37 protein-coding genes are annotated in these 50,411 nt (G+C 42.5%); 13 read left to right on the top strand and 24 right to left on the bottom strand.

All coding sequences use genetic code 11. From position 1 onward, the window contains the following. Window positions 1-64: 64 nt before the first annotated feature. Window positions 65-1,357, bottom strand: coding sequence for a uracil-xanthine permease family protein (locus ACVPON_RS08745; RefSeq protein ID WP_462878245.1), 1,293 nt, complete (start codon window positions 1,355-1,357; stop codon window positions 65-67). Window positions 1,358-2,972: 1,615 nt separating this feature from the next. Then, entirely contained in the window at window positions 2,973-3,701 is a 729-nt protein-coding gene (locus ACVPON_RS08740; protein ID WP_462878244.1) for a pseudouridine synthase, read from the bottom strand. Window positions 3,702-3,916: 215 nt separating this feature from the next. Here ACVPON_RS08740 and def point away from each other — a divergent pair, with 215 nt between their 5' ends. Next, a complete protein-coding gene (gene def / locus ACVPON_RS08735; protein WP_462878243.1) occupies window positions 3,917-4,531 on the top strand; it encodes a peptide deformylase in 615 nt (204 codons plus the stop codon). A gap of 123 nt (window positions 4,532-4,654) precedes the next feature. Further along, window positions 4,655-5,119: an SP_0198 family lipoprotein gene (locus ACVPON_RS08730; RefSeq protein ID WP_462878242.1), complete on the top strand. Its 465-nt coding sequence runs from the start codon at window positions 4,655-4,657 to the stop codon at window positions 5,117-5,119. Between the two features lie 233 nt (window positions 5,120-5,352). Here ACVPON_RS08730 and ACVPON_RS08725 read toward each other — a convergent pair whose 3' ends face one another. Together ACVPON_RS08725 and ACVPON_RS08720 are read right to left on the bottom strand one after the other, a co-directional pair. Continuing rightward, window positions 5,353-5,583 carry a GlsB/YeaQ/YmgE family stress response membrane protein gene (locus ACVPON_RS08725; RefSeq protein WP_462878241.1) on the bottom strand — a complete coding sequence of 77 codons (231 nt, stop codon included), beginning with the start codon at window positions 5,581-5,583 and terminating at the stop codon, window positions 5,353-5,355. 222 nt (window positions 5,584-5,805) lie between these two features. Further along, window positions 5,806-7,047 (bottom strand): aminopeptidase, encoded by a 1,242-nt coding sequence (locus ACVPON_RS08720; protein ID WP_462878240.1) that lies wholly within the window; start codon window positions 7,045-7,047, stop codon window positions 5,806-5,808. A gap of 592 nt (window positions 7,048-7,639) precedes the next feature. Between ACVPON_RS08720 and ACVPON_RS08715 the strand changes: the two genes are divergently transcribed. From ACVPON_RS08715 to ACVPON_RS08705, 3 genes are read left to right on the top strand one after another with little or no spacing between them, the layout of a single operon-like run. Continuing rightward, window positions 7,640-8,089, top strand: coding sequence for a MarR family winged helix-turn-helix transcriptional regulator (locus ACVPON_RS08715; protein ID WP_462878239.1), 450 nt, complete (start codon window positions 7,640-7,642; stop codon window positions 8,087-8,089). Continuing rightward, window positions 8,086-8,802 carry an ABC transporter ATP-binding protein gene (locus tag ACVPON_RS08710; protein ID WP_462878238.1) on the top strand — a complete coding sequence of 239 codons (717 nt, stop codon included), beginning with the start codon at window positions 8,086-8,088 and terminating at the stop codon, window positions 8,800-8,802. The genes ACVPON_RS08715 and ACVPON_RS08710 overlap by 4 nt, the downstream gene beginning before the upstream one ends. 13 nt (window positions 8,803-8,815) lie before the next feature. Continuing rightward, window positions 8,816-10,330 (top strand): ABC transporter permease/substrate-binding protein, encoded by a 1,515-nt coding sequence (locus ACVPON_RS08705; protein ID WP_462878237.1) that lies wholly within the window; start codon window positions 8,816-8,818, stop codon window positions 10,328-10,330. A 577-nt stretch (window positions 10,331-10,907) separates the two neighbouring features. Here the strand turns inward: ACVPON_RS08705 and ACVPON_RS08700 are convergent. Beyond that, on the bottom strand, window positions 10,908-15,302 hold the full coding sequence (locus tag ACVPON_RS08700) for a PolC-type DNA polymerase III (RefSeq protein WP_462878236.1): 4,395 nt from the start codon (window positions 15,300-15,302) through the stop codon (window positions 10,908-10,910). A gap of 613 nt (window positions 15,303-15,915) precedes the next feature. Here ACVPON_RS08700 and ACVPON_RS08695 point away from each other — a divergent pair. Both ACVPON_RS08695 and ACVPON_RS08690 read left to right on the top strand, forming a co-directional pair. Beyond that, the gene (locus ACVPON_RS08695; protein WP_462878235.1) at window positions 15,916-17,487 is read left to right on the top strand and encodes an ATP-binding cassette domain-containing protein; all 1,572 of its coding nucleotides are present in this window, start codon (window positions 15,916-15,918) and stop codon (window positions 17,485-17,487) included. A 2-nt stretch (window positions 17,488-17,489) separates the two neighbouring features. Next, the gene (locus ACVPON_RS08690) at window positions 17,490-17,942 is read left to right on the top strand and encodes a class I SAM-dependent methyltransferase (protein WP_462878234.1); all 453 of its coding nucleotides are present in this window, start codon (window positions 17,490-17,492) and stop codon (window positions 17,940-17,942) included. A gap of 60 nt (window positions 17,943-18,002) precedes the next feature. Here the strand turns inward: ACVPON_RS08690 and dhaQ are convergent, their stop codons facing one another. Next, complete coding sequence (gene dhaQ / locus ACVPON_RS08685) at window positions 18,003-18,992, bottom strand: DhaKLM operon coactivator DhaQ (RefSeq protein ID WP_462878233.1); 990 nt, start codon at window positions 18,990-18,992, stop codon at window positions 18,003-18,005. After that, window positions 18,993-19,547, bottom strand: a complete 555-nt coding sequence (gene dhaS / locus ACVPON_RS08680) for a dihydroxyacetone kinase transcriptional activator DhaS (RefSeq protein WP_462878232.1) — start codon at window positions 19,545-19,547, stop codon at window positions 18,993-18,995. A gap of 278 nt (window positions 19,548-19,825) precedes the next feature. On the opposite strand from dhaS, the gene dhaK reads away from it, so the two are divergent. The 3 genes from dhaK to dhaM are packed head-to-tail and all read left to right on the top strand — an operon-like array spanning window position 19,826 to window position 21,779. Further along, window positions 19,826-20,815 carry a dihydroxyacetone kinase subunit DhaK gene (gene dhaK, locus ACVPON_RS08675; RefSeq protein WP_462878231.1) on the top strand — a complete coding sequence of 330 codons (990 nt, stop codon included), beginning with the start codon at window positions 19,826-19,828 and terminating at the stop codon, window positions 20,813-20,815. Window positions 20,816-20,826: 11 nt separating this feature from the next. Next, window positions 20,827-21,405, top strand: coding sequence for a dihydroxyacetone kinase subunit DhaL (dhaL, locus tag ACVPON_RS08670; protein WP_462878230.1), 579 nt, complete (start codon window positions 20,827-20,829; stop codon window positions 21,403-21,405). Next, the gene (dhaM, locus tag ACVPON_RS08665; protein WP_462878229.1) at window positions 21,402-21,779 is read left to right on the top strand and encodes a dihydroxyacetone kinase phosphoryl donor subunit DhaM; all 378 of its coding nucleotides are present in this window, start codon (window positions 21,402-21,404) and stop codon (window positions 21,777-21,779) included. Before dhaL ends, dhaM begins: the two co-directional genes overlap by 4 nt. Window positions 21,780-22,167: 388 nt before the next feature. Here dhaM and ACVPON_RS08660 read toward each other — a convergent pair whose 3' ends face one another. The 12 genes from ACVPON_RS08660 to ACVPON_RS08605 all read right to left on the bottom strand — a co-directional run bounded on the left by ACVPON_RS08660 (window position 22,168) and on the right by ACVPON_RS08605 (window position 38,676). Next, window positions 22,168-24,024: a proline--tRNA ligase gene (locus tag ACVPON_RS08660; RefSeq protein WP_462878228.1), complete on the bottom strand. Its 1,857-nt coding sequence runs from the start codon at window positions 24,022-24,024 to the stop codon at window positions 22,168-22,170. Window positions 24,025-24,053: 29 nt separating this feature from the next. Next, window positions 24,054-25,313, bottom strand: coding sequence for an RIP metalloprotease RseP (rseP, locus tag ACVPON_RS08655; protein ID WP_462878227.1), 1,260 nt, complete (start codon window positions 25,311-25,313; stop codon window positions 24,054-24,056). 9 nt (window positions 25,314-25,322) lie between these two features. Then, entirely contained in the window at window positions 25,323-26,129 is an 807-nt protein-coding gene (locus tag ACVPON_RS08650; protein WP_462878226.1) for a phosphatidate cytidylyltransferase, read from the bottom strand. Window positions 26,130-26,141: 12 nt separating this feature from the next. Continuing rightward, window positions 26,142-26,897: an isoprenyl transferase gene (locus ACVPON_RS08645; protein WP_462878225.1), complete on the bottom strand. Its 756-nt coding sequence runs from the start codon at window positions 26,895-26,897 to the stop codon at window positions 26,142-26,144. 168 nt (window positions 26,898-27,065) lie between these two features. Continuing rightward, window positions 27,066-27,359, bottom strand: a complete 294-nt coding sequence (gene yajC, locus ACVPON_RS08640; RefSeq protein ID WP_462878224.1) for a preprotein translocase subunit YajC — start codon at window positions 27,357-27,359, stop codon at window positions 27,066-27,068. Window positions 27,360-29,195: 1,836 nt separating this feature from the next. Continuing rightward, entirely contained in the window at window positions 29,196-30,482 is a 1,287-nt protein-coding gene (locus tag ACVPON_RS08635; RefSeq protein ID WP_462878223.1) for an adenylosuccinate synthase, read from the bottom strand. A 352-nt stretch (window positions 30,483-30,834) separates the two neighbouring features. Further along, window positions 30,835-32,109 (bottom strand): response regulator transcription factor, encoded by a 1,275-nt coding sequence (locus ACVPON_RS08630; RefSeq protein WP_462878222.1) that lies wholly within the window; start codon window positions 32,107-32,109, stop codon window positions 30,835-30,837. A 280-nt stretch (window positions 32,110-32,389) separates the two neighbouring features. After that, window positions 32,390-34,030 (bottom strand): sensor histidine kinase, encoded by a 1,641-nt coding sequence (locus tag ACVPON_RS08625; RefSeq protein WP_462878221.1) that lies wholly within the window; start codon window positions 34,028-34,030, stop codon window positions 32,390-32,392. A gap of 16 nt (window positions 34,031-34,046) precedes the next feature. Beyond that, on the bottom strand, window positions 34,047-34,652 hold the full coding sequence (locus ACVPON_RS08620; RefSeq protein ID WP_462878220.1) for a DUF624 domain-containing protein: 606 nt from the start codon (window positions 34,650-34,652) through the stop codon (window positions 34,047-34,049). 617 nt (window positions 34,653-35,269) lie between these two features. After that, the gene (locus ACVPON_RS08615) at window positions 35,270-36,748 is read right to left on the bottom strand and encodes an ABC transporter substrate-binding protein (RefSeq protein WP_462878219.1); all 1,479 of its coding nucleotides are present in this window, start codon (window positions 36,746-36,748) and stop codon (window positions 35,270-35,272) included. 60 nt (window positions 36,749-36,808) lie between these two features. Continuing rightward, a complete protein-coding gene (locus ACVPON_RS08610) occupies window positions 36,809-37,735 on the bottom strand; it encodes a carbohydrate ABC transporter permease (protein ID WP_462878218.1) in 927 nt (308 codons plus the stop codon). A gap of 11 nt (window positions 37,736-37,746) precedes the next feature. Continuing rightward, window positions 37,747-38,676 (bottom strand): ABC transporter permease, encoded by a 930-nt coding sequence (locus ACVPON_RS08605; protein ID WP_462878217.1) that lies wholly within the window; start codon window positions 38,674-38,676, stop codon window positions 37,747-37,749. A 228-nt stretch (window positions 38,677-38,904) separates the two neighbouring features. Here ACVPON_RS08605 and ACVPON_RS08600 point away from each other — a divergent pair, with 228 nt between their 5' ends. After that, window positions 38,905-40,545: an ATP-binding cassette domain-containing protein gene (locus ACVPON_RS08600; RefSeq protein ID WP_462878216.1), complete on the top strand. Its 1,641-nt coding sequence runs from the start codon at window positions 38,905-38,907 to the stop codon at window positions 40,543-40,545. A 268-nt stretch (window positions 40,546-40,813) separates the two neighbouring features. On the opposite strand, the gene ACVPON_RS08595 is transcribed toward ACVPON_RS08600, so the two are convergent. From ACVPON_RS08595 to ACVPON_RS08575, 5 genes are all read right to left on the bottom strand, one after another. Further along, window positions 40,814-42,691 (bottom strand): family 20 glycosylhydrolase, encoded by a 1,878-nt coding sequence (locus ACVPON_RS08595; protein ID WP_462878215.1) that lies wholly within the window; start codon window positions 42,689-42,691, stop codon window positions 40,814-40,816. After that, the gene (locus tag ACVPON_RS08590) at window positions 42,685-43,554 is read right to left on the bottom strand and encodes an ROK family protein (RefSeq protein WP_462878214.1); all 870 of its coding nucleotides are present in this window, start codon (window positions 43,552-43,554) and stop codon (window positions 42,685-42,687) included. The genes ACVPON_RS08595 and ACVPON_RS08590 overlap by 7 nt, the downstream gene beginning before the upstream one ends. A 283-nt stretch (window positions 43,555-43,837) precedes the next feature. Further along, window positions 43,838-43,963 (bottom strand): hypothetical protein, encoded by a 126-nt coding sequence (locus ACVPON_RS08585; RefSeq protein ID WP_462878213.1) that lies wholly within the window; start codon window positions 43,961-43,963, stop codon window positions 43,838-43,840. 53 nt (window positions 43,964-44,016) lie between these two features. Continuing rightward, on the bottom strand, window positions 44,017-46,653 hold the full coding sequence (locus ACVPON_RS08580; protein ID WP_462878212.1) for an alpha-mannosidase: 2,637 nt from the start codon (window positions 46,651-46,653) through the stop codon (window positions 44,017-44,019). A gap of 1 nt (window position 46,654) precedes the next feature. Beyond that, the gene (locus tag ACVPON_RS08575; RefSeq protein ID WP_462878211.1) at window positions 46,655-47,941 is read right to left on the bottom strand and encodes a glycoside hydrolase family 125 protein; all 1,287 of its coding nucleotides are present in this window, start codon (window positions 47,939-47,941) and stop codon (window positions 46,655-46,657) included. Between the two features lie 179 nt (window positions 47,942-48,120). Between ACVPON_RS08575 and ACVPON_RS08570 the strand changes: the two genes are divergently transcribed. Further along, window positions 48,121-50,208, top strand: coding sequence for a GH92 family glycosyl hydrolase (locus tag ACVPON_RS08570; RefSeq protein WP_462878210.1), 2,088 nt, complete (start codon window positions 48,121-48,123; stop codon window positions 50,206-50,208). 68 nt (window positions 50,209-50,276) lie between these two features. Next, window positions 50,277-50,411: IS630 transposase-related protein (locus ACVPON_RS08565; RefSeq protein ID WP_462878246.1), on the top strand; the 135-nt coding region annotated here is incomplete at its 3' end.

Raw genomic sequence — 50,411 nt, 5'->3', positions numbered from 1 at the left:
AATAGGATACCACTTTTTAGGCACTGGGCGCTATGATAAGATCGCTTACATACCATTTCTGAAACTATTTCAGTTTCATGCGTTTGGCGTGCACTTCACGCGGCAGAATCAAATTTAAGATAATTCCTACAATCGCACTGAGAGCTGTCCCTGAAAGAGTGATTGCTCCGATATTTAGGACTGCACCACCAAGACCCAAGACCAACATCGAACTAGCAATGATAAGGTTGCGAACCTGTCCAAAGTCTACACGGCTTTCAATCAAGACCTTCAAACCATTACTTGCAATAACCCCATAAAGCAAGATAGACATCCCACCTAGGACTGCACTTGGAATGGTCGAGATAAGCGCGGTGAATTTTCCAAGGAAGCTAAAGGCGATAGCAATTAAGGCTGCATTGCGGATAACTGATACAGAAGCAATACGGGTCATCCCAATAACCCCTGTATTTTCTCCATAGGTTGTATTAGCAGGGCCACCGATAAAGGCAGATACCGCAGTTGCTACCCCGTCTCCGATCAAGGTCCGGTTCAGACCCGGATTTTTTAAGAATGGACGACCGCAAATCTGGCTTAAGACGGTATGGTCACCGATATGTTCTGCCACTGTGACAACGGCAATCGGTAAAATCGCAAGCATTTCTGGTCCAAAGTAGAGTTTGTACTGTTCAAAAATCCCTGACTTAAATGGCAGATAAAAGCGTGGCAACTCTAGCCAAGGAGCCTCCAAAACCGCTTTAAAGTCGACCAAACCGAGTGCTAAGGCAACCACATACCCTCCGATAATCGCAATCAGAAATGGCACAATCCTCATGAAACCTTTTCCTTTGGTATTGACAAATGCTGCGATCAAAAATGTAGCGATCGCTGCAAGTACATTGCGCCAATCTCCACCTGCTACAAATCCAGCATTGGTCACGGCTGAATTGGCTAAACCAAGACCGATAACGATAATCATTGGACCGATGACAATCGGTGGTAAGAGGCGATCAATCCACTTGGTTCCAATCACCTTCACCAAACCTGCAATCAAAACATAGATCAAGCCAACAAAGAGAACACCTGTCTGAGCCGCAGACACATCTCCATTCATTTCCTTAATAGCAAGCGCCATAGCAGAGATGTAGGCAAATGATGAACCCAGATAAACCGGTACCTTGAATTGGGTCGCAACTTGATAAATCAAGGTTCCCACACCCGAGGCAAAAAGCGCAACAGATACAGGCATACCTAAAATGAGTGGTACGAGGATTGTTGCACCAAACATAGCAAACACGTGCTGAAAACTTAGCAAAATACCTTGCCCAAATGACGGCTTTTCATCGACATCAAGCAACAAACGAACAGATTCTTTCATAGTCCTCCTTTTGGGCACACAAAAAGGCCCACATACCATTGATTAGTCATAGGCCTTTGTTATACGCTTCTCGTTATAATTCGTAATTGTCTTTCTCACCTCACGGGATGAGTTTAAAAACCTATGCTTATAGTAGTCTATCACAAAATCATCTATTTGGCTAGACTTCCTATCAACTATTTCTGCGCTTCAGAATAACAAAGGCGTGACGGGTGCGTTTAAGGTAATCTTTACGCCCATCTCACCACAAACAGACTACCTTTGATTTCCCCAACTTTATGGTCTTTTCGTCTAGGAGTTGCTTTACCAGTCTATACCAGACTGGTAAAGGTTGGAAATAAAACGAGTGAAACTCGTATCAAACGCTCTCCTATTTTTACTTTGCTCGCTTAACGGCTTTTGTATCTTAACTAACTGAGTTCGGACTAAAAATGGTAGAAAAAAGATGAATCGGCTTGATGACAAGGTCATCTTCTCCAATTCCCTATTTTTCTTTCCATTTTCTTAACGTCCTCACATCTTAATTGAACACAGCCTACGAGCTATGTAAAAAAGATAGGCTTTCTTGGGCTCATTGAACCCTGCGTCAGCCTCCTATTTTTACTTTACTCGCTTGACGGCTTTTGTATCTTATTTAATTGAACTCGCCCTAAACTCTGTGCGAAAAAGACAAATTCTCCTAGAAACTAAAGTTTCTTCGTCAAATTTTCTATTTTCGCTTTGAGTTTTTCACGGGCTTTGTATCTTGATTTAATTGAACTCGGGCTAAAAGCTCGGAAAAAAGATAGGTTTCCTTGGGTTCATCGAACCCTACGTCAACCTCCTATTTTTACTTTGCTCGCTTGACGGCTTTTGTATCTTAACTAACTGAGTTCGGACTAAAAGCTCGGAAAAAAGCCCAACAATGAATAAGAGACAGAACTTGTTTTATTGGCGGTAGCTAGCTGACTATTCACTGCATTTCATTTGTGACTAGCCTAGCTATCTTCGCCGGGGTCTCACGACGAAGTTGCAAGCAACTTCTGTTCGGCCGCCTATTTTTCGTTCGGTTTTTTAACGTCCTCACATCTTAATTGAACACAGCCTATGAGCTATGTAAAAAAGATAGGCTTTCTTGGGCTCATTGAACCCTGCGTCAGCCTCCTATTTTTACTTTGCTCGCTTGACGGCTTTTGTATCTTAACTAACTGAGTTCGGACTAAAAATGGTAGAAAAAAGATGAATCGGCTTGATGACAAGGTCATCTTCTCCAATTCCCTATTTTTCTTTCCATTTTCTTAACGTCCTCACATCTTAATTGAACCCGCCCTAAACTCTGTGCGAAAAAGACAAATTCTCCTAGAAACTAAAGTTTCTTCGTCAAATTTTCTATTTTCGCTTTGAGTTTTTCACGGGCTTTGTATCTTGATTTAATTGAACTCGGGCTAAAAGCTCGGAAAAAAGCCCAACAATGAATAAGAGACAGAACTTGTTTTATTGGCGGTAGCTAGCTGACTATTCACTGCATTTCATTTGTGACTAGCCTAGCTATCTTCGCCGGGGTCTCACGACGAAGTTGCAAGCAACTTCTGTTCGGCCGCCTATTTTTGCTTTACTCGTTTCACGCTCTCGTATCTTATAATTCCACGCCGAAGGTGGTTAGTTCGTCCAATTCCTGAGTGTTCAGTCTGCGATAGGCTCCCAGGTCTAGGGTTTCGTCTAAGCTCAAAGGACCCATGCTAAGGCGTTGTAAATCTGTTACCTCTTTTCCACAGGCTGCTACCATGCGTTTCACTTGGTGGAATTTCCCTTCTGCAAGGCGAATCTGTACGCGTGATGTCTGAGCTATCTCATCTACTTCTACAAGTTCCAGAATAGCAGGCTGACAGGTAAAATCTTTCAGCTCAATCCCTCTCGCAAAGTGACGAACATCTTCTCCCGTCATGATACCGGCTACTTCAGCTTGATAAACCTTAACGACATGTTTTTTAGGCGATAGCAGTTCATGGGCTAAGGCACCATTATTGGTCAAGAGTAAGAGCCCGTGCGTATCAATATCTAGCCGTCCAACAGGAAAAACCTCTTTGTGTCTTGCAGTATCATCTAACAGATCCAGGACCGTTCGATGTTTACTATCTTCTGTCGCCGAAATCACCCCCTTGGGTTTGTTTAAGAGATAGTAGACAAATTTCTCATAGTTTAACCTCTTCCCCTGATAGACAATCTCATCTTTTTCTTCATCAATGTGGACCTTGGCAGATTTTTCAACGGCTTGGTTGACTGTTACCTTGCCTGACTTGAGGATTTTCTTGACCTCTGTTCGTGAACCTATGCCACATTCAACTAAAAATTTATCCAAACGCATCTAATATCCTCCGACTAATTGCCATATTCTCACAAGCCTATGGTGGAAAGAACGGTCTTCTAAGCCTTTATTTCTCTTGATTTCTCCACAATACAACAGGGAGATTTTCATTCCCAATAGCACTAGTATAGCAAATTCTTCCTTATCCTGCACTTGCCTTTTCTTCTGCTCCTTTTCGTGCTATACTAGTCCTTAGAAATTAGAAGGAGAATCCTATGTCTGTAATTGAACGTTTAACAAAAGCTAGTCACTTGATCGATATGGATGATATTATTCGTGACGGACATCCAACCCTGCGTAAGGTCGCCGAGGAGGTCCAACTACCACTCTCTGATGAGGAAATAATCTTGGGAGAAAAGATGCTCCAATTCCTCAAACATTCCCAGGATCCTGTCATGGCGGAAAAAATGAAACTTCGTGGTGGGGTGGGGCTTGCAGCGCCACAAGTAAATATTTCAAAGCGCATCATTGCAGTTCTTGTACCAAACGCAAAAGATCCAGAAGGCAATCCACCGGCTGAAGCATATGCCCTTCAGGAAGTCATGTACAATCCCAAAATCGTCTCTCACTCCATTCAAGAAGCAGCTATGGAAGGCGGAGAAGGGTGCTTGTCTGTCGATCGTGAAATTCCTGGCTACGTGGTTCGTCATGCCCGTGTAACAGTGGAATATTTTGACAAGACCGGGGAAAAGCACCGTATCAAACTCAAAGGCTTCAATGCTATTGTCGTCCAACATGAGATTGACCATATCAATGGTATCATGTTCTACGACCGCATCAATCCAGAGCATCCATTTGCCATCAAAGAAGGGATGTTGGTGCTTGAGTAATCTCCATAAATAGAGGGTTTATTGTAGACAACATACAGCCTTTCTTACCAAACAAAAATCTTGCCAAGTAGTTGAATGTTTTAGTATAATAAAAGTCCATCTCTTAATTGAAAGGATAGTATCATGAAACTTACAAAAATAATTTCAATCACTAGCGTGACAACCCTTAGCTTATTCCTTGTAGCCTGCACTAGTACACAAACTCAAGTGCTTCCTACAAGTTCTAGTGCTACTAGCTCTACAAGCTCTACCTCTCAAACTTCTACTCTATCATCTAGCAGTGCTACAATTGCTTCCGCAACAACCACTCCAGCTAGCAACACCCAAACAGGGGAACTTGATGGAACCTATAAGGGACACGATGAAGAAGATGAAGTAACTCTTGTAATCACAGGAACTTCTGGCACTTGGACCCAGGTTGAACCAGATGGAGAACAAGAAATCAAAAATGTAACCATTGACCCAACCAATCAACGCATTATCATCGGTGATGATACAGAACGTTATTTCTTAGACGGTCATACCTTAACGATTGAGGACATCAGTGAAATTGATCGAAATGATACAGTAGTATTGACGAAACAGTAATACAGCCATTTAGTTTATACCTAAAAGGCACTACAACAAAACTCGGCTAAAACCAAAATATCTATCTCCTCTTGTAGGGCTTGAGGACTTAGCCAGACGATAAACTGAACTTCGGTAAGGTGAGGCAACAAGGGCATAGGGTGAGCGTTGACGAGTAATCGAAAATGAGCGAGTCCAATTTGGACTTGCTCATTTTTTAATCTTTCAACCTCATTTTTGCCTGGCCTCTTGTCTCAACTCCCCCGTTCCCAAAAAATGGCTAGGAGAATGACTGCTCCTAAAACAGAAGGGACAATAGCCGTATCTGCAATTTGGGGACCCCAAGCACCAAAGAGAAGCTGGCCAAGCCAAGCACCTGCAAGTCCTAATAAAATCTTGCCAATACAACCCATCTTTTCACCACGGTTGGTAATAGCTGCAGCAATAATCGCTACAAGCAAGCCAACGATTAGGCTTCCAATCATATCTTTTAACCTCCTATACTCTCTCTTATTAAGTTCTAGTAAGGCACAAAATGAAAGTAATAACACTCTTTAAAAATCTCTTCAAACTCCGTCAGCCTTGCCGTACGCTACGATGGTCACTTGCTTTCACTAGCTCTATTTCCTAGCTTCCTAGTTTGCTTTTTGATTTTTATTGAGTATGAACTTGCACGCAACCAGTAAGAACTCCATTTTGAATAGGCGCTAAATCGCCCATTCACCATCACGGAAAATTGGTACGGCCGTTCCGTCTTCACGAATACCATCAATATTCATTTTATTGGATCCAATCATAAAGTCCACGTGAACATCTGAACGGTTCAGCCCTGCTGCTTTCAATTCGTCATTGCTCATCTCCACACCACCTTCAATGCTAAAGGCATAGGCCGATCCAATTGCCAAGTGGTTGGAGGCATTTTCGTCAAAGAGGGTATTAAAGAACGTTACCCCTGATTGGGAAATAGGGCTTTGATCTGGTACAAGGGCAACCTCACCGAGACCACGCGCACCTGCATTATCAAAGACCAATTTCTTCATTACTTCATCACCCTTTTCAGCAGTAATCTCAACAATTTCACCATCTTTAAAGGTCACTTTAATGCCTTCGATGATATTTCCATTATAGCTAAGTGGCTTGGTTGATGTGACATAGCCGTCTGCCACACGGTAATCAGGAGCTGTAAAGACTTCCTCAGTTGGCATATTGGCAATGAAGTGCTCCCCTTGAGCATTGATAGAACCTGCCGCTTCCCACAAATGATTTTTAGGCATTCCGAGAATCAAGTCTGTACCAGGTGCAGTATAGTGAAGTTTGACAAATTGCTCCTTATTCAAAATCGCTGCCTTAGCGACAAGACGTTCCTCATGCTCTTTCCAAGCAGCCACTGGGTCATCAGCATAGACACGGCACGTTTTGAAAATTTGATCCCACAGTAAATCGACTGCTTCCTCATCACTTGTAGCATCTGGGAAAACCTTTTTCGCCCACTCTAATCCTGCTGCCGCACCCAAAGTCCAGCTAATTTTGTTGGCTTGGGTCGCTTGACGCATTGGGTTTAGGGCAATACTTGTAGCCCGTGTCGCACGAGATAGTTTTTCTGGGTCAATCCCGTCTAAGGCACCTGGATCATCAGATAGAACCACCAATCGGCTCGCTTTATGGTCCAGTATATAGTTCATTTCTGCAATTCGTTGCTCAGAAACCGTCTCTAAACGCTCAATCGGTACATTCAAGTAACGCTCCCGCAAAATGACATCATCTTGCCAGTTCACAAGTACCTCTACTGCCCCTTGTGCATAGGCTTCTTTGACAATCAAACGAGCTAGCTCAGCCTGATCAACACTAATGGTCAAGGAAACTGTATGACCTGCTTGAACATTGATTCCTGTTGAGACAAGTAACTTCGCATATTTTGCCAAGTTTTCTTTAAAGTTTGGTAATACCATGATTTACTCCTTTTTGATTCAATTCTTCTTTATTGTATCATATTTCGATAGAGGAATACACTTTCTACTGCCATAGACCATTCTTCTAGCTAGCTTTTTTCGTTCCATACTCACTTTTTCATCTATCGTTTATGAAAGAAAATCAAAACACTCCAAAGAAGCTAATCTTACTAACTTTCTTTTCTGCGGTTGCATGTGTAAAGCGGTAGAACGTGTCTATTTTTAATCTTCTTCCATGGAGCCTGCTGTTTAAAAGCCTACTTCTTGCAAATTTACCGTTCTTACTATCGCTTACATCTAATACTCAATAAAAATCAAAAGTAGACTAGCTTTCACAATTAAGAATGGTGAAAGGTTGGAAATGAGAGTAGCACCGCTCATTTCCTTATAATCGAAGCCCAAGGTAGAACGAGCCTTCACCAAGGCAAGTTGACCAAGTATCCTTTTGATTTTTAAAGAGTATAAAGGCTTCTCTAAGATTCCCACTATAGTAATTAGTCCATATTTTTGACTATTTCTAGGGAATATGATACACTAATAGTCAAAATTTTTGACTATTTACTCTAATCTAAACAAAGGCAGGCACTCCATGATGATGCAGATAAAACAAGAAACAAAGACATTTGCTCGTTTAAAATACGAGCAGGATTTTCTCTACGATCAATATGCCAAAAAGTTTGGTCTACAACGGTCGTCATTTTTCATTCTTGTCTGGCTATACTATGCCCAAAGCCCCCTATCTCAAGCCTGCCTCAGCCATAAGCTAGGAGCCAGCAAGCAGGTCATCAATACCACTATCAAGGTATTTGAGCGGGCAAAACTAGTCTCCTTTGTGCCAAATAAATGCGATAAACGCCAAAAGTTTATCCATCTAACTAGTAAGGGGAGGGCCTATGCTGCCTCTATTTTAGACCCGCTAGAGGAAGCAGAAAATCGTGCTCTAGCACAGATGAATGAAGAAGAGCGAGAAAAACTCTTACAACTCTATTCCTCTTTTAACGAAGCCTTGCAACAACAATTAGAAAGTCAGGTAAGCCTATGATTGAATTTAAACAGGTCAGTAAACACTTCAATGACAAGTATGTCCTAAAAGACCAAGCATTTACCATTCGAGATGGGGAATTTTTCGTCTTGGTCGGTACAAGCGGAAGCGGAAAGACAACCACACTCAAGATGATCAACCGCTTGATTGAACCAGATGAAGGAGATATCTACCTGGATGGCAAATGCCTCAAAGACTATGAACTACGGGAATTACGCCTCGCAACTGGCTATGTCCTCCAGCAGATTGCCCTCTTTCCTAACCTTAGTGTGGCAGAAAATATCGCCCTCATTCCTGAGATGAAAAAATGGTCCAAGAAAGAAATTGAGACCCGTACCAAGGAATTATTAGCATTAGTCGGACTTCCTGCTGCCCACTATCTCCACCGCATGCCAGGTGAACTTTCTGGGGGAGAGCAACAGCGAATTGGGATTTTACGTGCTATTATCGCCCGTCCCAAGGTTCTCTTGCTAGACGAACCCTTTAGCGCCCTAGATCCTATTTCTCGTGAGCAATTACAGGACTTAGTCAAAAAAATCCAAAAAGAATTTCAGATGACCATGATTTTTGTAACTCATGATATGGCAGAAGCCATGAAGCTCGGTGACCGCATTGCCATCATGGATCAGGGGGAAATCCTACAATTGGATACTCCGGAACGTATCCAAGAATCCCCTGCCAGCCAGTTTGTCGCTGATTTCTTCCATGTATAGATCGGAGCCTGCTATGAATGATTTCATTCAAACCTTTTTAGAACGAAAAGAAGACTGGATTTTGGCACTTGGAGAGCATTTACAAATCTCCTTTATGGCACTTGCCTGTGCCATTTTGCTAACCATTCCCCTTGCTATCCTAGTCTCAAAACATGAGCGCTTGGCAAATCTTATGCTACAATTCACAGGGATCCTGCAGACCATTCCCTCATTGGCAATCTTGGGACTGCTCATTCCTATTTTCGGAATTGGGAAAATTCCCGCAATTTTGACCTTGATTGTCTATGCTATTTTTCCCATTCTGCAAAATACCATTACGGGACTACAGGAAATTGACCCCTCCTTGCAGGAAGCTGCAACCGCCTTTGGAATGAACCGTTGGGAAAAACTAAGAAAATTTGAACTCGCTCTGGCAGCACCTGTCATTCTCTCTGGTATTCGGACAGCAACCGTCCTTGTGATTGGAACAGCAACCTTAGCTGCCCTGATCGGAGCAGGAGGATTGGGTTCTTTCATTCTCCTAGGAATTGACCGCAACAATAGCTCCCTGATTTTAATTGGGGCAATCAGCTCTGCTATTTTGGCACTCCTCTTTCACTATTTGATTGGCTTGGTTGACAAACGTAGTCTGAAGACCATGTTCATCTCCTTTGTTGCCCTTTTTTGCATCAGTTCTGTCTCGCTTTTTCCCATGTCTATGATGATGCAAAATAAGATCGTTATCGCTGGAAAACTAGGCTCTGAGCCTGAGATTTTAATCCATATCTATAAGGAGTTAATTGAGGACAAGACGGATATTACAGTAGAATTAAAGCCAAACTTTGGAAAGACCAGCTTTGTCTACGAAGCCTTGAAAGCAGGTCAAATCGATCTTTACCCAGAATTTACAGGAACGGTGACCTCCACTCTCCTCAAACAAGCCCCAAGTACCTCAACAGACCCCAATGATGTCTATCAAGCAGCCCGTAAGGGGATTTTTGCGCAAGACAAGCTCATCTATCTCAAACCCATGCTCTATCAAAACACCTACGCACTTGCCGTCAAGGAAGACTATGCCAAAGAACATGGCTTAGCAACGATCTCTGACCTTTCTAAGGTTCAGACAAGCGCCACAGCTGGATTTAGCTTGGAATTTAACGACCGTGAGGACGGCGCAAAAGGCCTAAAAGACCGCTACAAGCTCCAGCTCCAAGTCAAGACGCTCGAGCCAGCCTTGCGCTATAAGGCCATTGATAATGGAAATGTCCATATCATTGATGCCTATTCAACCGATAGTGAACTCCAACAATACCACCTCACAACACTCAAGGATGACCAGCAGCTCTTCCCACCCTATCAAGGAGCGCCCCTCCTACGAGAAGAAACCCTCAAAAAATACCCCCAACTGGAGGATATCCTCAATCAGCTAGCGGGTAAGATTAGCGAAAAAGACATGCAGGACATGAACTATCAAGTCAATGTTGAGGGTAAATCACCCAGCAAGGTTGCTAAAACCTATCTAAAAGAGCAAAAATTGATTTCAAACTAATACAAAAAGCAAACTAGGAACTAGCCGAAGGCTGCTTCTATAGTCCAGTCCCGTGGACTATAGAAGATAAAAAATAGTGTTTATACTCTTTAAAAATCAAAAGGATACTTGGTCAACTTGCCTTGGTGAAGGCTCGTTTTACCTTCGGCTTCGATTATAAGGAAATGAGCGGTGCTACTCTCATTTCTAACCTTTCACAATTCTTATACTCATTTCGTTTACCTTTTATTACTTCGTCGATTGTGGAAACTTCGTTTCCTTATTTCCAACCTTGCCCACTTCGCTCTCAAATTTCTAGGCTCAGGCTGAAACAGTTCACCGAACTGTTTCACTCTCCCAGATGATTGGAACTCGTTTTGCCGTACTCTACGATTGTTACTGACTATCGTCAGTATGATTTCCAACCTTCAACAGCCTAATGACTGTTGAAGCAGCCTGTAGCTCGTTGCCTAGTATAGTTGATTTTTGAAGAGTATAACCTTATAGAAAAATAGGGAAGCGGATTGATGACAAGCGCCATCTTCTCCAATCCCCTATTTTTTTTATGTTCTTCAAGTCTCCCTCATCTTATTCTCTTTTAAAACAAGTCATCAAACAGGCTTAACTGATTATCTTCTGGCATATTTCCTAAGATCCCCATTTCATCGAGCTTGTCTACAAGGGTTGCAGAGAGACCTCCACGCTTGCGTAACTCGGTCTTAGAGAGGAATTCCCCCTCTTCACGTGCCTTCACCACTTGACGGGCAACATTTTCGCCCAGACCATCCATAGCGACAAATGGCGGTATCAGGGTGTCCCCCTCAATTTGAAATTCGGTTGCATCAGACTGATACAAGTCTAATTTCCCAAACTTAAAGCCACGTTCCAACATTTCATTGACAATTTCCAGGGTCGTAAAGAGATCCAACTCCACATTGCTGGCTTCATTATTCTTCTTCTTGATGGTGATTTCTTCCATCTTGGCCTTTACTCGGTCTAAACCAGCAGACATGGTTGCTAGATCAAATGCCTTGGCCCGAATGGAGAAATAAGCACAATAATAATAAATCGGGTGATGCACTTTGAAGTAGGCGACACGAAGCGCCATCATCACGTAGGCTGCCGCATGTGCCTTAGGAAACATATACTTAATCTTTCCACAAGATTCAATATACCAGTCAGGTACATTGTTGTCCTTCATCGCTTGGATATAGCCCTTGCGTTCTTCCTCAGAAATCTTAAGCCAAGCCCCCTTACGCACCCGCTCCATGATATTAAAGGCCATTTTAGGAGGGAGTCCCGCATGCATGAGATAGACCATGATATCGTCCCGACAGCCGATAACGGTAGAGAGGTCTGCAATCCCTGCCTTGATCAAATCTTGAGCATTTCCCAGCCATACATCCGTTCCGTGTGATAGCCCTGATAATTGAAGAAGCTCCGAGAAAGTCGTTGGGTGCGTTTCTTCTACCATTCCCCGGACAAAGTTGGTTCCAAATTCAGGGATTCCTAACATACCAGTCGGTGTCCCAATCTGCTCTGGTGTCACTCCCAGCACTTCAGTTCCTGAAAAGAGAGCCATAACCCCCTTATCATCTGCGGGAATGGTCTGTGGATCAATTCCTGATAAATCTTGGAGTTTCCGAATCATGGTCGGATCATCGTGCCCCAGTACATCAAGTTTCAAGACATTCTCATCAATATCATGGAAGTTGAAGTGGGTCGTCTGCCAACTCGCGGCCAAGTCATCTGCCGGATATTGAACAGGAGTAAAATCATAGACATCCATATAGTTTGGAATAACAACAATTCCACCCGGGTGCTGACCGGTTGTCCGTTTCACCCCGGCAGCACCTGCAGCCAGACGTTCCACCTCGACATCACGATAAAACTTGCCATAGTCTCGCTCATAGCCACGTACATAACCATAGGCTGTTTTTGCAGCAACCGTTCCTACTGTTCCAGCACGAAAAGCATATTGATCCCCGAAAATCTTCCGGACGTCCAAATGGGCATCTGGCTGATCATCTCCTGAAAAGTTCAAGTCAATATCGGGTACCTTGTCCCCGTCAAATCCTAGGAAGGTTTCAAAGGGAATGTCCTGACCGTCCTTGGCATATTTGTGACCACAATCTGGGCAATCCTTATCTGGCATATCAAAGCCAGAACCGTAAGACCCATCTATGATAAACTCACTATGTTGGCACTGGGGACAGACATAGTGCGGAGGCATAGGATTGACCTCAGTAATTCCAATCATAGTCGCAACAAAGCTAGAGCCCACAGACCCCCTAGAACCGACCAAATATCCCCGCTCATTCGAGCGTGTTACGAGCATTTGAGAAGCAAGGTAAATCACCGCAAAGCCATTTCCTAAAATCGAAGTCAATTCTTTTTCAATCCGCAAGTCAATAATATCTGGTAGAGGATTGCCATAGACTTCAAAGGCTTTTTTATAGGTCAGTTCTGCCACGCGCTCTTCGGCCTTTTCTAAATAAGGAGTATAGAGGTCTTTTTTGACGACCTCAACATCCTCAAAACGCTCCAACATAGCATTTGGATTCGTAATCACAATCTCTCGTGCGAGCTGCTCTCCTAAAAAGGAAAAGTCATCTAGCATTTCATTGGTCGTGCGGAAATGAGCTTTGGGAAGAGGGGCAGGTTGGGCATTTTCCCCATGCCCAATGGTACGATTGATCATAGCCCCTTGCCCCAAGGAACGCACAATAATCTCACGGTAAATCTCTTCTTCTGGGTCAATATAGTGGACATTTCCTGTCGCAAGAACAGGTAAATTGGCTCTCCGTCCCACTTCAATCAAGTTCTGAATCATGGCTTCTATTTCTGCCATGTCCTTAAACTGCTCCTTAGCAATCATGGGGGCATAAAGGGCAGGGGGCATTACTTCTATAAAATCATAATAACTTGCCACCTTGACGGCTTCTTCTATTCCTTTTGAGAGCAACTCATCAAAGACTTCTCCCTCTTGACAGGCTGTTCCTAAAATCAAGCCCTCACGGTGTTCATCTAGAATTGTCCGTGGAATCCGGGGCACTCCTTCAAAATACTTGGTATTGGATAAGGATACCAGCTTGAATATATTTTTCAAGCCCACCTGATTGGTGACATACAAGGTTGCATGCTTGACACGGGCTTTCTTATAGGAATCTTCTGCAATCAACTCTGTATTTAATTGCTCCAACTGGCTGATTCCATGTTTTTCCAGAGCATCTTTTAAGAAAATAAAGAGGAGACGCCCTGTCGCTTCCGCATCGTAGTTGGCCATATGATGGTGTTCAAGGGCAACACCAAAACGCTTGGTCAAGGGACCCAGACCATGCCGCTTGTACTCTGGATAGAGGTTGCGGGCAAACTCCAAGGTGTCAATGACCGGCTGGCTAATGGTCGGCATGCCTGCCCGCTCATAGTTGACATCCATAAAGCCAACGTCAAAGGTCGCATTGTGGGCAACGAGGACAGCACCCTCGCAAAAGGACTGAAATTCCTGCAAGACCTGCTCAAGTGGCTTAGCATTTCTGACATGCTCATCTGTGATTCCCGTCAAATCTGTTGTAAACTGGCTCAAGGGATGACCTGGATTGATAAACTCATCAAATTCAGCGATAATATTTCCCTTGTGCATCTTAGAGGCCGCAATCTGAATCAGCTTATTGTAAACCGCAGAAAGCCCTGTCGTCTCTACGTCAAAGACCACATAGGTCGCATCAGACAGGGAAAGTTCTGCCTCATTGTAAACAATCGGCACCCTGTCTTCGACGATATTGGCTTCCATACCAAAGAGCGCCTTAATCCCTGCCTTGCGGGCAGCATGATAACCATGTGGAAAGGACTGAACATTACCATGATCTGTAATAGCAATCGCCTTATGCCCCCACTTGGCAGCTCGAGCAATCAAGTCCTCAACTGGTGGCAGAGCATCCATCGTAGACATATTTGTGTGGGCATGAAACTCAATTCGTTTTTGATCATCGGGCATGAGATCCTTACGAATATCACGCTTGACTTCCTGCACTTCCTGCACATTCATCGTCAAGTCACGTGTGAAATTGTTGGTTTCGATATTCCCTCGAACACGAACCCAATTCCCTTTTTTTACCATGTCAAACTTCTGTGCTTCTTCCTCATTCTTTGCCCATTTCTGCATCGAAAAAGAAGAGGTGTAGTCCGTCATCTTAAAATTGATAATGACCCGCCCTGTCCGCGTTGTCCGCTGCTCCACATCGAAGATTAAGCCTTCAAAGACAATCCGATTTTCTTCCGTCTCAATCTCAATCATCGGTGTAATCTCTGATTTTTCAAGACTAACCTTGCGCGGTGCCTGTTTCTTAAATTCTTGGAAATTGGCCTGTGGACTGGCTTCTGGTGGCGGTGTCATTTGTGCCAACTGTTCCATCGCTTCCAAGGTTTCCTGACTAGCTTTTTGGAGCAGTTCTTCATTTTGAGCGTGAAACTCTTCAGACTGTGCCTTGGTCATTTCCTGACAGACCTGGATATCCACTGCTATATTGGCAAACCCAAAACGAGCAAACTGCTCGACCAACCTCGGCAAATGGTTCTTTCTGAAATGCGGCGTATCGACAGATGCCGGACCTTTGATCCACAAGGTACCATCATGAAATTCAACTGGTAACTGCTGAAAAACCGATCGAAAACCAGCACTCTGACATAGTTCTTCTGTAAAGGCTTCTGAATAGTATGCCTGTACCAAGGCTGGATCAATCGTCTCTTTAACGGTCACCAAGCGAAAACGTGCCTGATTTCCTGTCTTTTGAAATTCATTGAGGAGCTTGGCTTTTAATAACTGATAGTGCGCCAAGGGAAGAGCTTCCTCAAAGCAAAAGGTAAAATCCCAAACCCTGCTCTTTTTATGTACCAATACCTGCTCAATTCTGGCACTTGAAAACGCACTTGATTCTCTCAATTCAAGTGGTAGACCAATTTGATTCAATAGTAATTGAAACGTATCTGTCATTCTCGTATCCCTTGCCTTTCTATGCTCTCTATTTTACCACAAGTCCCCCTATTTTTCGAGCCTTGCCCATAACTATCCCTCCCTATATAGGGACTAAGAACCTGTACTCACAAGTCACACTCCGTTCATGTCAGAAATGAATTTCTTTTGGTATTCTCTTAGGTAGTGCGGATAAAAGCAAGTTCATCGGCTGACCAATCTGGGAGAAATGAGCCTAGGACAAGTCGAAAAAGCATCATAAAGAAAATTGATAAACAAGAATAGCTAGTCTTTCTTTTAAGAACAACTTAGCAAATCGGTTTAAAAAAATCCATAAATACAGTAAAATAATCCATATAACTATATAATACGCACTGTAATGATATCGAAACACTTCAGAAGACTAAGGTTATAGCTATTGTCTTATATCCTATAAATAAAGAGACGAGATTATCTGTGTTAGGAAATTATGTCTCGGATTATGATGAGAAACAAGTATTCGTTTTTCAGGAAGAAGTTGAAGTTAAAACTGGAAAAAAATGTTTCTTCATTGATGATAGTCAAAAAATTGATACTCTATTTGAATTAATAATTGATTTCTTTGCTGAGTAAATTGATATGTGAGGTTCAATCTATGTTTAAATATTTATGGAAATTTAAGAAGGATAATTTACTACTGCTTGTTATCATCGTCTTTTGGGTCATATCTAATGTAATGAGCTCACTATCTCTCACATGGATGTTGGACTCATTAATTAAAGGTAGTTGGAATAATTTTATTCTTTGGAGTATAGTGGATATACTCTGTTGGGGAGGGTATAGTCTTTTTCAAGTTTGGAAAGATACTTTAAAAGAAAAACTATGTCAAAAAGAAATCAATCTTATACGTACTGATTTGCTAGATTCTTTAATTACTCATTCGTATACTGGTAGTCATCATCACAGTAAAGGAGAATATCATTCATGGTTAATAAATGATATGAATTTGTTAAAAGATAATGGGTTTATGCAGTTTTATAATGCTGTTGAGAGTATGATAACGGTTCTATTTAATGCCTTTGCTATCATTTATTTTCACTGGATATTATTGGTGGGGAGTGTTATAATGACAGGATTGGTTTATTTTGTCCCTAAAATTTTTGAAAAGAGAATTGCTGAACAAACTAAAATAGTTTCCTCGGACTCTACCACTGCACTCAATAGAACAAGCGATTATTTAAGTGGATTTGAAGTTTTTTTCCATAATAATCAGACCTCCTACTTCAAAAAACGAATATTACGAGACTTTACACAGTTGATAAAATCTAAAGTAAGTTTATCAAAGACTTCAAGTTGTGCAAATTCGCTTTCCATGATGTCAAGTATAATTGCTCAGGTCATCATTTTTATTACAACCGGTTATCTTGTTGTAAAAGGGGAGATTACTACAGGGGTAATATTTTCTATCGCTAACCTAACAAGTTGTCTTTTTAACTATACTAGAGGGGCAGCTTATAATATTGTTACTTTTAAAGCAACCATTAAATTGTTAGAAAAATATCCTAAAAAAGCTGAAAAAAAATATACTAGTGATGAAATAAATTTTACAGAAACACTTACTTTACGAAATGTTTCTGTCATTTTTGATAACGACAATACTATTCAATATCCAAATATGACTATTAAGAAAGGAGATAAGATTGCTATTGTAGGGGGATCTGGTTCAGGGAAATCAACGTTAATTCGATTATTAACAGGAGAGTTGATAAATTATGAAGGTGAAATATTTTTAGACAATAAAAATTATAAAGAAATTTCACTTAAAAGTTTACAAGAAATATTTGCCCTCATTCCACAGCGACCGCACATTTTTAAAGATACCTTACTTGATAATATAACATTGGGACGTTCTATAGATCGGACTTTTTTTGCTAGTATTTTAAAAACTTCACATGTAAATCATTTTATTAAAGGACGTTTGGAATGTAAGTATGAAGATAACTTATCTGGCGGTCAAAAAGCAAGAATCTCTATTGCTAGAGAGTTACTTGGAAATAAACCAATTGTGATTATGGATGAAGCTGTTTCTAATTTAGATAGGAAAACTGCTATTGATATTGAACAAAAACTTCTTCAATCAAAAGATTTGACGGTTATGATGATTACTCATCATCTATATGATGAAAATAGAGAATTATTTAATGATATTGTTGATATAGGGAGTTAAAAATGGTTCATGATTCATACGATACAACTTACTTTAATAAGAAGTTATTTATTCAAGAAAGTGAAAGATTATCAGAATCTGTAAAAATAAATAAAGTTGGTATTCTTAATAGTTTTGATTTCTTAAAAATGGAAAATCCATCTCTTATATTAGACTTAGGCTGTGGAACAGGTGAAATATCTTTGGCATTAGCGAGATTTTTTCCAAATTCTCGTGTAATGGGTCTAGACAGAGAAAATAGGTTTATTACTGAAAACATGAGGAAATACTCCGATCAAAAAAATCTGACATTTGTTCAGAGTGATTGTTATTCCCTACCCTTTGAAAGTAATCGTATTGATTTATGCTATTCTCGATTCCTTTTTCAACACCTCAGAAAAAAATTTAAAAAACAAAGAAAAACCTTTAAACTAAAGGTTTTCAACACTCTTATTAATGCCCCTACAGGCTTCTAAAATCTGGGCAAGGAGGATTTTATTCTTTTCTCCCGACCCCTACATAAAGACTGAACGCTCCTACCAGGCTGGGGCACTTGTCTCTGCCTGTAAGTACTTGAGCCAAGTACGGTCTTTTAGCCGACAGAGGGTGACCGAAAGCCCTGCCATATCTAGACTAGTCGCAAAACGTCCTGCCTTGATAAAAGGGATTTGTATGCCTTCTACATCTAATAATTGGCAAATATCATTGAGAAAGATCCCTTGTTCTAATTCTGAAATGGTCCCTAAATTGTTGACCAAAAGGATAAATTCCTCCCCCTCCTGCCAGCGAAAACGTAATTTTAACTTATTGACAATCTCATTGGCTAGTTGCTCAGATGATTCAAAAGGAACTGTCCGATAGCCTTCTTCCCCATGAATCCCAATGCCATAGGAAATCTCCCCCTCCTTTAGCTCAAAGAGGGGAGAGGCTACTTGGGGAAAATGCGCCGCCTTCGTCGCAAAGCCAATGGTCGCAATTTCTGTGGATAGGCAGAGAGCCAGTTGCTCCAATTCCTCCAAGGGCATACCAGATTGGGCAGCGGCTCCTACAATCTTATGGAGTAAAATCGTCCCTGCCAGCCCCCGATGACGCTTCTGGAAATTCTTTTTGGTATCAACTGAAATATCGTCGTGGGAGACAACATATCTGACCTGAATGCCCTCTTTTCTTGCTTGGTGAATGGCAGCTTGAAAGGAAAGCAGATCTGCTTCAAAATTTTTGACAATCACAAAGACCCCCCTCCCCTTATCCACGTATCGAATGGCTCGCAAGATCTCCTCAGCAGTAGGTGGGACAAAGATCTCCCCATAGACAGCAGCGCTCAGCATCCCCTCCCCAACAAAGCCAACATGCATAGGCTCATGACCTGAGCCACCTCCAGAAATGACAGGGACACAAGCCCTATCTAGCTCCCTCACGCAAATAATCGGCTCTTGCTCCAAGCGCTTGAGCTGAGGATGTGCTACTAAAAAACCCTCCATATAGTGAGAAATGACGCGATGTGCTTGATTGATAATGGCAACCATTTAGTTCCCCTTTCTCTCTCTCAATGATGCTGTCAGTATCGTAACCAACTGTGGATAATGGAGGCAAAGCTGACAGGGAGTTTGCTTCATCTCCTGCTCTATCAAGGAAAGCAGGGCTCCTGCATGGTAGGAGATGAAAAAGTTCCGGTAAATACTCCCTAACTTCACGCCCTCCTTTTGCTGCAATTCACTCAAAATCTTCTCCATTAAAATCCGACAGTAGCCTCCTAAGTAGGAGACAAAGTCATTTTGCCCCTTTACTTTAAATAATTGAACATAAAAATGCTGGTTGCTTTCAATATAGTACAGCAGTTCATCTAGTAAGCCTAGCCCGCTGATATAATTCAAATTATCCGTGACTTGCTCCTGCAATTCTGTCTCAAAAATCCAGTCTAGCAGTTCATACTTATCCACAAAATAATTATAGAAGGTCTGCCTGCGCATCTCAGCCTCCTGCATAATATCCACAACCGAGACCTTCTCAAAACTTTTGACTGCCAATTGGCGTTTGAATGCCTTGGCAATCCTCTTTTTTGTAATCAGAGATGTTCCCATATGGTCGCTTTCTCCCTTATTTCTCCTAATGGCATTTCCTTTTTGCCTTGGTGCTCCCCCTCTACCAAGTAGCAAAATACTTCTTTCTCCCTCTACCTTACCATACTTCCACTGAAATCCAAAGGGACAGACCCATGATTTTGTCCCTTTCTTTTTATGAACGATTCTAGTATACTGAAAGCGTAATCAATGAAACCACCATGGGAATAAAGCTAGGATACAAGCATTTGATACACAGCTACTTCCACATGGTTCCTTAGTTTCTAGGAGGAATACAGATGAAAAAAATTATCAATCAACCCGAGCATGTTGTCGATGAGATGCTTCAAGGGCTTGTCTTTATGCATGGCAATTTGGTGGAACGCTTAGATGGCTATGACGTTATTGTTAGAAAGGCCAAAAAAGATGGTAAGGTCGGGCTTGTCTCTGGTGGTGGTTCTGGTCACGAACCTTCTCACGCTGGATTTGTCGGCAAGGGCATGCTATCTGCTGCTGTTTGTGGAGCTGTCTTTACTTCTCCAACTCCAGACCAAATTTTAGAAGCCATCAAGGCTGCGGATGAGGGAGCTGGGGTGTTTATGGTCATCAAAAATTACTCTGGGGACATTATGAATTTTGAGATGGCACAGGAATTAGCTGAAATGGAGGGAATTGAAGTCGCAAGCGTCGTTGTTGACGATGATATTGCGGTCGAAAATAGCCTCTATACCCAGGGACGCCGTGGTGTTGCAGGAACCATTCTTGTCCACAAGATTCTAGGATATGCTGCAGAAGCAGGAAAATCTCTTGCTGAAATCAAAGAGCTGGCTGATAAGCTCGTCCCTCAAATCAAAACCATTGGGCTTGCCCTTTCAGGTGCTACTGTCCCTGAAGTTGGAAAACCAGGTTTTGTCCTTGATGAAGATGAATTTGAATATGGGGTCGGTATCCATGGTGAGCCGGGATACAAAAAAGAAAAACTCCAGCCTTCTAAAGCCTTGGCTGAAGAACTCGTTGCCAAATTACTCCAAGACTTCGATGCCCAAGCAGGAGAAACTTACGGTCTACTGATCAATGGTCTTGGGGCTACCCCACTCATGGAACAGTATGTCTTTGCAAACGACATCGCCCACCTCCTTGCCAATCACCAACTCAAGGTAGCCTACCACAAGATTGGGAACTACATGACCTCCATTGATATGGCAGGACTCTCTCTTACGCTCATCAAACTAACTGACACTAGCTGGATCGAAGCTTTAAAAGCCAAAGTCGAAACCCCAGCTTGGTAAAGGAGACGATAATGGACACACAAGCAGTATTCAGATGGATGCAATTATTTGCAGAAAAAATCCAGGACAATAAAGACCTATTGAGTGAGCTAGATACCCCGATTGGCGATGGCGATCATGGGGGAAATATGGCACGAGGTATGGCTGCAGTTATGGAGCAATTAAAGGGCAAGGAATTTGCTGGCCCTGATGAAGTATTCAAAATTGTATCGATGCAACTCCTCAGTAAGGTCGGTGGGGCTTCTGGTCCGCTTTATGGTTCAGCCTTTATGGGACTGAGTAAGAGTGCACAGGCTGGAGCTTCCTTGGCGGATAGTCTTCAAGCAGGACTGGATATGATTCAAAAGCGAGGCAAGGCAGTAGTCGGCGAAAAGACGATGGTAGACGTCTGGACCCCTATCATCGCAGACATAAGAGCAGGCCAGCTCAGCCTTGACACCATTCATAGAGCTGTCGCGAACACCAAGGACTTACAGGCAACAAAAGGGAGGGCTTCTTATCTTGGCGAGCGCTCTATCGGCCACATTGACCCAGGATCCTATTCTTCTGGTCTACTCTTTGAAGCATTGATGGAGGCAGGACTAGTATGACACAGACAATTGGTATCGTAGTCGTCTCTCATTCCCACCATCTAGCCCAAGGTATCATGGACCTTCTCTCAGAAATTGCAAGGGAGGTCCCCATTACCTATTGTGGAGGACTGGAAGATGGCAGTATCGGAACAGAATTTTCCCGGATAGAAGAAGCAGTAAATAGCAATCCCGCTGACACCATTCTTGCCTTTTTCGACCTCGGTAGTGCCCGCATGAACATGGAAATGGTTGCAGATTTCACAGACAAGGATATCCGTATCCAGTCTGTCTCCCTTGTAGAAGGTAGCTATACAGCAGCAGCACTTCTTCAAGCTGGAGCCTCTCTTGAAGCTATTTTTGAACAATTAGCTGCACTAGAGATCAATAAATAAAAAACTAGAGCCAAGCCCTATCCTTTGAAATGATACTCAATGGGCATACATTCAAATAAGGCACTCTGCTACTCTCTTATTTTCAAGTAGTATAGTTGTTTAATTTATAGTACTAGGCAAGGACCTGCAGGCTGCTTCAACAGTCTAATGACTGTTGAAGGTTGGAAATCGTACTGACGATGGTCAGTAACAATCGTAGAGTAGGGCAAAGTGAGTTCCAATCATCTAGAAGATGGTTGGAAGTTGGAAATAAGAGGCTGGGTAAAAATTAAAAATCTCTCGCCTCGCTTAAAATTTAGATAACTAAAAACAGCTTAGAATCAACGTTTTTAATGATGTGATTCTAAGCTGTTTTCTATTTCTAAGACTTTGCCCAACCTTTTTATGCTTATTGCTTTGCTAAAATTTTCAAGGTTTCCAGTAATTGATCGACATGAACTTCAACTGTATCACCTGTTCCTTTGATTTTGACTTCAACGATACCTTCAGCTGCTTTTTTCCCAACGGTCACACGAATCGGCAGACCAATCAAGTCACTATCTGAGAATTTGACACCGACACGCTCATTGCGATCATCGGTCAAGACTTCGTAACCAGCCGTCAATAAGCTATCTTCAATCGACTGGGTCAAACTCATCGTCACTTCATCTTTGACATTGACCGGAATCAAGTGCACATCAAAGGGGGCTAATTCTTTCGGGAAGTTAATCCCCCAAGCAAAGCGGTATTCGCCTTTTGGTGTTTTATTGACAAAGAGACGGGCATGTTGCTCTAAGACCGCTGACAAGAGACGACTCACTCCGATACCATAGCAACCCATGATGATTGGAGTAGCCCGACCATTTTCATCTAAAATCGTCGCATTCATACTGTCTGAATAGCGCGTACCCAATTTAAAAATGTGTCCAATCTCAATTCCACGGGCAAACTGCAGACTTCCCTTACCATCTGGCGAAGGCTCTCCCTCTTTCACCTCACGAATATCCACATATTCTGCTACCTGATAATCACGACCGGCATTGGCACCAGTGTAGTGGAAACCGTCTTGGTTGGCACCAACCACTGCATTTTTCAAGTCCTCTACCTTACGGTCTGCGATGACTTTCACATGCTTAGGAAGTCCGATCGGACCTAACGACCCAACCTTTGCCCCAAAGACTGTAGCTGCCTCTTCTGGTGTTGCAGCTTCAAGGAAATCCGCTCCCAAATAGTTTTTCAATTTGACATCATTAACCTGATCATTTCCGACTAGGAGGGCAACAACCGGCTCACCATCTGCCATAAACAGCATGGTTTTGATAACCTGCTCTTCTGAAATATTCAAGAAAGCAGTCACCTCATCAATGCTCTTACTATCTGGTGTAGCAATCTTGACCAAGGCTTCTTCTGCTACGACAAGGTTGCGTGGTTTGTACTCACTCGTTGCCATTTCAAGGTTGGCAGCATAACCTGACTCGCTGGAGTAGACAATCGTATCTTCTCCTGACACCAACCAAGCAGCCAATTCTTCCTTGATTGCCGCTAGGACATCTTCTGGAATCTCATCAAAGGAAGCGACTGATTTATCCAAGACAACCCAACGTTCTAAATCGGTACGGTTAGGAGTAATCGCCATAAATTCTTGACTATCCTTTCCTCCCATAGCACCACCATCTCCAATGATGGCTTTAAATTCAAGACCCGCACGGGTGAAGATGGCTTCATAGGCAGCCTTATAATCATCATAGGTCTGATCCAAACTAGCATAACTCGCATGGAAGCTATAGCCGTCTTTCATAATAAATTCACGACCTCGAAGCAAGCCATTGCGGGGACGCTTCTCATCGCGGTATTTAGGCTGAATTTGGTAGATGTTAAGTGGTAACTGCTTATAAGATTGCACTGCATCTCTAGCCAACAAGGTCACCGTTTCTTCATGGGTTGGTCCTAATATAAAGTCAGAACCCTCCCGGTTTTTCAATTTGTAAAGATCCTCGCCATAGGTATCATAGCGACCTGATTCACGCCAGATATCTGCCGACAAAAGGGCAGGCGCTAAAAATTCTACCGCACCAATCTTATCAAATTCCTGACGCATGATTGTCTTAGCCTTTTCAATCACGCGATTGGCTAGTGGCAAATAACTATAAATCCCTGCCGAAACCTGACGGACATAGCCGGCTCGAACCATCAAGGCATGGCTGATAACCTGTGCATCAGATGGCATTTCCCGTAAGGTTGGGATAAGCATTTTCGATTGTTTCATAAAATTTTTCTCTCCTTTAGCTCACTCTTTTAGAAAAAGACACGTAAAATATCATTCCAAGTGACTGCAATCATCAGAATAATCATGACGCCGACACCTGCCAAGGTGATATAGGACTCGGTCTCCTGCTTGAGTGGTTTTCTGCGAATAGCTTCGATGATGTTGATGACTATTTTCCCTCCATCAAGGGCAGGAATCGGAATGAGGTTAAAGATTCCAAGGTTAATGGACAACATGGCAAGCAAGCGCAAGACAGATCCCCAGCCATTATCAGCTGCTTGGGAACTAATCTGGTAAATCGCCACAGGACCACCTAACTTATTCAAATCAAATTGGGAAATAATATTTTTCAGAGCCTGAACGATCAACATACTAGTGGAAATCGTTTCCTTGAATCCTCCGACTAGTTTATCGATGAAGCCCGTCTTTAAGATGGGGGAAATCCCTAGATAATAGCGCCCGTCCTGCTCCTTTGTCGTCACTTCAAGCGTCTTTTTATCCCCGCCGTGACTGACTTCAACCGCTAGGACTGGGGTCTGCTGGCTATCTTGAGCTGCCTTAGCAATCGCACTGGCAATCGCATCATAATCACTGACTTTTTCACCATTGACTGCAAGGATTTGATCTCCCGTGACCAGACCTGCCTGCTGGGCTGCGCCACCTTCTGTCACAGTCACGTAATTAGTCGTATGATCTGGCACTCCTCCTTGCAAAAAGAAAAAGAGGACAAAAGCGATAAAGCCCAAGATGAAATTATTCATCGGCCCCGCAAAATTGGTCATCAAACGTCCCCAGATAGACGCATTTTGATACTGAACATCAAGCGGGGCAATTCGGACTTCTGTCCCATCTTCTTCCACAATCGTTGCATCATGGTCTACAGAAAATGTCTTGCTTTCTTCCAAGACCAGACCTGTGATTTCTAACTGCTCTTCAAAATCATAGGCTGTCACATTCATCGGTAGGCTGGTATCGTCTAGAATCTTTTCCGAAAGATTGATTCGCGTGACAATGCCTTTCTCATTGAGGCTGAGTGAGACAGGTGTTCCTGTCTTAATCTCAGTCTTGTCTTCCCCCCAACCAGCCATGCGAACATAGCCACCCAAGGGAAGCATCCGAATGGTGTAGGCTGTTCCATCCTTGCCCATATGGGCAAAGATTTTCGGACCCATCCCAATTGCAAATTCACGGACGAGAATCCCTGATTTTTTGGCAAAGTAGAAATGTCCAAATTCATGGACAACGACAATGACACCAAAGATGAAAATAAATGCTAAAATTCCTTTCATTATTCCTCCTTAGAACAAACCAAAAAAGTGCATGATAGGAAAGACAAAAATCAAACTATCAAAACGGTCTAAAATACCTCCGTGTCCTGGAATCACCCTACCAGAATCCTTCACTCCAAAACGGCGTTTAATGGCACTTTCGACCAGATCTCCAAACTGGGCGAAGATAGAAAAAAGAATAACCAAGAGCAACATCGTTAGAAGCGAATAACCTGATGCCACACCCTTGTTGGTCAGGATAAAGATGACCGATACCACAAGAGCAGATACAATCCCACCGATGCTTCCTTCCAGAGTCTTATTCGGTGATACCTTAGACATGAGCTTACGCCGTCCGATTTGACTACCAATCATGTAAGCACCGATATCCGTTGCCCAGACGATAAACAAGGCAAAAAGAACCTTATCCAAGCCGTCCATACGCGCTAAGATCAAGTGATGAAAGCCAATCCCGACATAAAAGCTAGAAGCAATAGGAAAGGCAACTTCTGAATAGGAATATCGCTGAATATTAAAGACTGTTGACCCCAGCAGGCAAAATACGACAATCGCATAGGCTGTATAATTGCCATCTGTGGGCAGAAAGGTCAGGTAATTCTCTAATGGCAGAGCCAAGACTAAACTTCCTAGCATCGCAAGCATGCCCTCAATCGAATTGGGCAACAAGCCATGCATTTTAATCAGTTCAGCCGTTGCAATCATGGCCAAAAGGCCAATAAAGAGTTGAAAAGCTACCCCTCCTTTTAGTAAGAAAGGAATAAAGATAGCCAGAGCTAGTCCACCAAAAATCACTCGTTTTTGTAAATCCTTTGACATAATTTCTCCCTCTTAGATACCACCGAAACGTCTATGGCGTCTATTATATTCTTTTATCGCTTCATCAAGCGCTTTTTCATCAAAATCTGGCCAAGAGATATCCGTAAAGTACAGCTCGCTGTAGGCTGTTTGCCATGGTAAAAAATTACTTAAGCGCAACTCTCCACTAGTCCGAATAACCAAGTCTGGATCACGTAAACTAGCTGGCAATTGATTCGTATAGAGGTAGTCAGCGATCAGTTGTTCATCAATATCTCTAGGGTGAAGCTCCGAACGTAACACAGCTTGTGCAATTTCTTTGACTGCCTGAGTTACTTCACCACGCCCCCCATAGTTCAAAGCAAAATTCAAAATCAAGCCTGTATTGTCCTTGGTCTTTTGCATAGCATTTTCCATCGCCTTTTTGGTCGCTTCTGGTAGGCGGGAATGCTCTCCAATCATCTGGATTTTCACATTATTGGCATCTAGGTCTGGCACATACCTATCATAAAATTCAACTGGCAAGTTCATGATAAAGTTGACCTCTTTTTCTGGACGTGCCCAATTTTCTGTCGAAAAGGCATAGACTGTCAACACCTGAACTCCCATATCGGAGGCTGATTTTGTAATTTTTTGCAGTGCATCCATCCCTGCCTTATGTCCCATGACACGTGGCTGCAGACGCTTTTTCGCCCAACGACCATTTCCATCCATGATGATGGCAATATGCTTGGGAACTTGAGTAGCTGCTTCAATCGTTTCTTTTTTCTTAAATGGAAAGCGGAACATGTTTTATCCTCACATTATAATCAGTTCATTATACCATATTTTGATACAAATGCGAAAGCACAAGGGATTTCTCTACAAACACCTGCTATCACCTAAAAATAAAAGGCACTGAGCTCAAGCCCAGTACACTTCTTAGAGTTCCTATCAATATCTCAGCACGGTGGTTGATTATTCTTCTGTCACAGCGGTCTCTTCGATAGCTGTTTCAACTGCAGCTGCTTGGCTCACACGACCACGAATCGCAGAACGTTCAAAGGTCAAATAAACACCGTCTACATCCAAGACGACTTTTTGATCCGTCAGTTCATCAACAATTCCATACATGCCACCGATGGTAATAATCTCATCCCCTTTTTGAATTTGGTTGAGAGCCTCCAGGCGTCGCTTTTGCTGCTTCCGTTGAGAGAAGATCATAAAGACCAGCATAGCGACCATTATAAGTGGAAATAACAATTGTCCCATAGTATCACTCCTTTTTAAGTATATTTCATTATATCAAAAGATTCTCTAAAAAGAAAGGAGTATAATTGTTTCGTTTGCTTTTAGTACTAGGTAACGAGCTGCAGGCTGCTTCAACAGTCATTAGGCTGTTGAAGGTTGGAAATCATACTGACGATAGTCAGTAACAATCGTAGAGTACGGCAAAGCGAGTTCCAATCATCTGGGAGAGTGAAACAGTTCGGTGAACTGTTTCAGCCTGAGCCTAGAAATTTGAGAGCGAAGTGGGCAAGGTTGGAAATAAGAAAACGAAGTTTCCACAATCGTCGATGTAATAAAAGATAAACGAAATGAGTATAAAAACACTACCCAATCCTAGAACCTTGATAGAAAAGCCAACAACATCAAGAACAAAGCTCATTTTCTCCCCAAAAAAGCCACCAAACAGGTGGCAATTCATAGGAGATACTATGAAAAATTTTAAAACATTATCAAATAAGAAGGTGGTCTTTATTTGATGACTCTAGTATAGACTAGAAAACTTAAAAATAGCTTAAATAAGATACAAAGGGCGTGAAAAAAGCGAATGAAAATTAGGAAACATGACGAAGAAGTGTAACTTATAGGAATGTTGCTCTATTTTCCGAGCTTTTAGCCCGTGTTCAGTTTAACCAAGATACAAAGCCCGTTAAGAACTCAAAGCGAAAATAGGAAATTTGACGAAGAAACGTTAGTTTCTAGGAAAATTTATCTTTTTCGCATAGAGTTTAGGGCGTGTTCAATTAAGATACGAGAGCGTTTGACACGAGTTTCACTCGTTTTATTTCCAACCTTCACCAGTCTGAAAGAGACTGTTGAAGCAACTCCTAGAAAAAATAGACAATCGAAGCAGGGTGGCTTGCAACCAATGAGATTGGTCTTTTTTTCAGTGAGTTGTAGCTCGAGTTCAGTTTAACCAAGATACAAAGCCCGTTAAGAACTCAAAGCGAAAATAGGAAATTTGACGAAGAAACATTAGTTTCTAGGAAAATTTATCTTTTTCGCACAGAGTTTAGGGCGTGTTCAATTAAATCAAGATACGAGAGCGTTTGACACGAGTTTCACTCGTTTTATTTCCAACCTTCACCAGTCTGAAAGAGACTGTTGAAGCAACTCCTAGAAAAAATAGACAATCGAAGCAGGGGGGCTTGCAACCAATGAGATTGGTCTTTTTTTCAGTGAGTTGTAGCTCGTGTTCAGTTTAACCAAGATACAAAGCCCGTATAGAAAGCGAATGTACCCAAAGGGCATCCGTATCTGTAAAGCAGGCACAGCCTGCAACAGCTACGGTAAAAATAGGAAATACGACGAGTTCAAAGCTCTAGTAGCATGTTTCAGCCTATCCCTAAAGGGTTTCTCAACTGTAATCGGATACCCGATAAGACAAACGAAGTTTATGACTTTATGGATAGAATCCTTTTAAGGAGAGATTTCTTCATGTCCACCCAACACAAGGTCCATATCCCTTTTTTACTTAGCTCTTTACGCCCTCCTGTCTTAAATTGAACTCGGACTAAAAGCTCGGAAAAAAGATAGGCAGCTGTTTTGGCTTTAGCCAATTACAGCTGAGAATCCTGTAAGGAGAGGCTTCCTTGGGGTCACCGAACCCTACGGCAGCCTCCTATTTTTCTGTCACTTTTTTAACGCCCTCGTATCTTATATTTCCAACTTAAAACAGTCCACTGGACTTTCTATACATTCGGACATTTGCTAGCGCAAATGCCTATTTCCAACTTAAAACAGTCCACTGGACTTCTGTACATTCGGACATTTGCTAGCGCAAATGCCTATTTCCAACTTAAAACAGTCCACTGGACTGTTTTAACCCCATACACTTTCCAAAATATTGGTTTGTTCGCGGCCTGGGCCTACAGAGAAGGTTGAGATACGAACGCCGACAAGCTCGCTGATACGGCGGACATAGTTTCGAGCATTTTCTGGAAGTTCTTCCAGACTACGGACGCCGGTGATATCTTCCGACCAGCCCGGTAACTCTTCATAAATTGGTTTGCAGCGTTTGAGTTCTTCTAAGCTCGCTGGATAGTGATCAATCCGTTTTCCGTCTAAGTCATAAGCCACACAAATGCTCACGGTTTCAAGCCCTGAAAGAACGTCAATCGAGTTCAAAGATAGGTTCGTAATGCCTGATACCCGGCGGCTATGGCGCATCACAACTGAGTCAAACCAGCCGACACGGCGCGGACGACCTGTAGTTGTACCATATTCATGCCCCACTTCACGGATACGATCTCCAATTTCATCAAAGAGTTCTGTAGGGAATGGTCCGTCCCCGACACGGCTTGTATAAGCCTTACATACTCCAACCACCTTATCAATCTTACTTGGTCCAACACCTGAACCAATCGTCACACCACCTGCAACAGGGTTTGAGGACGTGACAAATGGATAGGTTCCTTGGTCAATATCAAGCATGACCCCTTGTGCTCCTTCAAAGAGAACCCGTTTCCCTTGATCAAGAGCATCATTCAAAATAACAGATGTATCTGTCACATATTGCTTGATTTGCTGACCATATTCATAGTATTCTTCAAAAATGTCATCAAAAGCAATCGCTGTACTATCATACAATTTCTCAAACAGACGATTTTTTTCTGCTAAATTACGCTCCAAGCGTTCTTTGAAAATCTCACGATCTAGGAGGTCGGCAATCCGAATCCCCACACGTGCTGCCTTGTCCATGTAGGCAGGACCAATCCCTTTAATGGTCGTTCCAATTTTATGATCGCCCTTTGCTTCTTCTTGTAATTGATCTAGCTTAATGTGGTAGGGCAAAATGACATGTGCTCGATCTGAAATCCGAAGATTATCTGTCTTTACACCTTCTTCATGCAAGTAGCTCAATTCCTTGACCAAGGATTTTGGATTGACTACCATACCATTTCCAATAACCGAGATTTTTTCTGGGAAGAAAATTCCTGAAGGAATCAAGTGCAACTTGTATTTTTTCCCATCGATGACAATCGTATGACCTGCATTGTCACCACCTTGGTAACGTGCAATCACTTCTGCATTGGCAGACAAGAAGTCTGTGATTTTTCCTTTACCTTCGTCCCCCCACTGGGTACCTACAACAACAACTGATGTCATGTCTTTTACTTATTTACAGCAGAGCAAGGTCTGCTTCCTTTCTTCACGCACGGCAGGACTTTCACCTGCTAGTTTCTCTTACAATTCATTATAGCCAATTTTAAGGTTTTTTTCAAGATTCGACCCTAGCATTGTCCGTGAACTCTCCGAATCAGCCTTAGAAAACTGCCCTCTTTTTTGTAAAAACTGAACAATTCAGACAGTCAGCGACTTGCATACTGTAGCCGTTTTTACACAGATCGACTAAAAATGTGACCCTTGCCCGCTTTTCATTGTAAGCCTACTAGCTTCTAAACCAAAAGGCTAGAGGGATTCAAAATCTTAAGATATCGTTGCCGATATATGGGGCAACTTACATTTGCTGACGGTAGGCCTTAGGTGACTTGCCACAGAGTTTACGAAAGACTTTGTAGAAATAACCAACATTACTATAGCCAACAGAGTAGCAAATATCTTCAATGCTATTATTGGTCGCAAGTAAGAGTTGTTGAGCTGCTTTAATCCGCTGCTTGTTTAGTAGTTCAGCAAAGGTTGAGTTCGTTTCTTTTTTGATTAACTGACCAAGATAGACAGGATTGATAAAGAGTTGGGCACCGATGTCCTTGAGGGAAATTTCTTGGCGATAGTGGGAACTGATCAGTTCAAGAACATTGGCTACATTTTCGTTCAGGCGATGCTGACTAAAGAGCTGGGTAATCTCTGTCCGCATACACTGGGACAATTCTTCAAAGGTCTTACTACTTTCTAATTTTTTGATGATGTGCGTCATGTCATCTGATTTTAAATGTTCAAAAAGATGAAAAACGTCCATCACAAACTGGATAAACAATTGCTTGGTCGTAGATACCCGAGGTGTTGTTTTGAGGACAATTTCTTCTAACAAGCCAAGTTCTTCTAAAATTTGCTGTAAGTTCCCCTGAATAATGACACGATAAATGGGTTCATAGTAGCGAAAAGCACTGGTATTGGACTGCAAGGCAACGTTGCCATAGAAGAGGTAGGTTTCCAATTCCTTGGTAAACTCTTGAAAAGATGCCACATAGGGAGCTGAAAAAGGTTTGGAAAGAAGAAACTCTCCCTCCTGTTCTGTCAAGAATAGAAAACCTGACTGCCCCAAAATCGTAAATGGTACAGCATGCTCTCCCTGCTCTGTCTTAGCTGCGGCAAGAAAAAGGGAAGACTTGCTCTGTAAAACCTGTTCAAATTCTTCTTCTGTCGTATCCGCCCGCAATAATGGGTAGCTCGCTTTCTGGGAAGCAAAGGAGTGAGCTATCCGATCCAATAACTGCCCTAACTCCACCTTGTCAACCGGCTTGACTAGATAGTCAGCCACCTGCAAGTTAAGAGCCATCTTTACGTATTCAAACTCCTTATAACCCGATAAGATGATATAAGCAGCATGGGGTAATTGTTCCCGCATCTGACGCACCATTTCAAGCCCATTAACGCCTGGCATATTGACATCTGTAATGATGACATCTACCGGATGATGGGCAATATAGCTAAGAGCTTCTTTGGCACTACTAGCACCGTAGACTACTTCCATATCATATTGATGAAAAGGGATCAATTTTTTTAACCCCGCAATCACCATGTACTCATCATCGACTAGTAAAACCTTATACATATGTCCCTCCTTCTAACTCCGATAAAGCACTCGTATTCTCCATGAAAACTACGAAACCAGCTACTACTCTTCGACAATCAAACGTAGAGGCTGTATCTACAAGTAAAGCACTTTTACAATAAGAAATCGTTTTTGCTCATCAAGGCAATTTTTTAAGGAAATGCTGACTGTATGTTGAAAAACAAACGACGAGAAACCGGCTAACGAGCCTTAGATGGAAGTGCTATACTCATTTAGTTTAACTTTTATTACTTCCTTAACGAATGGTTTTCCCACCCTACTAGATTGATTCCTCCCCACGTATGAAGATGTGATAGGTTACTCCCTGACCTTCCTCAGATTCTAATTGAATCTCATAGCGATCCCCAAAATAGAGGACAAAGCGTTCGTGCACATTGATGATTCCTATGGAGCGTTGCTCTTGGTCACCATGGATAAATCTGCGCTGCTGCAACATTCTTTGAAGTCGCTTCAAGACTTCCGCTGTCATCCCTTTCCCATTGTCACGGATCAGCATCTTAATGCCACCATCTTGCTGAAAAACCTTGACACTAATCGCATTATTATAGCGATGATGATCAATCCCATGGGCAAAATAATTTTCAACCAAGGGTTGGATACTGAACTTGGGAATACGGAAACTCCCCAATTCTGGCGCTATTTTGTAATGATAGGCGACTGATTTTGGATAGCGCATCATACATAGGTAACTGTATTTTCTGCAAAATTCCAACTCCTGCTCCAAGGTCGTTGTTTTTTCATCAGAGATATTATTGCGCAGGAGACTGCTAAATTCATAGATAATGTCTGCCAGCTCATCTTGGTCATGTACAACAGCATACATACGGATAAATTCCAGCGTATTGTACATAAAATGAGGATTGATTTGAGCTTGTAAGGCACGCAAATTAGCATCTTTCTGGCTCAACTGTAACTGGTAAATATCGTGCAGATTCTGATTGAGATTATCCAACATTTGGTTCATATTGTCCGCAATCAATAGCAATTCACGTTCTTTAGTCTCCACATTGATGCGCTTATCCATCTCTCCATGCGAAATGACCTGCATGGTCTCTACAATATCGCTGACCTGTACTTGGTAATTTTTAAAGACTCGCTTTAGGAGAAGATAGAGAATCCCTGAAAGCAAAAGGCTCGTGCCAACAATCCCCAAGGTCTGCATAAAATTGGACTGGAAAAGATAGCCCTTGGGAAGAGCAACGTCCACTTTATAGTCGTGTGCTGTCTCCCTACTCAACCACCCACCAACGTCCATGGTGGGATTTTCAGAAAGCATCACCATGACCTGTTCATAAGGGGAGATGATCCGAATAATCAATGGAATATCCGTATCTTCTACTAGCCTGCTAAAGGTTTCTTCATCAACTGTCACATAGGCTGTCCCAATCACTTGTTCTGACAGCTTATCATACATTAGGATTGGGAAGGCCTTAGAGTCTGGTCTGAACGATTCCGCTTCAATCTGGCGTCCCCCTTTTAGTTGACGATTGGAGACGAAAACCGTCTTATAATCATTTAAAGCAATGGCTATCCCCTCAATCGCTTCATTTTGCATATAAATCATAAGGATGTTGCGGTGGATCGATGGATCAATCCCTTTGGGGGCATCTGTACTCAAGAGCCAAGAAGCATATTCTGATGGACTAAGCGAAAAATACTTATAGAGACCCTCTAGCTGAATCGCACTCTGGGTCAATGCCTCTGTCACTTGAGTAGAACGGCGATAGTAATATTCTACCTCATCAGACATACGCTCCGATACATAGTGAACCACTCGCTGAGCTTCTTGGTCTTTTATTCGCCAATTAGAGTAAGCTAATAAGCAGGCAATAAAGACCATGATGACAATCATGGCAGAAGCATAGATGCGCAATAGAGAATTTAACCAAAATCGTTTCATGCTACTATCCCATCTTCTATCTGACTTTGTCCTGCAAGCCTTCATAGATCGGCTTCAATGTATCACTCGCATAAAAATGCCATGCTCCCACCAATAAGAAAAATCCTACTGCTGGGAAACGATAACCTAGCCAAAAGACTCCCACTGTTCCAACTAACAATTTTACTAAGGATACAATATTGATAAAAAGTCCGATAAAGGATAGCTTGAGACTAACTAGATAAGACATCTCAAAGTAAACCTGTAATTTCAAGTAAATCGGATAAGCCAAGAAAACAAACAGTGCCAAAAGAATTTGAACAAAGGTCACCATCATCATCCATATAGACGGTGGTAGCTGAACGATAAGGTAAAGACCATAGAGCAAACTAGCTTCTAATACACATAAGGTGTAAAAGACTAGATTACTGCGCTTGATAGTGCTCCGAAATAAGCTCCAAGCCTCCGACCATCTATAGCTACGATAGTCATTTCCATATGTAGCAATTAAAGACATAACCGTCGCACCAGCAGGCGCAAAACCACAGACAATCCCACCGCATACCGTCAATAGAAAAAAGATTCCTGAAACCAATAGTGCAAGATACACTTTCTGAAAGACAAACTCAATCACTTTTCCCATCTCTCAAACCTCCCATATAAAACGTTTCCAACTAGAACTGTATCACCAGTATACCATATTTTCAGTAGGAAAGAAACCACCGAAGCAGGACCCGCACCTGCTGTAAAGAAAGAAGCTCCCCTAATAGACCAAGACCAAGTACGCCTACCTTTAGGATCATTTCGTCAACTTGCCGTGGTGAACGCTAGTTCTACTTTTGATTTTTATTGAGTACTAGCCCTCTACCCCACGTCTTTCAACTGCCACTGTTTCTAAACGAAAAAGCGAGGAGAAATCGTCAATATAAGCTGTTCGATTTCTTCTCACTCTTTATACTCATTTAGTTTAACTTTTATTACTTCAACGATTGCGGAAACTCCGTTTCCTTATTTCCAACCTTGCCCACTTCGCTCTCAAATTTCTAGGCTCAGGCTGAAACAGTCCGCCGAACTGTTTCACTCTTCTAGATAATTGGAACTCGCTTTGCCGTACTCTACGATTGTTACTGACTATCGTCAGTATGATTTCCAACCTTCAACAGTCATTAGACTGTTGAAGCAGCCTGCAGCTCCTTGCCTAGTACTAAAAGTAAACGAAACAACTATATTTACGATAGGTTACGTCCCTATTTCACTGTCTTATTTTTGTCCACTCAAGAATGCGTCATATTGCTTTTGCAATTCCTTCAACACTTTTTCATAAGCACCTTCTGATTTGAGTTTTTCCAGCAATTTTGGAATTTCAACATCAGGATCTACTGTACCTGTATTGATAGCTGGCGCATATTGCTTAAGGGTATTTTGTACAGCACTCAATTCTGCTTTTACAGGTTCTGGATTAAAGGTAAAGCCAAGAGCAGGTGATTCTTTTGCTTCTGCTAGGATCTTTTTAGCTTCTGCCACTTGTTCATCTGTTACAGTTTCATTCAGGTAAAGATTCCAGTTGTTCCCTGTGTTCCAGCCCGACATATGAGAGCTACCTTCGTTGTACGGAGGCAATACTTTCACCCGATCTTCTGAACCTGCTACCTTTTCCCAGTTTACTCCTTCTGGTCCATATACCAAGCCATTGAGCAACTCTTTGTCTGTATTGAGTAGGGTCAAAACTTTCATTGCCTTTTCCTTGTTCTTAGAAGTACTTGAGATGACAAAGTTGGCAACTTGGGTCGTTGTATTCTTCTTGTAAAAGTCTGTGTATGGATAAATTTTAATGTCACGTCCTGCAACACGAGTAAGAAGACTATCGCCGTAGTCAGCAGGACCTACTGTTTCGTCACGAACAAACCAAGTATTATCTGACAGGCTGTAGCTAGTATCACTCGTTGCTACATCTTGAGGAATATAACCGGCTTGATAGTATTTGTGCATTGTGCGAAGTTTTGCTCGATAGCTTTCCACCTCATAAGAAAGTGTAATCTTTTTGTCATCTCCATCTAGGTCAATGACAAATGGATATTCTGTTGAGATTGGAAAATCAAAGTTACTGGATATACTATAGTTTTTACCGATCGCAAACGGTACGGTTTCTGGAGCTTTCTCTTTGATGACCTTCAGTGCAGGCTCTAGGTCCTCCAAGGTCTTTACATTTGAAACATCAATGCCATATTTTTCTAGCAATGGACCATTGAAGGCAAAATGTTGGGCAGAAGTAACATTGGCACTCACTGGTACGGCATAGATTTTACCGTCAACAGTATTTCCTTTGATATAAGCAGGATCAAGAGAATCGTACAATTCTTTTCCTTCTTTTTGGTAAATCTCTGTCAAGTCTGCATAAGCACCTTTTTGAGCATTTAGCACATAGTTAGATGCAAAAGCGATATCATAATTTTCTCCTGAGTTGACGATAACATTCATCTTATCGCTATATTCACCCCAACCAAGGTACTGGATTTCTAACTTAGCATCTGCTTTTTCGCCGATAATTTTATTGGCTTGTTCGAGCAAGGTCGCTAAATTATCAGGTGCATCACCAATTTGATACATTTTAATGACTGTCTTTCCATCATCAGTCATTGTAGAGTTACCATTGTCTCCCTTGAGACTTCCACAAGCTGCAAGTCCTGCCAATGCAACTGCACTAGCAGATAAGGCAGCAACTTTTTGCCATTTTTTCATAGACTTTCTCCTTTTTATTTTTTTTTGACACATGAAGCAATAAAACACCGATGATTTTTCTTATTCCTTTACACCTCCTATGGTCAATCCTTTTACAAAGTAACGTTGGAAGAATGGATAAACACAGGCAATCGGTACGGTCGCTACCACCACCATAGCCATACGGGCTGATTCCCTCGGTAGACCCTTAGCTGCACTAAAGACCTGTGCTCCTGCTCCTGCACTACTTGAGAGGAAATCAAGATTGGCTTGTATTTTCGTCAAGAGGTATTGGAGCGGAAAGAGGTTCTCACTCTTGATATAAAGTAAGGCGTTGAACCAATCATTCCAAAACGCTAAAGCAGTAAAAAGACTAATGGTCGCAATCCCCGGCAGGACTAGCGGTAAGCAAATTTGAAAGAATATCCTAGCCTCACTAGCTCCATCAATCCGAGCAGAGTCAATGATCGACTCTGAGATCGTCCTCTTAATGAAGGTACGCATCACAATGATATTGAAAGGACTAAGGAGCATCGGTACAATCAAGGCAAAGATAGTATCACCTAGTCCTAAAAAGCCTGTCATGATAATATAACGTGGAACCATCCCTGCATCAAACAAAAGACTTCCTAGAGCAAAGATAGTAAAAAAACGTCTAAAGCGGAAGGTCTTCCGTGAAATGGCATAGGCATAAGTCGTTGTGAAAAAGACATTTAGGGTCGTGCCAACGACTGTCACAAAGACTGTCACAAAAAGCGATTGTAAAATTTTCCCTTTTAATTGATTTAAAAATTCATAGCCGACAAAGCTGAATTTCGAAGGCCAAAATTGGAAACCTTCCACTACTAAGCTTGTTTCGTCTGTTATTGAAATCATAATGACAAAAATGAAAGGCAAGATGCACGATAGGGCAAACAAAGCAATCACAATGTTAAAGAACAGATCCGTTTTTTTACTAAAGGAATGGATACTGACATGGTCAATTTTTTGCTTTTTGATTGATTTCATGAATCCTCCTTTTAGAATAGGGCCGCGTCTTTGTCAATTCGACGGACGATGAGATTGGTTGTCAGCACTAAAATAAAGCCAACGATTGACTGGTAAAGACCTGCAGCTGCTGCCATACTGATGTCCCCTGTCCGAGCCAAGGCTGTATAGACATAGGTATCTAGTACATTGGTGACATTAAAAATTTGACCAGAATTTTTAGGGATGAGATAAAAAAGTCCAAAGTCTGCCCGAAAGATATTTCCAACAGCCAAAATAGTTAGGATAATCATCAGCGGAGCCAATTGTGGAATCGTCACATGGCGAATACGTTGCCACTTAGAAGCTCCATCCATTGTCGCTGCTTCATAGTAACTGGGGTCAATCCCCATAATGGTTGCATAATAGATAATACTACTATTTCCCAAGCCCTTCCAAATGCCGAGAAAGAGTAGGAAGGCTGGCCAGAAAGAAGCAACCACATACCAGTTCTTTCCTTCTTTTCCGAACCCTGCTAAAATGTGATTTAAAATTCCCTTATCTGGACTTAAAAAGGCGTAGACGAAAAATGAAATAATGATCCATGATAAGAAGTAAGGAAAGAGCATAGTAGTCTGATAGACCCTCACCAATCTCCTTGAGCGAAGCTCACTCAGAATAATCGCCATCGCTACCGCTGCGATTAAGCCTATCACAATGAAGCCAACATTGTATAACACCGTATTTCTCGTGATAACATAAGCATCCCGTGAGCTAAATAAAAACCTAAAATTATCCAAACCAACCCACGGACTGTTTGCCAGACTATGAATGAAACCATTTCCTGTCAAGTGGTAATTCTTAAAAGCCACAACGTTTCCAAAAACGGGTATATAAAAGAAGAGTACCAACCAAATCATGCCTGGAAAAACCATCAATAGAAACATCCAATTTTCTTTCAGTGTTCTTCCTATCTTTTTCATCCAAACCCCTCCTTTGTGAACGTTTACATTAACAGTATACATCCTTTTTCTCCAAAGTATTAACTACTATTTATAGAAAAAGTTCTACAATTTTTTAAACCCTACTGGAAGGAAAGAGAGCTTTCGATGGCATCTAAAATTAGGAGGGATTTGTCTATACTTTCTAACTGGTTTTTTTAATAGAAATTGCTAGAATCAAAGCAAAAAATAGAGATCAAGAGGTGTACTATGTTTGCTCTTCTTCAGCAACGAAAATCAAAACTCCTCGGTGTTAGTCTCCTAATTATCATTGGACAGATCTGCCATGTCTATGCCGCAACCATCAACGCCGAAGCCTTAAATCAACTGATCGCCCTGCGTTGGAAAGCATTTCTCTTCCAGGAAATCTACTTAATGTTGGTCTGGGGCGGGCTCATCTTTTTTGACTGGTTGACCAAGCTCTACCAGATGAAGCTGATTCAGGAACTCAATACCATTATTCGGAAAGACATCAGTCAACAACTGGCAGAAACAGACTATCAAAGCTATCATTTACGCTCTGTCAATACCTATCTTTCCTGGCTCAACAACGACATTCACAGCATCAATAAACAAGGTTTAGAACCCTTTTTTCTCATCATTAAAGGAATATCTGGAACCATTCTGGCTGTTGTCATGCTCTTTCGCTACCATTGGTCCTTGGTGCTTGTCACCTTTCTCTCTGTCAGTTGCATGCTTGCCATTCCGAAATTATTTGGCAAGAAAATGCAGGAGGTAAGCTTGAAAACCAGCCAACAAAATGAACAATTTCTCAAGGAAAGTGAAACGATTTTAAATGGCTTTGATGTCTTTTATTCCCTTTCTTTACTAAGAGAAATCCCCAAACGAATCGTTCAGGCTTCCCTCCTACTCAAACAGGTCATTCTCAAGCAAACCCGCCTTGAGGCAGCTGTTGGCGCAGTTGGATTCACAGGAAACATCTTCTTTCAAATTGGGCTAACCATCTTTACTGGCTATCTCGCTATCAAGGGGCTTGTTTCCATCGGTACCATTGAAGCAACAGGTGCTCTGACAGGTATTATCTTTACAACCCTAGGTGAATTGAGTAGTCAGCTAGCACTCGTCCACGGTTGTCAGCCAATTTTCCAGAAATTTCAAGCTGCCATTCCCAAGCCTATGACTCCTTCAAGCCCACCTACTCCGAGGAGCTGCACTCAAAATGCCCCTGCCTTAGCTGCCAGCCACTTGGGCTACAGCTACGGTCAGCACCCCATCTTTCAAAATATACAGCTAGACTTTGAAAAAAATGGGAAATATCTCATTACAGGCGAAAGTGGAAGTGGCAAGTCTACCTTATTGAAAATCCTAATAGGTTTTCTCCGAGACTACTCTGGAAGCATGACCTTCTATGGTCAAGAAATCCGTGATTTGCCAGCCTATTACCTTGCCCAGCATATCCTCTTCCTCCCTCAGGAAGCCTACCTACTTTCTACTACCATTCGGGAAAATCTCTGCCTAGGGCAGGACTTCTCAGACCAGCAACTCAAAGCTGCCTGTATGCAAGCTGGGCTAAGTGTGCACGAAGCATTTGAAGATTTCCTCAATCGTGAAGTTGGTGATCGTGGACGATCCTTATCAGGCGGACAGCGCCAACGGATTGCACTCGCCCGAGGCTTACTACGTGGACAAAAAATCATCCTCATTGATGAAGGAACCTCCGCAGTTGACAAAGAAACGGCGATAACGATTGAGCGTGAGCTACTCCAGAAGCCTGATTTAACCATTATCATGATCTCGCATACATCACATCCCGAGCTGGCCCACTACTTTACCAAAGAATTTGTCTTTCCAGATGGGTTTGTCCAAGAAAGAAGCGAAGGTCAAACTTAACTTCTTTCTTCTGCCTATTCATTTTTCGTCCAATACACTATAATACTCTTTAAAAATCAAAAGGATACTTCGTCAACTTGCCTTGGTGAAGGCTAGTTCTACCTTCGGTTTCCTTTCCCCTAATGGGCATAAAGCTAACGCAATGAGCAAAGAAATGCAGCCAAAATAATGGAAACAAAAGAAAAACACAGACAGTTCAGCTGGATTGAATCAACATCAGCCTGAATCTGTCTGTGTTTTTTATGATTGGTTCGTTTTACCTACTCTTTTAGGTCGTATAAATAGTTGATGCCGTAGCAATGAGATGCCATTGATTGGCAGCCGTAGCGGTTGGGCTTTTACCGGCGTAGTGATCTGTAAAGGGCAACAATGCTTCCTCTAATTCTGGTAGACTAGCCAAATCACCTCTGGCATAAGCTATCAGACGCTCCTTGGCACGACGTACACGCTGTAGCAATCCACCCATACGAATGTCTACTGTATCTAAGCCAAAGACCTTGTTTTCCCGCAACCATTGGTCGCTGAAACAGTCGATAAATTGCGCCAAGGCTACTTCGAGCTGAGCCAAGTCTCTTTCTGCATAGGCCAACAAACCTGCCTTATCCCCTTGCGCATAAGCATTTCGAATGTCCTTTGGCAAACGAGCCTTCACAGCAAGTATGCGATTGAGTTGTGCCTGGGTTTCAAAGAGATAAGCAAAATCTCCTGCTGTCTGTGCAATCCTTGCTAACTGACTTGCTGCTTGGAGAAAATGCGCTGCATCTTCTGGCAGGACATGCCGATCCAACAAGGGACAGAGGATATCTTGATAGAAAATATAGCGATTTGGATTGATACCACTGAGATGTTCAGGGATATGCGGCAACAAGTTCGCCAAGTCAATCTGCATGAAGTCCTCAAAGGGTACACCTGTATTTTCCACAAAATGATCTGAAATCTGCTCCAAATCATTACGATAGCTCCATTCTGCCCAAATTTGCAGGGTAGGGAGAATTGAAAATTGAGCCGTTTCACCACCATTGTCTCCCCAACCAGTCACAATGACTTCCTTAACCTGATACTGCTGACAGGCCTGATGGGCTTCCTTTGCAATCATACAGCTGAAATGATTCTGAGGAGTAAAGCCAATCCACTTCCAGGCACCGCCTGCAAAAGCAATATCAGAGCTAATGCTCAAGTGACGTTCAAAACTACGCTCGTACTTCTCACTCGTGTCTTGGTAGTAATCCCAATAGACCAAGGTCACACGCTCCTTTAACTGCTCAAGATAGGTCTGCGTTTCTGCTTGAATCTCCAAGTCCCCCTCATAGTTAGCGGTCTTAGACATCAATTGGAAAAACATATCGCTCCACATTTGGCAATGAAATCCATAGTGTTCTGCCAAGGTCAGAACCCGATCCAAATGTTCACACATGATGAGACTACGCTCACGCGCACCATGTTGCCTATAGTACCTCCCTAAGCCAACCAGATGAGCTTCGTCCATACCAATATTGATACGACGTGTCTTGAGCTGAGATAAGCTAGCAAACATCTGATCAATGAGCTGGTAAACCTTCTCTTCACCTACAAGTAAAATATCTTCCACATCTCGTAGTTCTTGTACCTCTTTGACCTGCCATTTGACAAAGGCACTTAGATGGGCAAGGGTTTGAATACAAGGGACAAATTCCATGTCAAAAAGATTGGCATAGGCTTCAATTTCTCTTAATTCCTCTACTGTATATCTTCCTCTAAAATAGCCAAAGTAGGGCTGCTCTTCAATCTCATAGGTATCTTCCATATAAAGTTCAAAAGTAGAGTAACCCATTAAAGCCAACAGTTCAATCATCTGCTTACAAGCTTCAACCGTTAGCACTGCGTTGCGCGAGCAATCTGCCATATAAGCCAAGCGCTCATATGCCGCATCTTCTACAATAGAAACCTCATCTCCTTTTTTCAGAGCTGCTTTTAACAGACTAAGCCCTCGATAAAGTCGAAAAGGCTGGTCATACTGGAGGCGATACTGCCCTTTTTTTCCCTCAAGAACGATGGAATGCCCTGCACATTGCGAGACTTCTATCTCACACTCTCCCAAGTGCAATCTTTTTTGAATACGCTGAATTGCTTGCTGTTGTTGGTCTGATACCCCTTTTATGACTACCATTGTTCTTCCTCCTGAAGCCAATTTACCAAGGCTCCATATACATTTGCATCTTCTTGATAATGACAGGCAACAATCTTTGGCACGATGCTATATTCAGGATAACGATCGACCAATTCTTCAACCTTTTCCTGTAATCCAGCAATAAATTCCTCATTTTGACTGATGCTACCACCGATACTAATCATATCCGGATCAAGGCTATATTGAATATTTAAAATCCCCAAAGCCAGATAGTAATACATCTGCTCAATACTTTCTAGACAGGCTGGATTTCCCCCATGAGCCTCTTGGTAAATTTTAAGCCCATCATAGCTATCATCTCCTGTCTTTTCTCGCACAGTACGAACTAAATTTCCCGTTGACGCAAGCGTTGACCAATTGTGGAGATAACAGTCAGGCTCACGCAGGGTCATGTAACCAAATTCACCTCCTAAATTATGCCGTCCTCGGTGCAATTGTCCGTTTAAAATAATAGCTCCTCCGATTCCCGTACCAATGACAACACAGGCTAAATGTTGCAGATGAGGACGTGATAAAAGCTCACTCAATCCAACACAATTCGCATCATTTTCTAAGGTTACAGGCACTCCATAGGTCGCTAGTTGATCATACCAAGAAAAACCATGGATATAAGGAATGGCACTGATCCCCTCGATCATTCCTGTCTCTCGATTAACCGCACCAGGGACACTAAAAGCAATGCCCTCATAATCTGCCTTTCTCAAACAAGTATCTAGAAAGTCAAGTAAGGCTTCCAAGGTCTCAGGGGTTGGGCAGGTTTCTTTTTCAAGCACTGCCCCCTCTTTGGTCATTTTAGCAAACTTAACACTAGTACCACCAATATCAATACAGGCTATTACCATATTATTCTCCTCATAGATATAGATACCCTCTAACAACTGCAATGAACGAGTGTTTGCAATCATTTACCAAACCCACATTCACAACGACTTTTTAGACCCTGTATTCACACGTAAAGTGCTTTTATATAAACGAGTATTTTTCGCTCATCAAGGCAAGTTTTTTTCAACATACTGACTGTATATTGAATGAGCCACTTAAAAACGAATCCTAGATGGAAGTGCTGAACTGTGAATACAGGGTCTCACTCCCCCCTGTTCATTAAACATGAACAAGGGGAAGCACTTACACATTGGCAACACCAAGCTCCCAGCTCCAACCTCCCAAGGGACACCATCCCTTTAGAGCCATCAAGTTACAAACTGCCTTTGTATTATCAAGCATCCACCAACAGGCTATCTTTTCAGCCATCCAATCACATCAACAAAGCTTCAGTTGACTTTCCAAAAATAGGGTCATGATTTTTAGGGACGATCAAGTATTTCTGTCCGAATTTCTTGTGGTCTTATAAAATCACTCTCTACTTGACAGGCTTCTTCTAACAGGTTCACATAGTGGGCTTTTTCCTCCAATGGCACTGCTTCTTGGCTCATATTGTAGTAGCGAAGAAGAGGATAGTGACCAGCTACTTCATATTTCAAGGCAGTTGGGCAAAGCCTCTCTTCTTCCAAGGCTGGATGCTCAATCTGACCAGTTGGGGCAAGAGTTCCAGCTTGAACAGGGACTTGAATGGCTATGAAGGAATTTTGAAATGCCTTCGCTCGTCTAAAAGCTGCAAAGCGTTCTTCTGGCTGATGGCATTCTAGCGCATACTCTACTTCAACGGTTCGTAAACACTGGGCATCTGGGGTTGGGAAATAGCCCCAATCTCCTAACTCACCTACCGCACGTAGGATAGTAAGGGCAAGAGTCTCTCCGTTTAAGACCTCATACTCATGGAGCCCTTTATTTGCGACCGTTACACCTTTTTCCTCATCTATCAGGCTGACAAATGCCTGTTGTCGTTGGGTATTTTCTGGATTTTCCCAAGTGGCTGACGGCTGATTGGCTCGCTCAACGACTTCAAAAATACTCTCTGCCATATGGGTTGATCCCTTATGATTTGTATGGAAGAGAACGCGAATCCGGTGATCTGTTGCCGTGTTGGTAAAGCGAGTTTTAAAGCGAATTTGCGGGTCTGAGGCAAGAACTGTCAACTCAGTTATAAGTTCCATTCTGGTCCTTTCCTGCGAACGACCTGAGGTTCGCCTCATGTACTCAACCATGCTTTTTTGTTCCCATTCCAACTGCTCATCTGCACTAACTGGGATCGTCCATTCATGCCTTAAACGCAGGCGAGCTAGCTGGCTAGTATTTTCAAGCACTTCTACCTCTCTTAGATCCGCATAGATTGGTTCGGTATGAAGCGGTTGGAAGTAGAGATACTCATTTCCAATATCACCTCGGTCTTCAAAATGCATAAAGTCCGGATAAATCTGACCAGTCCGCTTATCATAAAGGGTCAAACCACTTGATTCCACACAAAGTTTGAAATAATCTGTCTCAATCTGTCCATCTTGATAAAGACCTACTTCTTCTACTGGAGCAGCTGGCACCAGCTGAAAGGTCTGCCAGGAAGCAGCTTTTAAATCAACCGGTATCGTCACCTTCAATTGGCGTGCGATATAGGCCTTACGAAAAGCATCTTTGGGCAACTGATAGTTGAAATGGGCTCCTAAGTCTTCAATAATCGCAGGAATCCGATTCCCCTCTAGGTCCTCAACATCAAAAGTAGGCAGTTCCAAATCTGACATTCGTTGAAAAGCGGTCGTTGGAGTCGCTTCTTTAAAGTCACATGTAGCCATTTCAAGTACTACGCTGACCTGATCGCTTTTAGGATGCAAGCCTGGATTGATGACTGTAAAAAGATGGGGGCTGCTTGCCTCTTGGGTATTGAGCTGCATGTTCCAACTATTCAGAAGATTGGTCTGAACAAATCCTGCCACAGACTTAGCCTTTTCAAAGCGCACTTCCATTTCACGGTGGACTTCATCTATACTACAGCCACAAATACTATCATGCGGAGCATTTTGGAGTAGGGTTTTCCAAGCATAGGTCAACTGGTCTTGGTATTGCTCACCCTTGGTCAAGACAATCAGTGGTTCCACCACCTGCTCTAAGAGGTTGCTGGTTTCAAGGTAGGCCTGTTTCAGATAAATCCGTGCAGAAGCTGTATTGGCCAAGGTATACCAACCATCTGTCTCCTGACTGTTCAACTCGCCTGTCACCTGCGATAATTTAGCCGGAAGGTGTTTCTGAACTGCTCCTATATAGTCATCAAAACTACTATGAACAAAGGTAATCTCTGGATACAATTCATTGGCTACCCGAATAGCCTGGCTCAGATTCTTTTGAACGGGCTGGTGATCGCAACCATTCATCATAAGCCATTGATTGGTCGCTGCATAACGCTTGACATCTGCTAATTTTTGTTCCCAAAAGATTGCAGCCTCCGCTTTCTCAACTGGAATCTCATTGCCATTGCTGTACCAGTTTGCAAAGAGAATCCCTAGAACCTCACTGCCATCTGCCCCCTGCCAGACCATTTCAGAAAATTGCGAGCTAAACTGCTGATCATCCAAGACCTGATTATCAAAACCAATCGGCTTGACACCACGTCCAAAAGCGGCTACATCAAGCCCTGTCTGCTTGAGTAATTGCGGCGCCTGCCCCATGTTCCCAAAGGTATCTGGGAAATAGCCGACCTTAGTCGTTTTCCCCCACTTTCGACATTCTTGCTGACCGATTAAACTATTACGAACATTGGATTCGCTACTGATGAGATAGTCATCTTGCAAGATATAAAAAGGACCTATTTTTAATTTTCCCTGATCAATGTAAGCTTGCACTTTTTCTCGATTTTCAGGACGAATAGCCAAATAATCATCCAAGACAATGGTCTGACCATCCAGATGAAAACTCTTAAATTCAGGGTCATTCTCAAACAAATCAAATAAATCATCGAACAGCTCTACTAGCTGCATCCTGTGTCCTTCAAAGGATTGGTACCATTCACGATCCCAATGGCTATGGGAAACAATATGAACAACTACATTCTCCACGCTACACCTCCACTCGCATACCATAATAATCAAGCACCAATTCACAAAACATCATATTTGCCCATGAGAACCATTCACGGGAAAACTTGGTTGGGTCATCCACATGGAAACTCTCATGCATAAGCCCTGTTCCACCATCACAAGCCACTAATCGATCTAAAATGCGTTCTTTTTCCGCCTGATCTTTCGTTGTCAATCCCTCGATACAAAGTGCGATTGGCCAAATATACCGATAGAAGGTATGGGAGCTTCCTAGACCTCTGGCATACTCACCCTCATAGTAATAAGGATTTTCCTTGCTTAAAATCGTGCGTCGTGTCGCCTGATACACTTCGTCCTCCAACTGGCAATACCCTAGATAAGGGGCAGCAAGTAAACTTGGTACGTTTGGGTCATCCATGATGCTGGCATTTCCTAAACCATCTACTTCAAAGGCATAAATGGTCTCACCAGCCTGATTTTGTGTCTTCCCATACGTTTCAATTCCTTCTCTTATCTCCGCCTGCAAGCACCTAGCCTGAGGCACAATAGTCTCACGATTGAGTAGATCAAGCCCCTCAAAGATTTCGACCACATACCCCAAGACAACGACTGCAAACATATTCGAAGGAACAAGATAGCTATACTCACAAGCATCATCACTCGGACGAAAAGCAGACCAGGTCATGCCTGTAAGACCAAAGGCTGGTCCATTGCCGTCATTGGCTAAGGTATCTTCTTTGCGATCTCCTACACGAACAAATGAGTAGGGGGAGCGGCTATGGTCTTGTTCCACTTGCCAAAGATTGAGGATAGCCTTGGTCGCTTCTATAAATTCCTCATCGAATTGGCTCGTTTCCCCTGTCACTTTCCACAAGAGATAAGCTAGTTGCAGAGGGTAACAAAGTGAATCCACCTCATACTTTCGCTCCCAAATCCAGCCAGTCAAGTCGGTCTGGTCTGTCTCATGGTGTCCTTTCCAATTATCCTCCATGTTAAAAGCATTCGCATAAGGGTCATGCAAAATAAAACGAAGCTGGCGTCTCAACACACCTAAAATAGTTTGGCGCAGACGGTTATCTTCTTTTGCTAGAAACAAATATGGCTTAATTTGAGCAGTTGAATCACGCAACCACATGGCAGGAATGTCCCCCGTCAAAACAAAGGCAGTGCCATCATCAAGGATTTTAACCGTATTGTCTAGTGTGTCGGTATAGCAACGCTCAAATACCTGCACCCATTCAGGATGATCTTTTGCTCGCGTCGCAATCGCTTGCAACCATTGATTGACTAAGTCTTTTGAATACATATTATCTCCTTTTGGTTTTCAAAGAATATTACTATTGCTCAGTTTCTAGTATAAAATAAGGCATTCTAAAAAAACCTACACAAACTATAGACCTTTCGATAATATCTTCTCCACTTGTTCCTATGGAAAAGAAACATGATATAATGGGTCTAAAAACAGGTTCACAGAAAGAAACTCCTATGAAAACCATCCTCGAACAAATTGATACACGCTACGGTTCTGATAACTGTCACGCTTACTCAAACGGGAACACACTTCCCTATACAGGACTTCCATTTGGTATGAATTATTTCGTTCCCCAAACAACTGATAGCCAAGGAAGCTGGTTTTTTAATCCGACTATTCCTCTTTTCCAAGGTATACGCTTGACCCATCAAGCAAGTCCTTGGATTGGAGATTATGCTTGGCTATTATTGACCCCTGTTACAGGAAAGATGACACAAGCCAGCCTCTTTCATCGGCAAAGTAGCTATCGTCTGAATGAAGCTATCTTTCAACCCCATCATCTAGCCATTCACTCTGAACGCTACCAGATCCGAACAGATCTAGTCCCCACAACCTATGGTGCCTGCCTGAAGCTAAACAGTCTTAGACAAGAAAAGCTAGCCCTCTTTCTTCACAATGAAAAAGGATGCTCCTTTGAACAGGTCGATCCTTATTCTCTACGAGGCTACGTACAAGATGTGACTGAAACGACCCATAAGCCCATCACCCTTTATGTCCACTTCCGTTTTAACACACCGATGACTGCTGTCAAGCAACTAGAAAGTGATACCATCGTTGAATTTACCGCACCAGATCTAGAAATCCAGCTTGGAACTTCTTACATTTCCCACGAGCAGGCTCTATTCAATACGCCAGAGTTCCACTTTGAGGACTGTAAAATACGAGCAAAAGAAGCCTGGTTGCACTATCTCCATCGTTTTGACATTGTGGAGGACGGAGGCTACGATACCCGCATGTTTCACCATGCCCTCTATCGAACCTTCCTATTTCCACAAACCTTCTATGAGATGGATAGCAAAGGCAAGGAAATTCATCTCGATCTTGCCTCCAATCAAGTCCGCCCTGGAAAATTCTTTACGAATAACGGATTTTGGGATACTTTCCGCACGTCTTTTCCCCTCTTTGCCCTTGTCGCACCAGAGCAATACGCTGCTTTCTTAGAGGGATTTCTCCATTTTTACCAAGAAACAGGTTACCTGCCAAAATGGCTAGCTCCTGACGAACGTGGTATGATGCCAGGTACGCTCATTGACGGGGTCATCGCAGATGCCTGTGCCAAAGATATCGCCCCTCAATTACAGGAACAGCTCTTTTCAGCCATGCTTGATACAGCAGAAAAGAACGACCCCAACAATATCTTTGGACGACACGGAGCAGATACCTACAAGCAACTGGGCTACCTTCCTTATACCCACTTTCATGAAAGTGTCAGCCATACCATTGACTATACCTATAGCGACTTCTGCATTGCAAGCGTGGCAGAGGCACTCGGACACGATGATACTGCCCAAGAATACAAACAGCAAGCCCAAAATTACCAACATCTCTTTGATCCTAAAACAGGCTACTTCAGAGCAAAAGATGAAGATGGCAACTGGCGACCAGACTTTTCACCCTATAGCTGGGGTCAAGATTATGCAGAATGTTCCAGTATTCAAGCCAGTCTAGGTATCCTCCACGATATAGAGGGACTGAAGCAAATGATGGGAGGAGACCGAGCTTTCACTGACTACCTGATTCAACTCTGTAATAGTAAGCCTCTCTTTGAAGTCACCGGTTACGGCTACGAAATTCACGAAATGAGTGAGGTAGCGACTCAAAACTTCGGCCAGCTGGCGATTTCTAACCAACCGAGTTTCCATATTCCCTACCTCTTCCAAAAGAGCCTCCACCCTGAATACACTAGCCTGCTCATCAAGAGTATCCGTCAAGAAAGTTTCCAACCAAATTTCGAAGCCTATCCTGGAGATGAGGATAACGGAAGCATGTCCGCCTGGTATATCTTTAGTTGTCTCGGTTTTTATCCACTCTGCCCCGGAAAAAGTGAGTATGTCTGTGGCGTGCCACACTTCCCACAAATCAAATGCTATCTCCCTACTACTGGTAAATGGCTTACCATTACCAGTCACGACAACTACCCTCATTTCAATTTTGTCCAGCACATCAGTCTTGATGACAAGAGTATAAGCAGCTTTTCACATGCAGAACTCCTTGCTGCCACTCAACTCGACTTTAGTCTTTCTTGGTTACCAGCATCCTAGCCAAACAAACTCCCAGCCAAACTGATATAGTGCTTTAGTTTATAAATAAATTATGTTAGAATAGTGTTATGGCATATGATTTAGATTTTAGAAAACGAGTAATTGCTCATGTTCAAGCAGGTCATGAAAAGAAAGAAACCTGCAAGTTATTTGGTATCAGTAGTAGTACCCTTTTTCACTGGGAAAAACAATTGGAAACACAA

This window comes from Streptococcus sp. 1F3 (assembly GCF_054968985.1).
This window is presented reverse-complemented; position numbering and strand designations above follow the sequence as displayed.

Coding starts and splice junctions, on each gene's coding strand:
- ACVPON_RS08600 (WP_462878216.1), top strand. CDS start 38,905: ATGTTTGCTCTTCTTCAGCAACGAAAATCAAAACTCCTCGGTGTTAGT.
- ACVPON_RS08730 (WP_462878242.1), top strand. CDS start 4,655: ATGAAACTTACAAAAATAATTTCAATCACTAGCGTGACAACCCTTAGC.
- ACVPON_RS08590 (WP_462878214.1), bottom strand. CDS start 43,554: ATGGTAATAGCCTGTATTGATATTGGTGGTACTAGTGTTAAGTTTGCT.
- yajC (WP_462878224.1), bottom strand. CDS start 27,359: ATGGGACAATTGTTATTTCCACTTATAATGGTCGCTATGCTGGTCTTT.
- ACVPON_RS08710 (WP_462878238.1), top strand. CDS start 8,086: ATGATTGAATTTAAACAGGTCAGTAAACACTTCAATGACAAGTATGTC.
- ACVPON_RS08625 (WP_462878221.1), bottom strand. CDS start 34,030: ATGAAACGATTTTGGTTAAATTCTCTATTGCGCATCTATGCTTCTGCC.
- dhaK (WP_462878231.1), top strand. CDS start 19,826: ATGAAAAAAATTATCAATCAACCCGAGCATGTTGTCGATGAGATGCTT.
- dhaS (WP_462878232.1), bottom strand. CDS start 19,547: ATGGGAACATCTCTGATTACAAAAAAGAGGATTGCCAAGGCATTCAAA.
- def (WP_462878243.1), top strand. CDS start 3,917: ATGTCTGTAATTGAACGTTTAACAAAAGCTAGTCACTTGATCGATATG.
- ACVPON_RS08715 (WP_462878239.1), top strand. CDS start 7,640: ATGATGCAGATAAAACAAGAAACAAAGACATTTGCTCGTTTAAAATAC.
- dhaL (WP_462878230.1), top strand. CDS start 20,827: ATGGACACACAAGCAGTATTCAGATGGATGCAATTATTTGCAGAAAAA.
- ACVPON_RS08585 (WP_462878213.1), bottom strand. CDS start 43,963: ATGGCTGAAAAGATAGCCTGTTGGTGGATGCTTGATAATACAAAGGCA.
- rseP (WP_462878227.1), bottom strand. CDS start 25,313: ATGAAAGGAATTTTAGCATTTATTTTCATCTTTGGTGTCATTGTCGTT.
- ACVPON_RS08650 (WP_462878226.1), bottom strand. CDS start 26,129: ATGTCAAAGGATTTACAAAAACGAGTGATTTTTGGTGGACTAGCTCTG.
- ACVPON_RS08745 (WP_462878245.1), bottom strand. CDS start 1,357: ATGAAAGAATCTGTTCGTTTGTTGCTTGATGTCGATGAAAAGCCGTCA.
- ACVPON_RS08570 (WP_462878210.1), top strand. CDS start 48,121: ATGAAAACCATCCTCGAACAAATTGATACACGCTACGGTTCTGATAAC.
- ACVPON_RS08635 (WP_462878223.1), bottom strand. CDS start 30,482: ATGACATCAGTTGTTGTTGTAGGTACCCAGTGGGGGGACGAAGGTAAA.
- ACVPON_RS08720 (WP_462878240.1), bottom strand. CDS start 7,047: ATGGTATTACCAAACTTTAAAGAAAACTTGGCAAAATATGCGAAGTTA.
- ACVPON_RS08595 (WP_462878215.1), bottom strand. CDS start 42,691: ATGGTAGTCATAAAAGGGGTATCAGACCAACAACAGCAAGCAATTCAG.
- dhaM (WP_462878229.1), top strand. CDS start 21,402: ATGACACAGACAATTGGTATCGTAGTCGTCTCTCATTCCCACCATCTA.
- ACVPON_RS08725 (WP_462878241.1), bottom strand. CDS start 5,583: ATGATTGGAAGCCTAATCGTTGGCTTGCTTGTAGCGATTATTGCTGCA.
- ACVPON_RS08605 (WP_462878217.1), bottom strand. CDS start 38,676: ATGAAAAAGATAGGAAGAACACTGAAAGAAAATTGGATGTTTCTATTG.
- ACVPON_RS08615 (WP_462878219.1), bottom strand. CDS start 36,748: ATGAAAAAATGGCAAAAAGTTGCTGCCTTATCTGCTAGTGCAGTTGCA.
- dhaQ (WP_462878233.1), bottom strand. CDS start 18,992: ATGGTTGCCATTATCAATCAAGCACATCGCGTCATTTCTCACTATATG.
- ACVPON_RS08660 (WP_462878228.1), bottom strand. CDS start 24,024: ATGAAACAATCGAAAATGCTTATCCCAACCTTACGGGAAATGCCATCT.
- ACVPON_RS08705 (WP_462878237.1), top strand. CDS start 8,816: ATGAATGATTTCATTCAAACCTTTTTAGAACGAAAAGAAGACTGGATT.
- ACVPON_RS08695 (WP_462878235.1), top strand. CDS start 15,916: ATGTTTAAATATTTATGGAAATTTAAGAAGGATAATTTACTACTGCTT.
- ACVPON_RS08690 (WP_462878234.1), top strand. CDS start 17,490: ATGGTTCATGATTCATACGATACAACTTACTTTAATAAGAAGTTATTT.
- ACVPON_RS08630 (WP_462878222.1), bottom strand. CDS start 32,109: ATGTATAAGGTTTTACTAGTCGATGATGAGTACATGGTGATTGCGGGG.
- ACVPON_RS08610 (WP_462878218.1), bottom strand. CDS start 37,735: ATGAAATCAATCAAAAAGCAAAAAATTGACCATGTCAGTATCCATTCC.
- ACVPON_RS08645 (WP_462878225.1), bottom strand. CDS start 26,897: ATGTTCCGCTTTCCATTTAAGAAAAAAGAAACGATTGAAGCAGCTACT.
- ACVPON_RS08620 (WP_462878220.1), bottom strand. CDS start 34,652: ATGGGAAAAGTGATTGAGTTTGTCTTTCAGAAAGTGTATCTTGCACTA.
- ACVPON_RS08700 (WP_462878236.1), bottom strand. CDS start 15,302: ATGACAGATACGTTTCAATTACTATTGAATCAAATTGGTCTACCACTT.
- ACVPON_RS08740 (WP_462878244.1), bottom strand. CDS start 3,701: ATGCGTTTGGATAAATTTTTAGTTGAATGTGGCATAGGTTCACGAACA.
- ACVPON_RS08575 (WP_462878211.1), bottom strand. CDS start 47,941: ATGTATTCAAAAGACTTAGTCAATCAATGGTTGCAAGCGATTGCGACG.